The following is a 55,461-nucleotide window of genomic DNA, read 5'->3' as shown; positions in this document are numbered from 1 at the left end:
GCCACCCGTCCAGGGCGGCGAAGCGGTCCTGCGCCTCGCCGTAGGCGTCCAGGGCGGCGGTGTCCCCGCCGGCCAGCCGCCGTTCCAGGGCCCGCAGCCGCCGGTCGAGCCGGCCCAGTTCGCCGAGGCCGGCGGCGAGGAACTGCCCGACGGTGACCGTCGGGTCGGGCGGCTGCGGGGCGAAGTAGCCGATCCGGGTGCCGGGGGTGACGGCGACGTGCCCGGTCGACGGCGGCTCGGCCCCGGTGAGCACCCGCAGGAGGGTGGACTTGCCGACCCCGTTGGGGCCGACCAGGCCGACCCGGTCGCCGGCGTTGACGATGAGGTCGACGCCGGTGAACAGCGGCTCGGCGTCGTACTGCTTGCTGACGGATACGGCCTTCAACACGGTGATCCTCCGCGGGACGGCAGGCGGGCCGGCGCGCCCACGACGGGCGGCCGGTCGGTGCGCGTGGCGGCGGGGCTCCTCGGCCCGGCCGCGGCCTGCGGGATCACATGTGCTGGTCGGCTCCGGTGTCTCGGCTGCGCAGGACGCCGTCGAGTCTGGCACCCCCGGCCGCCGCCCGCGACCGGATTTGGCCGGTGCGTGGCGGCGGCGGTGCGGTCGGGGTGGGTCAGGCGTCGATCTGCCGGTGGCCGTTGCCGCTGGTGGCGATGGCCACCCGGCGGGGCTTGGCCCGCTCGGCCACGGGGATGCGCAGGGTCAGCACCCCGTTGTCGTAGCCCGCCTCGAGGCGGTCGGTGTCGAGGGTGTCGCTGAGGAACAGCTGCCGGCTGAACGTGCCCATGGGGCGCTCCGCGGCGACGAGTTCGACGTTGTCGCCGGTCGGGCGGCGGCGCTGCGCGCGGACGGTCAGCACGTTGCGCTCGACGGTGCAGTCGATGCTGTCCGGGTCCACCCCGGGCAGGTCGAACGCGGCGTAGAAGTAGTCGCCGTCGCGGTAGGCGTCCATGTGCATCACGGCGGGCCGGGAGTTGGTGCCCAGCAGCTGCTCGGCGAGCCGGTCGATCTCACGGAACGGGTCGGTGCGCATCAACATCGTGGTTCCTCCTCGGTTCTCCTGGCCGAAGGCATCGGGTTGAGTCTGGGTGACTCAAGTTCCTGGTTCTTTGATAGCGCGCCCTGCCGGCCGTGTCAACCCGACACCGCCTCACCCGGCCGGGAAGTCGGCCAGCTCCCGCACCGCCGTCTCCAGCGCGGCGTCGACGCCGTGGTCGACCATCGACCGGTACGCGGGGTCGCCCGCCGCCGCCGTGCGGCGGATGTCCTCGGCCGAGGCGGCCACCCGCTGGCGGACCACCTCGACGAACGGCCCCACCGGCCCGGGGTGGCCATAGGCGTCGAGGAACATCCGCAGCCGCCGGGGCCGGTCCGCGAACGCCGTGAACCCCTCGGCGGCCACCACGTGCCGGGCGTGCAGCGGCACCCAGGCGAACGCGGTGAACGCCAGGTCCCACTCGCGGGTGACCGGGGCGGCGAGGTCCCAGTCGAAGAACCCGACGAGTCGCCCGTCGGCCCACGCCGCGTTGTACGGGGCCGCGTCGTTGTGCCCGACGATCAGGCCCGGCCGCCAGACGCCGCCCTCGCGCCACCGCGCCCCGACGGGCGGCACGAAGCCCGCCACCGCGGCGTGCAGGTCCCGCAGCCACCGTGCGACCTGGCACAGCGCGTCGTCGCTGTGCGCCCAGGCCGGCCACGGCCGGGTGACGCCGACCGTCTCCCCGGGCAGGAACGACAGGACCTCCCGCCCGTGCTCGTCGAAGCCCCGCGCCCGGGGCGCCCCGTCGAAGCCGACCGTCTCCAGGTGCCGCAGCAGCGCGTGCACCGACGGCGTCCACGGCCCCGGCGTGCGCCGTACCGTGTCGCCGATGCGGACCGCTCCGCCGGTGTTGCCGCCGGCCAGTCGCTGTTCCTGATCCACGGTCCCATCCTCGTGCACGGGCAAGCGACACGGTCACCCCCGCCGCGCACGCGCACCGTCCGAAGAGGTGGGTCCGCTCAGTGTCGCGGCCCGTTGGTCGTCTCGACGCGGGCGATGAGCTGCTTGAGCCGCGCGATCTCGTCGGCGAGGGCGGTGGCTCCGGCGGTGGTGAGGGTGATCCAGGTGCGGCCGCGTCGTCCCTCGTAGCCCTTCTGGATCTCGATCAGGCCGGCCGTCTCCAGCACGCTGAGGTGCTTGGAGAGGTTGCCGGCGGTCAGCTCGAGGTGGGTGCGCAGGTAGCCGAACTCGACCCGCCGGGCCTCGTGCGCGATGGTCAGGATGCCCAGCCGTGCCCGCTGGTGCACCACCTCGTCCAGCCCGCTGGCCGGGTGCCCCGCGTCCGGGTCCGGAGTGCCGGTCGTCGCCGTCACCGCTGCCGCCTGCGGGCTGCCCGGAGGAACCCGGCCGCGCCGAGCAGCAGCAGCGCGCCGCTGACGACCTGCGGCACCGCGAACCGGGCCTGAAGCCCCCAGCCGGCCGGTCCCCAGCCCTCGTTCATCGGCAGCACCAGCAGGACCAGGGCCAGGTAGGCGAGGGTGAACAGCAGCAGCCCGATGTTGCGTTCGATCCGGGCCAGCACCACCAGCGCGATCCCGATCATGCCCCAGGGTGAGACCAGCCGGTCCAGGAGCAGCCACCAGTACGGCAGCGGCTGATCCGGCAGCGGATGATGCGGAAAGTACCGGGCTGCGGCCACCCAAGCGGCGGTGGACACGACGGTCGTCGCGGCGCCGGCGATCGCGTACGGCACCGCCCGGGCACCCAGGCCCCGTGACCGGGCGGCCCGCACGTAGCAGACGGCGATCCCGGTATAGGCCAGCAGGAGCGCCGGGGGCCAGTAGAACAGCACGCCCCGCCGAGCGAACTCGCAGCTGGTGTCGGGGTGGCAGTGCGCCTGCATGCCGAGCCAGTCGAACGGGATTCCGAGGAGCGTCACCACACCCAGCACCAGCAGGGCGGCCCAGGTCAGCCGTTGGTCGAGGCGCACCTGGTGCGCCAGGGAGCGGATGTCGGACAGCAGTCGGCGGGGGTCGCCACCGGCGGTGACCGGCTCAGTAGTCATGCCAATAGGTTTCCACAGCAAACCTATTGGCGCTAGTGCAGAACCGGGTCCAGCCGGCGACGCCTGCACCCGGCAGCCGGCCGACAACCGTGCCGCCCTCACGCGAACCGGCGCAGCACGCCGTGCGCGAAACCCGTTTGGGCGCTCCCCACGGCCGCTGATACCTTTCGGGAGGCCGTGCGAGAGACCGAGGAGGTGGTACCCGTGAACGTTTCGACATGGGTGCTCCCCTCCGGGGTCACGGTCGGGCGATAGGTCGTCCGGGAGCGCCGCTCACGAGCACTCCCGAAAGGCACGACCATGCGATTCACCACCGAACGGCACCTCGACGGCGGCGTCGTCGAACGCGAGTTCGCCCTCGGCGAGGTTCCCGGCCTCCTGTGGACGCCGGCCGCCGCGTCCGCGCCGGTCCCGCTGATCCTGCTCGGCCACCCCCCGCTCGGACTGCACAGGATGTACCCCCGCCTGGCGGCCCGGGCCCGACACGCCGTGGCGGACGGCTTCGCCGCGGCCGCCATCGAGCTCCCCGGCAGCGGCGACCGGCCCCGGTGGGCCACCGTCGAGCAGGCCCGCGCCGACCTGCGCCGGGCCATGGCGGCCGGCGGGCCGGTCAGCGACGAGATCATCGACGCCCTCGTCCTCCCGCTCGTCGACAGGGCGGTCCCGGAACTACGGTCCGCCCTGGACGCCCTCCTGGCGCTGCCCGAGATCGGCGGCCCGGTCGGATACTCGGGCGGGCTGATCTCCGTGGGCATCCGGCTCGCGGTGGTCGAGCCCCGCATCGTGGCCGCCGGCCTCTTCGCCGGGAGCCTCGTGCCCCGCGTCATGTTCGAGGAGGCCCGGCAGGTCACCATTCCGTTGCACGTCCTGCTCCAGTGGGACGACGAAGGAAACGACCGGCAGGCGGCCCTGGACCTGTTCGACGCCTTCGGCTCCCCGGAGAAGACGCTGCACGCCAACATGGGCGGACACACCGGTGTCCCGCAGTCCGCCGGGCAGGACGCGGCGGGTTTCTTCGCCCGGCACCTGCTGCCGTCGCCGGCGGTGCCCGGGTGAGCGCCGCCGCGCGGCACCGGAGGTGACCGCCTTCGCGTCGAGCACGCCGCCGAGCCGGACGATCAGCGGGAGCGCGACGTCGCGCTCCCGCGCCGACGGTCCGTCGCGTGCTACGACTGCCTGCGTCCCGAGGCCGCCAGCCGGTCGGCGAGCGCGACGACACGGTCGCGGAGCTCGTCCGGGCGTTCGACGACGAAGGGCAGGTCGAGCGCAGCGAGGACGGCGGGCAGCCAGTCGAGGCGCTCCGCCCGGATCTCCACGCGCTGCCAGCCCTCGTCCCCGTCCTCACGCACCTCGGCGACGCTGGCCGGGAGCCGGCTGCGGATCTGCTCGACTGTTCCGTGTATCCGCAGCGTCACGGCATGCCGGCGCGGCGCCTGTGCCATCGAGGCGAGCAGGCGACGTGCGGGATCGTCCCCGGCGGGCGGCGGCGCGAACGAGCCCGGCAGCGTTCGCGCGTCGGCGATGCGGTCGAGCCGGAAGGTCCGGTCCTCGCCCAGCTGTGGATCGGCTCCCGTGACGTACCACCGGCCGGAATGGTTGACCAGCCCGAACGGGTGCAGAACGCGGGTGCTGCGCCGGCCGTCGCCCGAGGTGTAGTGCAACGAGACCGGCCGCCGGTGGCGGACCGCGTCGGCGACGGTGAGCAGCACGCCCGTCTGTGGCGCAGGGAGCTCGTCGGGTGCGGCGGTGAAGGCGAGGGATTCGCGCACGGCGTCCAGCCGCTCGGCGGTCCGCGCCGGCAGGACGCGTCGGATCTTCGCGGCGGCCGTCTCGCCCGCCGTGCCCGTCGCCGTCGCCAACCCGGCGCGGCGGCCGGCGACCAGGCCGAGCAGGACGGCCAGGGCTTCGTCGTCGCTGAGCATCAGCGGCGGCAGCCGATACCCGGCGGCGAGCCGGTAGCCGCCGTAGCGGCCGCGCACCGATTCGACCGGCACCCCGAGGTCGACCAGGTGACCCACGTAGCGCCGCACCGTGCGCGGTTCGACGCCCAGGCGGTCGGCGAGCTCGGCCATCGTCCGGACGCCGCCGGACTGTAGGAGCTCCAGCAGCGTGAGCACCTGAGCCGTCGGTCGTGCCACGGCCTGACCCTAGCAGCGAATACTGGACCATATCTGTCCAGTATTCGCTCTAGCGTGGGGCTCGCTTCTGATCCGATCCGCACCGAGCAGGGAGAAGGCATGGACTTCGTCTCGATCCGCGTCATCACCGACGACATCGACCGACTCGTCGGCTTCTACGAGACCGTCACGGGCGTGCGGGCGGCCTGGGGCAACGAGGACTTCGCCGAGTTGCGCACCGCCCACGGCACGCTGGCCATCGGCAGCACCCGCACGGTCGCGCTGTTCGCGCCGGGCTCGGCCCGCCCGGCCGCCAACCGCACCGTGATCATCGAGTTTCTCGTGGACGACGTGGACGCGGCCTACGAAAAGCTGAAGGACACGGTGGCGGACGTCGTGACCGAACCCACGACGATGCCGTGGGGAAACCGCGCCCTGCTCTTCCGCGACCCCGACGGCAACATGGTCAACTTCTTCACCCCGGTGACCCCCGAGGCGATCGAGAGGTTCGGCCGGTGACCTGTCCGGGTCGCGCGGGGGGCGGCCCGCCCGGGCGGGCCGCCCCCCGCGCCCGCCCCGTCGCACCGGTGGCGGGCTGCTATCAGGCTTCGGGGATCTCGCCCTTGAACGTGTCCAGAGTGATCAGGGCGGGGTCGGGGCCGCCCCGGACGCCGGTGTCGAGAGCGTCGATCGCGTTCAGCTCGGCGGCCGTGAGGACGAAATCGAAGATGTCGAGGTTCTCCCGGATGCGCGCGGGATCGGCGGACTTGGGGATCGCCGAGCGGCCCTGCTGCAGGTGCCAGCGGAGCATCACCTGGGCCGGAGTGCGGTCGTGGGCCGCCGCGATCGCCCCGATCACCGGGTCGGCCAGCACGCTGCTGTGGTTGGTGCTGCCCGCCCATCCGGGATAGAACGTCACGCCGCCGATCGGCGACCACGCCTGGGTGACGATGCCACGTTCGGCGCCGGCTTTCTGGGTGTCCGGCTGCCGGAAGTACGGGTGAACCTCGATCTGGTTCACGGCGGGCACGACGGTGGCCGTGTCGAGCAGCGCGTCCAAGGTGTCCGGCGTGAAGTTGCTGACGCCGATCGCCCGGACCCGGCCTTCGGCCAGCAGCGTCTCCAGCGCGCGGTACGCCTCCCGCGTACGGTCGAATGCAGTCGGCAGCGGCTGATGGAGAAGGACCAGGTCGATGTGGTCGACGCCGAGCTTGCGGGCGCTCTTGTCGAACCCGTGCAGGGTCCGGTCGTAACCGTAGTCGCTGATCCAGAGGCTGGTCTGCAGGAACAGCTCGGCACGGGGCACCGCGGAGGCGGCGATCGCCGCACCGACCTGGGGTTCGCTGAAGTAGGCGGCGGCCGCGACGAGGTGCCGGTAACCGGCCGCCAGCGCGGTCTCGACCGCAGCCTGGGTCTCGGCCGGCGGGTTCTGGAAGACGCTGAAGCCGAGAGCCGGCATCGGGACGCCGTTGTTGAGGGTCAAAGTGTCCATGCCCATCAGGTTCGGCCCCCGCCGGGCGCCGAACCAGTGCCCTCCGCGACGGTAGGAACCGGATTACCAGGGTTCACGGCGTGACCGCGTGGACCGCGCCGACCCGCAGGAACTCCAGGCGCTCGGCGGCGGCGCTGCCGGCCGCCGCAGTGTAGACGGTGATCCGCAGGTCGGAGCCGGTGACGGTCAGCACGTCACAGTCCAGCACCAGATCACCGACCAGCCGGTGGTGCACCGTCTTGCGGGAGCTGAGATGCCGTCCCGCCGCGCCCGAGCGCCACAGGCTCCGGAAACGCGGGCTGGCCGCGGAAACCTCGGCGACGAGGGTACGCAGCTCCTCGTCCTCCGGATAGGTGGTGACGGCCTGACGCAGGTCGGCGACCAGCGCCCGTTCGATCTCCTCGTCCGGCCCGTGGGTGTTCGCCCAGCTCGGGGGCGCGCAGAAGGTCGCCCGGATCACGTTGCGGTCGGCGGCCGGACTGCCCGCCGGGTCACCGTAGAGAGCGCTCCACATGGTGTTCCAGGTGATCAGGCTCCAGTCCGCCGCGTAGACCGCCACCGGGTAGTCGGTCATCCGGGTGACCAGCCGCTGGACCCCGGGCGGAATGTGCACCGGCACCACCCGGCCGGCCGGCGCCGGCAGCCCGGCGGCCTGATGCAGAAGGGCGTTCTCTGCCTCGTCGAGTTGCAGCGCGCGGGCCAGCGCGGCCACGATCGGTTGACTGGGCCGCCGTGACCGGCCCTGCTCCAGGCGGACCAGATAGTCGACGCTCACCCCGGCCAGGCCGGCCAGCTCCTCACGGCGCAGCCCCTGCGCCCGGCGTCGCCCGTGCCCGGACAGGCCCACGTCGGCGGGGGAACACCGGTCCCGCCACGCCCGCAGGAGACTGCCGAGATCGTTCGTCATGTTCCCATGATGGCCGCGTTCCCGACGGGTTGCCTGGTAACGCCGTTCCTACCGTAGCGGCGGGCCCTGGCTACCCGGCCGGAACCGGACGACCCTCGACGTATGACACCATCTCTCGCCGGGCGCACCGTCGTGATCACCGGAGCCAACAGCGGCATCGGCCGCGCCACCGCCCGTACCCTGGCCGGCCGGGGCGCCCGCGTCGTCCTCGCGGTCCGCGACCCGGACCGGGGCCGCGCCGCCGCCGCCGACATGCCCGGCCGGACCGAGGTGCGCCACCTCGACCTGGCCGACCTGTCCTCGGTCCGCGCGTTCGCTGCGGCCTGGACCGAACCTGTCGACGTGCTGATCAACAACGCGGGGGTGATGATGCCACCGCCGGATCTGACGGTCGACGGCTTCGAACCGCACTTCGGCATCAACCACCTGGGCCACTTCGCCCTCACCAACCTCCTGCTCCCGCGGATCACCGGCCGGGTCGTCACCGTGTCCGCCGGCGGGCACCAGGCCGGCACCCTGGACCTGGACGATCCGCACTGGAGGAACCGCCCCTACCGGCCGTTCTCGGCGTACGCCCAGTCCAAGCTCGCCAACCTGCTCTTCACCGCCGAACTCCAGCGCCGCCTCACCGCGTCCGGCTCGGCCGTCCTCGCCACCGCCGCCAACCCCGGCCTGGCCGCCACCAACCTGCTCAGTCACGGCGGCAGCCGGGCGGCCCGCTGGACGAACGCCCTGCTGCGCCCGCTGTCCCAGTCCGACGTGGGCGGCGCCCGAACCACCGTGCACGCCGCCACCGCCGACCTGCCCGGCAACAGCTACGTCTCACCGAGCGGCGTGACCCAGTCCCGGGGCCGCCCCAAGGTCACCACCCCGTCGAAGGCAGCCCGCGACCCCGAACTTGCCCGCCGCCTCTGGACCCTCTCCGAGAGCATGACGGCCACCACGTTCCCCCTGCCCCTGCGGAGCAGGCCGTAGGTCCGGTCCCGATAAACCTGACAATGTGAGCCTCTGTTGAGCTGGGGTTTATCAGATGCGTCGGGTCGTCCATCTGGCATCGGGTCCGCCGTATCTGATAGGCGCTGACCGCCCGTAACTGATCGAAGTCCCGCGACCGCCGTGTCCTCCATCGGGCTGTCAGGGGTGCAGTGGCGTGCGGCGGGGGATCACCTTGCGATACGCGATACGCCAGCCAGCCGTTTCGCGGCGTACGACGTCCTCGTAGACGACGCTACCCACGCTGCCGGTGGCGGAGATCCCGATCCCTTTCGAGCGCACCCGCACCGTGCCGTCCGGATCCTCAGTCACGCAGATGTTCGTGACGTGATGGCCGACGGGGTTCGCGTCGCCTACCGCCAGGCTGGCTTCGCTGATCGCGTCGTACCCGTGCAGTTCCCCGAGCCCGAACGCGGAGACGTCGTAGACGACGTCGGCGCAGAACAGCTCGTCCATCCGGTCGAACTCGCCGCTGTCCATCAGATGGCCGTGCAACGAGACCAGCTCATGCACCGCAAGCCTGTCTTCGACTGAAAACGCCACCAGCGGCTCCCCTCAACCCGAAAGACGGACAACCTCGGGGGGCACGTCGCCAACCCACCGACGTCGATCTTTTTATCAGGTTGCCTGGGCCGCTTATCAGACATGTGGTCCGGCGTATCAGTTGCGCGGGAACGTGTCAGCTACAGCGGGACCGGACAGCCGTAGCTGACCGCCGGGGTCACGCCATAGTCGCCGCCGCGCACATAACTGTCATTATGGTGTGCTGATGATTTGCCCGTTTTGCCGCATCCAATTACCGCATTGCCATTACCGGTAATCCGATAATTATCCGGCTTGTCGGCCGGGCCGCCGGCTGGCACGGTCGGGGCATGACGGCCACGGACGGAGCGGGCGTACGCGCCGCCGTGGACGAGATGGGCCGCGTCCTGCGGCCGCACACCGAACGCGACTGGGCGGTGCCGGCCGGAACCCTGGAGTGGGACTGCTGGACCACGGCGGCGCACGTGGCGCACGACCTGCTCGCGTACGCCGGGCAGTTGGCCGGCCGGCCCGCCGACGGCTACCTGCCGTTCGACCTGCGGGTCTCCCCCACCGCGACGCCCGCCCGGGTGCTGGCCGTCGTCGCCGCCTGCGGCGGACTGCTCGCCACCGCCGTCGACGCGGCCGATCCGGACCTGCGGGCCTGGCACTTCGGCCCCTGCGACCCGGCCGGGTTCGCCGCCATGGGCATGGCCGAGACCCTCCTGCACACCCACGACATCACCCGGGGCCTCCGCGTCGACTGGCAGCCGCCCGCCGCGCCCGCCGCCGCCGTGCTGGCCCGCCTGTTCCCGGACGCCCCGCCCGGCCCGCCCGCCGAGGTGCTGTTGTGGATGACGGGACGGGCCGAGCTCGACGGACGGCCCCGCCGCGCCGCGTGGACGTGGCAGGCCGCCCTGCCCTGACCGGGCTTCAGCGCGGTTTGGCGGACATCCCCGTTCGGCTGGGGATCAGGTCGTCGTATGGCGGATGATCGAGCGGGCGATCCGCTCGGTCAGCCCCGGCGAGAAGAAGGGATGGTGGCCCATTCCAGGCACGATCTCCAGGTGGGCCGCCGGGATCTGCGCCGCGACGGCTTCGCCGTGGGCTTGAGGGAACAGCGGGTCGTCGCTGCCGTGCAGGACCAGGGTCGCAGCGGTGATGCGGGACAAGGAGGCCCGCCGGTCGTCGTCCCACCGCCGGCCGGCGAGATCGTGATTCGAGGCGGCAGCGACGTTGTCGGCCCGGGCGTAGCAGTGTTCGACGAACCGTCGCGCGGCGGCCTCGTCGAAGGGCAGGACGTCACCGTTGAGCACTCGCCAGGTCCGTATGTCGGCGTCCATGCGCTGCTGGGCCGTCGTGCGTGGCGCCTTCGCCGAGTCCAGCACGTGGTGGAGGAACCGCGCCGTCGGAGGCGGGAGCCCGTCGGCCGCAGCCGGTTGACCTGCCATCGCCCGCGCCCATGCCGGGCCGGGGTTGTTCCCCATGGGAGAGGAAGCCATGGCCGTCAGGGTGCGGACACGGGCCGCCTGATGCACGGCGAGCCACTGCCCGATCGCCGCGCCCAGCGACGTCCCGACGACGTGCGCGGCGGTGACTCCGTGACCGTCCAGAACGGCGGTGGCGTCGGCCGCCATGTCGGCGAGCGCGTACGGATGAGTCGTGAAATCGACGGAGTCGGAACGGCCGGTGTCACGGTGATCGAATCGGATCACCTGCCGGCCGCTGTCCAGGAGAGCTTCCACGAGCTGATCGGGCCAGCCGATGCCCTGCGTAGAGGTGCCCATGACCAACAAGACAGTGGGGTCGTCAGGGCGACCGAAACGCTCGGTCCACAACCGGACCCGCCCGGAACGGACGAACTTCTCCTCACCAGTAAGCATGCCGGGCACCGTAGCCGTCACCGGATGGCCCCGAAGCCGCTACCCCTTGTAGCCGAAAATGATGCTCATGAGATAATGAGGAGGTGGCCGAGAGCGCCGCACCGTGGCGGGTTGAACGGCTTCTGCCCAGCACAAGCCCCACAGCTTCTTCGGTTTCTGCCCACCTGTCTGGATGGAACGGGCGGCGGCGCTCAGACCGCGGCCTGCTGACTGCGGCGCATGGCTCGGCGAAGGGCTTCGCGCAGCGGTGGGGCGGGTAGCTCGCGGGCGTGTTCGGTGGTGAATGCCTGGAGCAGGTACTCGACGATGCGTTGCCAGGCGTCCGGGGCGGTGCCGACGGTGGCGGCGACGACTCCGGCGTTGGCCATGAGCAGCAGGATCATGTCGTCGGGGTGGAAGTCGGCGCGCAGCTGCCCGGAGGTCTTGGCGCGGTGCACGATGGTGACCCAGTCGCGGTAGGCGCCGGCTCGGCGGCCTTCGAGGTCCTCGATCGCGGGGTTGGTGGCGGCGAAGGTCAGGGTGAGCAGGTCGGCGAAGCCACGGTCGCCGGACTGCATCGCGCACACCCGGCGCACGTAGCCGCAGAACCCGGCCCACGGATCCGGGTCGGCGAGCGCCTGCGCCGCAGCGTTGGCGTAGTCGGTCATCTTGTCGGTGAACGCGGCGGCGATCAGGGACTCGCGGTCCGGGAAGCGGCGGTGCAGAGTCGCCTCCCCGACGCCGGCCCGCCGGGCGATCTCGTCGAGCGGCACCTGTAGCCCTTGTTCGGCGAACGCGTGCCGGGCGGCGGTGATGATCGCGTTGCGGTTGCGCGCAGCGTCGGCACGCAGGGGCTTCTCGGTGGGTGTCCGGCTCGTCACACTCTCACGATCGCACAAGTGGAGCCACGACGCCACTTGCCTGCTACGGTCAAGTGGAGGCAAGGCACCACTTATTCGTGACGTGATCAGGAGACAGCGATGACGGACACCGCAACGGTGACGAACGCCCCGCCCGCAACGGGTCAGCTGACGGTCGAGGTCTGGACCGACCTTGGCTGCCCCTGGTGCTACCTCGGTAGCCACCGGCTACGCCACGCCATGAACCGCGCCGGGGCCGCCGGCATCACGCTCATGCTGCGCTCGTTCGAGCTGGACCCGGACGCCTCGGCCGAACCGATGACGATCCCGGAGATCCTCACTCGCAAGCACGGCCTGCCGACCCAGGCCGCCATGCAGGCCGAAGCCGCCATGCAGGCCCAGGCCGCCGCCGAAGGGCTGCCCTTCAGCACCGACCGGGTGCACGCCAACTCCTTCGACGTGCACCGCGTGCTGCAGCTGGCGAACCGGCACGGTGCCGGCGCCGTGTTCTTCGAGACCGTGCAGAAGCGCTACTTCGCCGGCGAGACCAACCCGTACGACCACACGAGCCTGACCGAGGTCGCCGTGGAGGTGGGCCTGGACGGCGACGAGGTTCGCGCCGTGCTCGCCAGCGACTCCTACGCCCAGCAGGTCCGCCGCGACGAGCGGCGCGCCCGTGAGCTCGGCGTCACCGGAGTCCCGTTCGTCCTGCTCGGCCAGCGGTTCGCCGTCGCCGGAGCCCAGTCGATCGACGCCTACGCCCAGGCCATCAGCCGCGCCCGCGAGTCCCGCTCATGACCAGCGCCCCGACCGCGCCCGCCGACCAGGCCGATCCGGTCCCGCAAGCCGACCCGGCACCGCGCGCCGCAGACCCGAAGGGGCCCGGCGAGCAACCGCCCGAAAGCACCGTCATCCACCTCGTGTCAGGCGGCGACAGCTGCCGGCCGGGAGAGCTCTGCACCTGACAACCCACCGGCACACCCCGAAAGGAACCACCATGCCCACCATCGCCATCGTCGGCGCGGGCTCCGGCCTCGGCCAGTCCATCGCGAAGACCTTCGGCAGCAACGGCTTCTCCGTCGCCCTCGTGTCCCGTACCCAGAGCAAACTCGACGCCCTCGCCGCCGAACTCGGCCGGGCCGGCGTCGACGCCGCCGGTTTCGCCGCCGACGTCATGGACCGCTCCTCGCTGGTCGACGCCTTCGCCCGGATCAAGCAGCGCTTCGGCACCGTCGACGTCCTGGAATACTCGCCCGCCCCGCACACCCCGGTTCCCGGCATCACCATGGCGGGTCCCCTGGACGTCACCGTCGAGAACATCCAGCCCCAGCTCGACTACTACCTGTACGGCGGCATCACCGCCGCCCAGCAGGTCCTGCCCGACATGCTCGAACGCGGCAACGGCACCCTGCTGTTCACCACCGGCGGCGCTTCGGTCAACCCCACCCAGGCATCGCCGGAGTTCGCCAACATCGCCATCGCGGGCGCGGCCCTGCGCTCCTGGGTCCTCAAGCTGCACCAGGTCACCGAGGGCACCGGCGTCTACGCCGCCCACGTCCCCCTCTCGGTCTGGATCGGCGCCGGCGGCCCCGAGACCCAGCCCGACACGATCGCCCGGCACTACTGGGACCTCTACATCAAGCGGGAGGGCGCCGAGCACCACTACACCGCGCTCTGACAGCCCGCAACCCTTCTGGATCGGCCGAGTTGGGCACGCTCGGCGGCGGTCTCGCCGGGCGAGGGGTGATGCGTGTCGGGGTCCCTGTTCCATGACCAGGGTGCGGTCGAGCCGTGATCTCAGGCCACGGAGCTGCTGACGCTCTTCAGCGCTCAAGGCGAACGCGCCCACCTGTCGCCCTCCCCGACGTCGCCCACCTGAACGACCCGGCTCTGGAGCAGACACTTCACCCGAGCCGGGTCCCGGCGGCGTCGCCGGGTGCGAGCGAGGGCCAGCGGTACGCGGCCCACTCCGGCCAGCCCCGCCACCCCGACGGTGGGCCGGGGACGGGGCCGCCGTCGAGTTCGGCGGCGTCCGGCGCCTGGAACTGCCCGCGCCACATGTCGATGTCCGCATCGCTCATCGGGAACGTCGTGTGCGGCGCGGTCGCCCGGCGGTGGACGATCCGCGCGCGTTGGACGGTCCTGTCGACCGGCAGGTAGACGATGTGGGAAACCGCGCCGGCCGACGTCGCCAGCCAGCGCAGCGCCGACCGTTCGTCGCGGCTCCAGAGCCCGAAGTCGAGCACGACGTTCGTGCCCAGGCGCAACGCCTGCAGGGCCAACCCGATGAGCTGCCCTTCCAGCAGGTCGCGTTTGCCCTCGGGCTGCGCTCCGTCGAACAGGGGGATCATCCACTCGTCCGGGGTCAACCGCAACGCGCGGTGTGCCCCGGCGAGTTCCCTGGCCCGGGTGGTCTTCCCGGCGCCGGGAAGCCCGACCATCAGGAGCAGCCTGGCGGGTCCGGGCCGCGCCTGCTGGTCGGGCTTCGTGTCCGTGGCGGCCGCGGCCAGCTTGTCGCGGCCGGCGGGAGACGTCTCGGAACCGCGGTCCTGACGCCTGGGGCGGAACTGCTGCGGCATGGGTCTGCTCCCCGAATCACGCAGGGCGATCCGGCAGCACAGCGGGACGCGGGTGGCTGCCGGCGGGACCTGATCCGGCGGTACGCCTGGCGTCGCCCCCCGGCGGAGCCGGAGGTCAGGCTGCGGTCACGGGCGACCGCGATACCGCCCGGCGGCGGTGCGGATGTTCATGGCGGCGGAGCAACCCATGCCCCCGACCATAACCGACGGCGCGGGTGTCGCTCGACCGGTGCCCGCCGACGTCCCCCGCCGCGACCCGTCGTTGGAGGCTTTTCCCGAGGCTGAGCTGTCCCGATCGGGACAGGTTTACACCGTTCGTTCAACGATACCGTTGAGGGAATGACCATCCGGAACATGGCCCGCGAACTCGACGGGGCCGCCATCTCGGCCTTCCTGCGTTCCCTGCCCGCCCGTCCCCTGCTGCTCGGCCTCGGCGAGGCCCGGCACTTCGTGGGGGAGTTGGGCGAGCTGCGCAACGAGATCTTCCGGCACCTGGTCGAGCACGAGGGCTACCGGTCGTTCGCCATCGAGAGCGACTGCCTGAAGGGCCTCGTGGTCGACGACCACCTCGCGACCGGTGCCGGTGACCTCGACGACGTCATGGCGCGCGGCTTCAGCCACGGCTTCGGCGCGTCGCCGGCCAATCGTGAGCTCGTGCGTTGGATGCGCGCCCACAACGAGAAGCACGACGAGAAGCTGCGGTTCTTCGGGGTCGACGGCCCGCTGGAGTACTGGGCGGCAAGCCCCCGCGAGGCGCTCACCGCCCTGCACGGCCTCCTCGACGGCCCGCTGCCCTGCACCCGGGAAACCCTCGACGCGCTGCTCGGCCCGGACGAGCGGTGGTCGGACGAGGCCACGGTCATGGACCCGGCCCGGTCGATCGGCCGGTCCGCCGACGCCCAGCGGCTACGGGTGATCGCCGACGAGCTGGTGGCGCTGCTCGACACGCAGCTGCCGCAGCTGGGCGTGCGCGACCGGGAGCGGGCGCAGCTCTACGGACGTACCGCCGTCGGCCTGCTCCGCTACCATCACGCGATGGCCGACCCCGGCGCGGCCCGGATCTCCCGGTTGTCGGCGCTGCGGGACGCGATGATGGCCGCGAACCTGTGTGCCGTCGCCGCGCACGGCCCGGCGCTGGTCTTCGCCCACAACCTCCACCTGCAACGCCACCGCAGCCGCCTGTCGCTCGGCGACCAGCACGTGCAGATGTGGAGCGCGGGGGCGATCACCGCGGCCCGGCTGGGCGACCGGTACGCCTACCTCGCCTCGGCCTTCGGCGCCGTCGGTGGCGACACCCCGGCTGCGGACTGCGCCGAGGGCGTCCTGGCCACCCTGCCGTGGGACGCCGCCCTGGTCGGCGGCCGGCACCTGGCCCAGGTGGCCACCGGAGCCTCCCCCCGTGTCTCCCGGGACTTCGCCTACTTCCCGCTGGACCCGGCCCGGCTCGACGTGATCGACGGCGTCGTCTTCGTCCGGCAGGCCGTCGACCTGGGTGCGCCCGGCTAGTAGCGGGACGTCAGGGCCGCCGCCACGGCCACCGCCACCGGCGGCGGCGAGGGCCGGGGGCGCGCGGCGGCGCCGCTGCCGGCCGTGCCGCCGCCACCGCCTGCGCGTGGGCGCGTTCCCGGTCGGCGCGCCACCCGGCCACCACCTCGTCGGCGTTGGCGGGACGCACGACGACCTGCGGGCCGGTCGGGTTGCGCAGCCAGGCGACGACCTCCCGGTTGAGGTCGGCGACGTACGCCCGCACGGCCGCCTCGGTGGGCAGCCCCCGCACCTCGTCGGGCAGCCGTTCGATCCGGCGGCGCAGCAGCAGCGGCGTGGGCAGCAGCAGGTCGCTGGGCAGCTTCTCACGCTCCAGGAAGCTCTTGATCCACCACGACTCGTCGTAGGGCGTGCCCCGGCCCGGCAGCGGTTTGCCCGCGCCGGGCAGGTTGTCGAACTCGCCGCGTTCCTGGGCGGTGCGGATCTGCGCCTCGGCCGCGGCCTCCCACCTGTCGCTCACCCGGCACCTCCCCGGCCCCACGGTACCCGTCCGGCCGTGTCGGTGACCGGGGCGCGGTGAGGTCGCGTGGTTCCGGTGCCCTAGCCCGCCGGGTAGAAGAGGAACAGTCTGCAGCCGGTGACGGTCGCGGGCACGTGCCACGATCCGGCCGGGGCGTGCAGGAACGTGCCCGCCGGGTAGTCGCGCGCGCCGTCGTGGAACGTGCCGTCGAGTACGTACACCTCTTCGGGGCCGGGCGTGTGGACGTCGCGGCGCGGCCACGACGAGCCGGGGTCCATCTCGAGCACGGCGGCCTGCGCGCCGTGCGGTCCCCGCCACAGCGGACGCACCCGGACGCCGGGGAAGAGTTCGCGGACGGGGGCCGTCTCGACGCGTACGGCGGTGTAGCCCTCCTGGGCCAGGATCTCTGGATGCATGCCCTCCACGGTGCCGCCGGGGAGCCCCGCACGACAGCGGCGACGAGGACACCGTGGGGTACTTTCTCGCCATGCATCGCGTGGTCGCCCTGGTACGACCGGTGCAGTCGACGTTCGGGCTGGGCTGCGCCGCCGAGGTCTTCGGTACGGTGCCCCCTGGCACGCCCCGCCACTACGAGTTCGAGGTGTGCACGGAGCGGCCCGGGCAGGTGTCCACGTCAGCCGGGTACGCGCTGTCGGTGTCGCGGGATCTTTCGGCTCTCGATGCCGCGGACACCGTGGTGATCCCGGGCTGGGCGCCGGTGGAGGCGCCGCTGTCGGCGCGGGTGCGCCGTGCGCTGCTGCGGGCCCACGCCCGGGGGGCGCGGCTCGTCGCGATCTGCGGCGGCGTGTTCGCGCTGGCCCGCACCGGCCTGCTCGACGGCCGCTCGGCCACGACGCACCGGGCCCGCGCCGACCGGTTGCGGCAGGAGTTCCCCCGGGTGCGCGTGGACGCGGAGGTGCTCTACGTCGATCACGGGGACGTGGCCACGAGCGCCGGCGCAGGCGCCGGCATCGACCTGTGCCTGCACCTCGTCGGGAAGGATCACGGGGTCGGGCACGCGGCGCTTGTCGCGCGGTACATGGTGATGCCGCCGCACCGCGGCGGCGGCCAGACCCAGCCCGTGCTGACCGGGCCGGCCACGGACAGCCTGGACGGGCTCCTGGAGTGGGCCGAGGCGCGTCTGGGAACGGCGTTGTCGGTGAGTGACCTTGCGGCGTATCTGCACGTCTCGCCCCGGACGCTGGCCCGACGGTTCGCCGAGCAGCTCGGCACGAGCCCGGGCGGGTGGCTGCTGTCGCGCCGGGTGGCGCGGGCACGCACGCTGCTGGAGGAGACGGACCTGTCGGTGGAGGCCGTCGCGGTCCGGGTCGGCCTCGCCTCGGCGGCGAATCTGCGCCGTCGCTTCCGGGCTCGGGTGGGCGCGACCCCGGGCGCCTACCGGCGGGCGTTCCGGGGCTCCGCGACCTGATGCCGCGCGCTGCTGCTCACCCTCGGGGGGCGACGTGGCGGTCGCCACCGGGGCGGGGTTCGCGTACGGCGAAGGCGAACCGGCGGCCGGCTGCGGACCAGCCATCGGTGGGCGTCGCGGGCGTCGTTGACGTAGTGTCGCCCACCGCCGCGGCCGGCGTCGTCCCGTGGGCGGGCCGGGGTCAGGGCGTCCCGGGGTGGCGGTGGCGGCGCACGAGGCCGGCGGCCAGCGGCGCGGCGTCGAGGTCACCGGCGGCGATCCGGCGGGCGACGGTGCGCCGCACGAGGCGGTCGGCCAGGGCGGGGGCGTGGCGGGCGACGGCCAGTTCGAGGCGGCCCCGGGCGGTGGTGGCCACGTGGCGCGGGGCGCGGCGGGCGGCGGCGGCGCGCAGGATCGCCGCGACGACGCCCTCGACGGGTTCGGGCCGGGACACCCCGTCCAGGGACAGTCCGGCGCGGGCGGTGCTGTCGTGGATGGGTGAGGCGACCATGCTGGGGTAGACGACGGTGACGCCGACGTGGGTGCCGACCTCCAGGCGCAGCGCGTCGGCGTACGCGACGAGGGCGCGTTTGCTGACCCCGTACGCGGCGGCCAGGGGCAGCGGCAGCACCGCCATCCGGCTGGCCACGAAGATCACCCGGCCGCGGTCGGCGACGAGGGCGGGCAGGGCTGCGGCGGTGGTGCGCCAGGCGGCGAGGAGGTTCACCTCGAGCTGTTGGCGCACGGTGTCGTCGGGGGGCAGTTCGGCGGGGGCGGGGCCGCCGACGCCGGCGTTGTTGACCAGCAGGTCGAGGCCGCCGAGCCGGTCGACGGCGGCGGTCACGGCGGTGGCGGTGCCGGCCGGGTCGGTCAGGTCGACGCCGAGCACCGGGGTGTCGGGGTGGTCGTGGGCGTGCAGGTCGAGGCCGACGACGTGGGCGCCGGCGGCGTGCAGGGCCGCGCACAGGTGCCGGCCGAAGGTGCCGCGCGCGCCGGTGACGAGGGCGCGGCGGCCGGTCAGGGCGCTCACGTCGCGTCCCGGGCGGCGCGGCGGGCGCCGGCGGCCAGTTCGCGGCCGAGCTGCGCCAGGTAGGTGTCGAAGTCGACGCGCATCGCCGGGCGGCGGTGCCCCCACCGGGCGGTGGCGGCGCGCAGTTCGGCGCGGCAGGCGGCGCGTTGGGCCGCCGGGGCCGGTGGGGCGTACCGGCCGGCGAGGCGGGCGGCGACGAGGCGGGCCTGCGCCTCCAGCAGGGGGAACGCCGCCCCGGTGGACTGGGTCAGCCCGACGAAGGCCAGGCCGGGGGCGTCGAGGTGGAACACGTGCCGGTACAGCGGCAGGGTGTCGGGGCCGACGCCGAGCAGGGCGGGGTCGAGGAACGGCATCTCGATGCGGTAGCCGGTGCACCAGACGACCAGGTCGACGGCGTCGACGCGGCCGTCGGCGAACTCGACCTCGTCGCCGTGGAACGCGGCGATGCCGGGGCGGGCCTCGATCGCGCCGTGGGTGAGCCGCGACAGCAGCGCGTCGGAGAGGGTGGGATGGTCCTGGAGGAGGCCGTGGGTGGGGGCGGGCAGCCCGTAGCGGGTGGGCGGGCCGACGGCGGTGGTGAGCAGGGCCTGGCTGATCCGTTGGCGCAGCCGCCAGGGCAGCCGCCGCGCGAGCGCCCCGTTGAGGGTGTCCGACGGGCGGCCCAGCAGGTGCTTGGGCACCACCCACACGCCGCGGCGCAGCGACAGCAGCGTGCGTCGGGCGGTGTGGGAGGCGTCCACGGCGATGTCCATGGCGGAGTTGCCGCCGCCGACGACGAGGACCCGCCGGCCGGCGAGCTGGTCGGGGCCGCGGTAGGCGTGGCTGTGGAGCTGTTCGGCGGTGCTGTCGCCGGCGGGCGGGGGCTCGGGCGGGCGGGGGACCCGGTTGTGGCCGTTGGCGACGACGACGGCGGCGACGGTGACCTCGCTGACGCCGTCGCCGCCGGTGGCCCGCACGGTCCACCGGTCGTCGGGGCCACGGGTGACCCCGACGACGGTGTGCCGCAGCCGGACGGCGTCGAGGAGCCCGAAGCGCCGGGCGTAGTCGTGCAGGTAGCCGGCGACGCGGGTGTGGTGGGGGTAGTCGGGCCAGTGGGCGGGCATGGGGTGGTCGGCGAACTGGGTGCGGGTCCGGCTGGTGTTGAGGTGCAGGGTGCGGTAGGCGGGCGAGTCCGGCGCCCCGTACACCCACAGGCCGCCGACGGTGTCGGCCGTCTCGAAGGCCACGGCCGGCACGTCGGCGTCGGCGAGGGCCTTGAGGGTGGCCAGGCCGGCGGCGCCGGCGCCGATCACCGCGACCCGTGGGGGCTGCCCCATGTCGTCGTCCTCCCCCACATTAATCCAACACTCGATGGATAATGCGGGGGTCGATGGCCCGGCGTCAAGACGTCCGGCCCTCGCGGGCCGGTAATGCGGTCGACGCCGCCGCGCGCCGCGGTTACCTTACGGACCTCACGTCCCGTGGAGGTGTTCCGGATGCCCGTGTCGAGCGCGCCCGCCCAGCAGACCCCCGCCCTCGACGTGAGGAAACCGAGAAGTGGACCTGCCACGTAGCTTTGTCATCCGCGAACGCGACCACCGCATCCACAACCCCTTCACCGCCGAGAAGCTCGCCACCCTCGGGCGGGCGCTGCGCCTGCGGCCGGGCACGACCCTGCTCGACCTGGCCTGCGGCAGCGGCGAGATGCTCTGCCAGTGGAGCCGCGCCCACGGGGTGACCGGCACCGGGGTCGACATCAGCACCGCCTTCGTCGAGGCCGCCCGGGCCCGCGCCGCCGAGCTGGGCGTCGCCGGGCGGGTGACGTTCGTGCACGGCGACGCCGCCGCGTACACCGCCGGCACCGCGGTCGACGTCGCCGCCTGCGTCGGGGCGACCTGGATCGGCGGCGGCGTCGCGGGCACCATCGAGCTGCTCGAACGCGCCCTGCGCCCCGGCGGCCTACTACTGGTCGGCGAGCCGTTCTGGCGGGCCGACCCGCCCGACGAGGCGACGGTGGCGGCCTGCCACGCCACCGCCCGGGAGGACTTCCACGACCTGCCGGGCCTGGTCGCCCTCTACGGCCGGCTCGGCTTCGACCTGGTGGAGATGGTCCTCGCCGACGAGGACAGCTGGGACCGTTACGTCGCCGCGCAGTGGTTGTCGGTGCGCCGCTGGCTCGACGCCCATCCCGACGACGAGCTGGCCGGCGAGCTGCGCGCCGAGCTCGACGCCGCGCCGCAGCAGTACGTCCGCTACCAGCGCCCCCACCTCGGGTGGGGGGTGTTCGCGCTGATGCGGCGCTGACGATCCCGCCGGCGGCGCGCGGGCCGGTCCCGTGCGCCGCCGGCTATCGCGCGTCCGGTCGCCCGCCGGGCCAGTACAGGCCGTCGAGGAACCGGTGCACGAAGGCGCGGAACTCCCGGCGTTCCCGCTGCGCCGAGGCCGCGTCCGCGGCCAGCGCCACCACGTGCGCGTGCACGGCCCAGACCAGGCTGCGCACCGTGATGTGCGGGGTGGGCTCGACCAGCGCCCCGGCGTCCGCCGCGGCCCGCAGCAACTGCTCCACCAGCTCGTACAGCGGCGCGGAGTACCGCTCGTCGAGGTCGGCGTGCCGGTGCGGCTCCAGCCAGCGGCGCAGCCACAGGGCGGTGGTCTGCGGGTGCTCCTGGAGGAAGTCCACGAACACGTCGACCAGGTCGTGCAGCGCCCCCCGGGCGGCGGTGGGCCCGGTGTCGAGGGCGTCGTGGGCCGCGCGCGTCGCCGCCCGCAGGGCGTCGCGTTCGGCGACGAACACCCGGGCGAAGCAGGCGTCGTAGAGCTGGGCCTTCGTGCCGGTGTGGTGGGAGACCGTGGCGACGTCGACGCCGGCGGCGGCGGCGACCTGCCGCAGCCCGACGGCGTCGAAGCCCCGGGCGGCGAACAGCGCGGTGGCGGCGGTCAGCACCACCTCGCGGGTGTCCCGGCTCTCGGAACGTCGGGGTCGGCCGGGCCGCCGTCGGGGCATGGTCATGGGCGCCATTGTCCCCCTACAATCCAGCAACCGTTGGATTTGGCGGCGGCGTGCCGCCGAAAGGACCCCACCATGACCGACCCGGCCCCCACGCCACGGGCGGGCCTGCCGCGCGGCCCGCTGCTCGGCTTCGCCGCCGGCTCCCTCGGCATGGGCGTGTGGGTCACCGTACCCGGGCTGCTGCTGCTGTACTTCCTCACCGACGTGCTCGCGGTGACGCCGTGGCTGGCCGGCCTGGTCCTGCTGGCCCCGAAGGTCGTCGACGTGCTGGCCCACCCGTGGGTCGGCCACCTCAGCGACGCCGGGGCGGCCCGCCGCGGCGACCGGCGGCGGCTGCTGCTGGCCGGCTGCGCCCTGCCGGCGGCGTTCGCCGCGCTGTTCGCGGTGCCCGGCGGCCTCGCCGGCGCGGCCGCAGCCGGGTGGGTCGCGGCCTGGTTCGTCGCCGGGAACCTGCTGTTCGCCGCCTACCAGGTGCCCTACCTGGCCACCCCGGCCGACCTGCGGATCGGCTACCACGAGCGGACCCGGCTGATGGCGTTCCGGATGGTGGTGCTCACCGCCGGGATCCTGGTCTCCGGGCTGCTCGCGCCGCTGCTGGCCGGCGGGGACGCCGCGACCCGCGACGGCTACCAGCGGATGGGCCTGCTGCTGGGCGTCGCCGCCGGCGTCGCCATGCTGGCCGGGGTCGCCGGCATCGGCCGGCTGCGCCGGCGCGCCGGCGTCACCGCGCACCGCCACGCGCCGGGCGGCTGGCCGGCGCTGGCGGCGGCGCTGCGCGACGGGCAGTTCCGCTGGCTGGTCGCCGCCTACCTGGCGATGTCCACCACGACACACCTGGTGCTGGCCGGGGTGCCGTACTACGCCGAGTACGAGCTGGGCCGCCCGGCGCTGACCACGGTGCTGGTCGCCGCGTTCGTCGCCCCGGCGCTGCTGGTCACCCCGGTGTGGCTGGCTGCGGCCCGCCGCGCCGGCAAGCAGCGGGCCCTGCTGGTCGCACAGGGCGCGTTCGCGGCCGGATCGCTGGTCCTGGCCGCAGGTGCCCCCGCCGGCCTGCCCGTCCTGGTCGCGGCGGTGACGGTGCTCGGCATCGCGTTCGCCGGCATGCAGCTGCTGCCGTTCGCGATGATGCCCGACGTCATCCGCGCCGCCGGCGGCACCGGCGCGGGCACCTACGCCGGGGTGTGGACGGCCACCGAGGCCACCGGCGCGGCGCTGGGCCCCTACGCGTTCGCGCTGTGCCTGACCGCCGGCGGGTTCGTCGCCTCCACCGGCGGTCAGGTCGTCGACCAGCCGGACGCGGCCGGGGCCGCGATCCGCTACGGATTCGGGCTGCTGCCGGCCGCGCTGATGCTCGCCGCGGTGCTGCTGCAACGCCGCTACACCCTCGACGGCGCGGCCCGCGCCGCCGGCTGACGCGCAAGCAGGGGCCCCTTGTTGTCGCCTCCGGTAGAGCAGGGGCCCCTTGTTGACCACCTGCCGCCGCAGGCCCGGCCAGGCCGGGCGGCCGCCGCCGTTAGACTTCCGCCTCGATGGACGACCAGCCCTCCCCCGCCGCCGACATCCGCCCCTGCGCCCACTGCGGGCGCGACGTGCCGCAGCGGGCCGGCGCGGGCCGGCCGTTCCGCTACTGCCGCGACAACGACGGCGCCTGCCAGCGGGCCTCGCGCAACAGCCGGATGCGGCACCGCAACGCCCCCGGCCTGCCCGGTCAGGTGGCCCGCACCTGGGAGGCGGTGGACCGCCTCGACCAGATCGTGCAGACCCTCACCGAGGCGTTGCACGCCGAGCTGTCCCCGGCGGGGGTGCAGCGGCAGCTGGCCCAGCTGCGCGCGGAGACCGCCGCGGAACTCGCCCAGGCGCACACCGAACGCGACGAGGCCCGCCGCGACGCCCAGGACGCGGCGGCGGCCGCCGCCCGCGCCGGCCAGCAGGCCCGCACCGTCACCGCCGAACGCGACGCCGCCGTCGCCCGCGCCGACGCGGCGCTGGCCGACGCGGCCGCCGACCGGCAGCGGGCCGACGCCGCCGAGGCGGCCCGCGACGCCGCGCGCCGCGACGCGGACGCGGCGCAGGCGCTGCGGGTGCAGGCCGAACGGGACCGCGACGCGGCCCGCCACGAGCTGCGCACGGTGCGCGGCGAACGCGACGCGCAGCGGCAACGCGCCGCCGACCTGGGCGTCGAACGCGACGCCGCCCGGGAGGCCGCGCGCCGCGACGCCGAGGCCGCGGCGCAGGCCCGCGAGCGGGCCGAGCAGGCCGACGCGCAGGCCCGGCAGGCCCTCGCCGACGCGCGCAGCGCCGCGCTGGGCGCCGACGCCGCCCGCGCCGACGCACAGCGGGCCCGCGAGCAGGCCGACCGGCTGCGCGCCGACACCGCCGACGCGCGCCGCGACGCCGAGGCCGCCCGGGCGCAGGCGCAGGCCGCCCGACAGGACGCGGCGGCGCTGGCGGCGCGGCTGGCCGAGGCCACCGCCGCCCACGACGCGGCCACCGGCCAGGCGGCGGCCGCGCGGGAGGCCGCCGCCGCCGTCGAGGGCCGCCTCGGTGAGCTGGAGGTACGGCTACGCGCGGCCGAGGCCGAACGCGACGCCGCGCAGCGCCGTTCGGCGCAACTGGTCGACCAGGTCAGCGACCTCGCCACCGCGCTGGCCCGGTTGGGCGCCCCGCCCCGCTGACGGCACCGGTGGGCGCGGCGGCCGGCGCGTCACCGGGCGTCGCCGCCCACGCCCGCGCGGGAATGGGTAGCATCCCCGGTGAGCCGCCGGACACCTCCACCGATTCGCCCGGCCGGGACGACCCCGCCGGGCACCTGGCGTGGCCGGCTACCCTTGCAGGGGCGGCGGGGCTCGCCGCGTCCCGCCGGCCGGCGGGGTGCGGCCCGGCGGGGCGGGAATGACCCGGCCGACAGACACCGTTGGACCTGAAGGCCACCACCACGAACGAGGGGAAGTCGATCATGGGCGAGCGTATGCTGCGCGGAAGCCGTCTGGGCGCGGTCAGCTACGAATCCGACCGCAACACGGAGCTCGCGCCGCGTCAGACCCGCGAGTACCTCTGCGCCAAGGGCCACCAGTTCGAGGTGCCGTTCGCCGTCGACGCCGAGGTCCCCACGACCTGGGAGTGCAAGTTCGACGGCAGCGTCGCCCGCCTGGTCGACGGCACCGAGCCGGAGCAGAAGAAGGCCAAGCCGCCGCGCACCCACTGGGACATGCTGCTGGAGCGCCGTTCCATCGCCGAGCTGGAGGACATCCTCGCCGAACGGCTCCAGGAGGTCCGCACCCGCCGCGGCCGCGCCTGACCCGCCGCCGACGACGCCCCCGCAGGGATCATCCCCGCGGGGGCGTTTCGCGTCTGCGACCGGCTACCGGTCGACGATCTCACCCTCGATGGCCGCGCCGCTGTCGACCACCGTCGGCGCGGCCCGCCCCGGCTCCGTCGGCTCGGGCTGCCCGGCCGGTGGCGCGTCGCCGCGGCGCACCCGCACCCGCCGCGGCCCGAACAGGTCACCGGCCACCATCGACGACACCCGCCGCTCCGTGGCCCGGCGCACCCCCGCGCCCGCCAGCCGCCGCACCGGCGGCACCAGCAGCACCAACCCCACCACGCCGGAGACCAGGCCCGGCGCCGCCAGCAGCAGCGCCCCCAACAGGCCCACCAGCCCGTCGGTGACCTGCGGGCCCGGCGGCGCGCCCGCCTGCGCGGCAGCCCGGAACCCCCGCCACGCGCGCATGCCCTCCCGGCGCAGCAGCACCAACCCCAGCAGCGACGCCGCGAACACCAGCAGCACCGCCGAGCCGAACCCGACCGCCCGGCCGACACCCACGAACACCGCCAGCTCCACCAGCACGGCCGCCAACGCGGCCAACGGCACGAACCTCAGTCCTCGGCGCATCTCACCCCATCGCCCCGTCGCGTCCCACCACCCGGTCCCGCAAGCATGACACGCCGCCGCTCACGGCCACCGCACCTGACCGTCTCCGTGCAGGCCCCGCCGCCACGCCGCCCGCCGATCCTGCACCGCCCACACGCTGACCCGCCACAACGCCTCCGCCACGATCAACCCGCTCATCTTGCTCGCCCCCCGCTGACGCTCCGCGAACGTGATCGGCACCTCCACGATCCGCGCCCCCGCCCGATGCGCCAACCGCGACAACTCCACCTGGAACGAATACCCCTGCGAACACACCGACCCCAGGTCCACCGCGTCCAACACCGCCAACCGGTACACCCGGTACCCGCCCGTCGCGTCCGTCACCGGCATCCCCAACGCCACCCGCGTGTACAGGTTCCCGCACCGCGACAGCAGCAGCCGCCGCAGCGGCCACCCCACCACCCGCGCCCCCCGGCACCACCGCGACCCGATCACCACGTCCGCGTCGGCGGCCGCGGCCAACAACCTCGGCAGGTCCTCCGGCGCGTGGGAACCGTCGGCGTCCATCTCCACCACCGCGTCGTAGCCGCGTTCCCGCGCCCACGCGAACCCCGCCAGATACGCCGCGCCGAGCCCCTCCTTACCGGCCCGGTGCAGCACGTGCACCCGCCCGTCGCAGGCCGCCAGGGCGTCGGCGAGGACCCCCGTGCCGTCGGGGCTGGCGTCGTCGGCGACCAACACGTCCACCTCCGGGGCGGCGGCCCGCACCCGCGCCACGATCGACGTCACGTTGTCGGCCTCGTTGTAGGTGGGGATGACCACCAGCACCCGCCGCAGCGGCACCCGGCCCGCCCGTGCTCGCACGCCCACCGCTGCACCACCGTTCCCGCCGGCACCCCCGGCGCATCCGTCAGCCCACCGTCACCCGGGACCGTTCGGCGCCCGAGCGCCGCCGGCGCAGCACCGCCGCACCGGCCACCACGGCCACCGCCACCGCCACCAACGCCACCTCCGGCCACACCCCGACCCGGGTGGCCAGGGTGCGCCCGTCACCGAGGCGCAGCTGCCGCGACACCACGGCGCGGGTGTTGAACCCGGTGGCGTCGGATACCCGCCCGTCGGCGCCCACGAACCCGGACACCCCCACCGTCGACGCCATCAACGACGCACGGCCGTGCTCCACCGCCCGCACCCGCACCATCGCCAACTGCTGGCGGGCCTCCGCCACGTCGAACGTCGCGTTGTTCGTCTGCACCACCAGCAGCTGCGCGCCACCGGTGACCGTGTCCCGCACCAACCCGTCGTAGGCCACCTCGAAACAGATCACATCCCCCACGGTCACCGCACCCGCGTCGACGACCCCCGGCCGGTCACCGGCCACCATGTCGCTGCGGACCCGGTCGACCTCCTTGCTGACCATCCGCGCCACGTCCCGCAACGGCACGTACTCCGCGAACGGCACCGGATGCCGCTTCGTGTACATCTGCTCCAGGTCCGGCCCGGCCCCCGGCCGCCACAGGATCCCCGCGTTCTGGCTCTGCCCCGGCCCCGGCCCCACCAGCACCGCGCCCACCAGGATCGGCGCCCGCACCGCCGCCGCCGCCACACCGATGCGCTCACCGGCCGCCGCACTACGCAACGGGTCGATGTCGCTGGCGTTCTCCGGCCACACCACCAGGTCCGGCTGCGGGCGCTGCCCGGCCGCCACCTGCGCCGCCAGGTCCAACGTCGCCTGCACATGATTGTTCAGCACCGCCTGCCGCTGGGCGTTGAAGTCCAACCCCAACCGCGGCACGTTGCCCTGCACCACCGCCACCGTCACCGTCGCCCCACCACCGGCGACCCCCACCGGCACCAGCCACCCCACCGACAGCACCGCCACCGCCGCGACCGCCGGCCCCACCGCCGCCCACCGCGCCCGCGCCCCGGCCCGCCACGGCCGCCACAGCGCCGCCACCACCAGCCCACCCGCCACGGCCACCGCGAACGTCACCAGCGGCGCCCCACCCCACGCCGCCAACCGCAGCGTCGGCGCGTCGCCCTGGCTGAACGCCAACCGGCCCCACGGGAACCCCCCGAACGGGGCCCGCGACCGCAGCGCCTCCTGCGCCACCCACAACACCCCGGTCACCGCCGGCCACGCCCACCGCCACCGGTCCACCACCGGCGACACCCACGCCGAGGCGGCACCCAGCAACGCCACCACCGCCGCCTGCGACAGCGACAACAACACCCACGGCAGCATCCCCGTGTGCAGGTTCGTCCACTCCAGCAGCGGCGCGAACAACGCCAGCCCCGCCAGGAAACCCAACCCCGCGCCCGCACGCACCCGACGCCGGTGCACCGCCGCCGCCAGCAACGCCACCCCCACCGGGGCCGCCACCCACCAGTCGTACGGGGGGAACGCCACCAGCAGCACCAACCCGGCCGCCACCGCCGCCGGCACGGCCACCCGCAACGGCAACGGCCCTGCGGCCGCACGCGCCACCGGCGCAGACGACGGGTCCTGCGCGACAGCCGTCACCGGCATCTCACCTGCGATCACACCGCCGAAGGCTACCCGCACCACCGCGCCGACCCGGCGACAGACGCCACCTGCGAAACGGAAATCGGGGCACGGCCTACGCCGCACCCCGATGCTCCCAGGCCCTTCCCGGCCGGTGGGGCGAGGATCAGGCGCCACGACCTTCGGACCGACCCGACGGGAAACTGGCTGCCCCCGCCCGGCCGTTGTCTACTGGCCGCGCACCTCACCCTGCCCGTACACCGGTAACCGCGGCCGGTTCGCGCCGCCCCGCCGACCCCCGCCCGCTGGACCTGGCCGCCGCAACCATCGAAGGTCACTCGGCCAGCGGACGAAGGGACGAAGCGAACAACAGCCGCTTCCCGTAGTAGGACTCAAAGACGGTACGTGCTGCCCCCCAGCCCCTGTCAACCCGCCCCCGGCCAGTCGCCCCACCCGCCCCGGCGTGTCGCGTCGGCGAGTCTCAATCCACGGCCAGGCACCGCCGCACCAACGCCCCCGCCGCCCCCGGATGATCCGCCGCCAACAACCCCGCCGCCGCCAGCACGTACTCCACGTCCACCACCGCCCGCGCCGCCCGCGGCACCGCCCACCCGCCCGCATGATCCGCCAACACCGCCCCCAACACCCCCGCGCCCACCCCCGCCGGCACGTGACGCAACACACCCCCCGACCCGACCAGCAGCCGCACATCCCGCAGATCCCGCCCCCCACGCTCCCCCGTCGCCCCACCCCGCGCATGCCGACGCACCGCCACCGTCGCCGCCAACGCCGCGATCCGCGCGTCCACCACCCACCCCGCCTCATCCGCCGCCACGAACCCCGGATCAGCCGCCCGCGCCCGCGCCGCCACCGCCAACGCCTCCTCCTCCGCCGCGTCGACCAGCCGCTCCTGCGCCGCCGCCCGCACCACCCCCGGCGCGCTCCACCGCACCCCCAGATCCCCCTCCACCGTGCGGGCCCGCCACAACGACCCGGCGACCTCCCGCCCCGGCCCACCCGCCCGCTCGTCCGGCGTCAACACCGAATACACGTCCGTCGTCGCCCCACCCACGTCCACCACCAACAGGTCCCCACCGACGGCGTCGGCGAGGACCTCCACCCCCGTCAACACCGCGTCCGGCGTCGCCGCCCGCACCAGCCGCCCGAACCGGGGCCCCCGCGACAGGCGCTTCCCACCGATCACATGCCGCAGGAACACCTCCCGGATCGCCGCCCGCGCCGACCCCGGCTCCAACACCCCGATCCGCGGCAACACGTTGTCGGCCACCGACACCGGCACCCCCGACCCCGCCAACACCGCCCGCAACTCCTCGCGCACGTCGACGTTGCCCGCCAACACCACCGGCACCCGCCACCGCGCCCGCGCCAGGCGCGTCGCGTTGTGCGTCAACACCTCCGCGTCCCCACCATCGGTGCCACCCACCAGCAACACCACATCCGGACGCGCCGCCCGCAACGCCGCCACCTCCGCCGCGCCCAACCGGCCCGCGGCCACGTGCACCACGTCCGCCCCCGCCGACAGGCCCACCCGCCGACCCGCCTGCGCCGTCACCAACGCCTCGTAGCCCACCACCGCCAGGCGCAACCCACCACCGGCCGACGAACACACGTACCACGGCACGTCACCCACACCGGCCGCCGCCGTCGCCGCACCCACCGCCGCGTCCAACCCGCGCAGCACATCCGAACCCACCGTCGTCGGCGACGCCCCCGCACCCACCAGCCGGCCGCCGTCCAGATCGACCACCACCGCCTTCGTGTACGTCGAACCGACGTCGACGCAGACCGCCGTGCTCACGCCACCGGCGGCACGACCACCGTGCCGGTCGCCGTCACCGCCACGATCGGCTCGGCCAACACCTCCGCGGCCGACCCACCCCGGTCCGGACACCCCCGACACACCACCCGCGCCTCGAAGTCGATCGTGCGGCTGCGCGTGCCCACCCGCGTCACCGTCGCCGCCACCTCCACCACGTCACCCGCCCGCACCGGCGCCCGGAACTGCACCTGCGAATACGACGCGAACAACCCCTCGTCCCCGTCGGTCCGGATACACACCTCCGTCGCCACGTCCCCGAACAACCCCAACGCGTACGCCCCGTCCACCAGGTTCCCCGCATAGTGGGCATGCGCATACGGCACATACCGGCGGTGCACGACGGTCAGACCGACCCGGGGATCACTCATGCCACACCCGCCTTCCTCGACGTGATCAACGCATGGACGAGATAGCTGGCCACCTCGCCCGGAGTGGTGCCCCGACCGAAGATCCGATCCACGCCCAACTCGGCGGTCATCGTCTCGTCGAACCGCGGCCCACCCACGATCAACAACGGCCGCCGCCCCGCCGGCAACGCCTCCCGGAACGCCGCCGACATCTCCCGCGTGTTGTGCAGATGCGCATCCCGCTGCGTCACCACCTGCGACACCAGCACCGCGTCGGCGCGTTCCCGCCGCGCCGCCTCCACCAGCTCCGGCACACTCACCTGCGCACCCAGGTTCGTCACCTTCAACTCCCGGTAGTACTCCAGCCCCTTCTCCCCGGCGATGCCCTTCACGTTGAGGATCGCGTCGATCCCCACCGTGTGCGCATCCGTGCCGATGCACGCGCCCACCACCGACAGCTTCCGCCGCAGCCGCCGCTTCACCACCGCGTTGACCTCCTTCGCCGACAACAGCGGGAAGTCACGCTCCACCACCTGCACCGTCGACAGGTCCACCAGATGGTTCACCCGCCCATACACCACGAAGAACGTGAACCCGTCACCGATCGGCTTGGCGTGCACCAGCATCGCCGGATCCATGCCCATCCTGTTCGCCAGCTGCACCGCCGCGCCCTCGGCCCGCTTGTCGTGCGGCACCGGCAACGTGAACGACACCTGCACCATGCCGTCACCCGTCGTATCCCCGTACGGCCGCACGATGCTCTTCCCACCCGTGCCACGCCGGCCGGACTGGCCCTCGCTCATGCTGCGCTGGCCGGGCATGCCCTCGCGGCCCTCGCTCCGCTCGGTGCGCTCGCTCATGCCGGCAGCTCCAGAATCTCCGTCGCCGGGTTGTAGTAGTCCCCCTCATGCCGCGCCACCCCGGAAAGACCCTTCCCCCGGTCCGCCGGCCGCTTCATGATCCCGAACGTGCCCTCCGCGATCGCCGTCAACAACGACTGATCCCCGATCCGCTCCAACAGGTCCACCGCCTCACCCAGCACCCGCCTCGCCCGCTGCTGGATGAACCCACCCGACGCCGGCACGAAATCCTCGTGCAACCCACCCGCCGCACCCAACACGTACCGCACGTTCTGCAACGCGATGTCCCGGTCCGACAACCACGGCGTCACCACCGCCTCCGTCATCATCCCCACCAGCAGGATCCCCTGCCCCGTCATCGCACCCACCAGATTGAAGAACCCGTCCAACAGGTTCCCCCGGAACACGTCCCCCGTCATGTGCTTCGTCGGCGGCATCCACTTCAACGGCGCATCCGGAAACAACTCCCGCGCCAACAACGCATGCGCCAACTCCAGACGCAACGACTCCGGCACATCCGGATTGATCTCGAACGCGTGCCCCAACCCCAACTGCCAGTCCGCCAACCCCGCCTCATGCGCGAAGAACTCGTTCAACAACTGCGACACCGTCACCGTGTGCGCCTCGTCCACCGCGTCCGCAGTGGTCAGATAGTTGTCCTCACCCGTGTTGATGATGATCCCCGCCCGCGCGTGCACCTGCCGCGAAAACCGCTGGTCCACGAACGTCCGAATCGGATTGATGTCCCGGAACAGAATCCCGTACATCGAATCGTTGAGCATCATGTCCAGCCGCTCCAGGCCCGCCAACGTCGCCATCTCCGGCATACACAGACCCGACGCGTAGTTCGTCAACCGCACGTACCGACCCAACTCCCGCGACGACTCGTCCAACGCCGCCCGCATCAACCGGAAGTTCTCCTGCGTCGCATACGTCCCCGCGAACCCCTCCCGCGTCGCCCCCTCCGGCACATAGTCCAACAACGACTGCCCCGTCGACCGGATCACCGCGATCACGTCCGCACCCGCCCGCGCCGCCGCCTGCGCCTGCGGAATGTCCTCGTAGATGTCACCCGTCGCCACGATCAGATAGATCCACGGCCGCCGCGCCGGATCCCCGAACCGCCTCACCAGACGATCCCGCTCCGCCCGCCGCCGATCGATGCGCCGGATCCCCGCCGCCACCGCCCGCCGCGACCCCCGCCGCGCCGCCGACGCCGCCCGCCCCGACGGCACCCCGAACCGCACCGACCCGGCCGCCGCCTTCTGCGCCAACAACGTCACATCCGACACGCCCTCCCGCGCCAACGCGTCGAACACCGGCACCGCCACCCCGTGCCCCAACCCCACATCGGCGACCACCGCGTCCACCAGACGGTTCACCCACGGAATCCCGTCCGGATCAGCACCGGACACCCCCGCGAGCCGCAACACCGCCCGCTCCACCGACACCGTCGTGTGGCTACGCGCCAGATCCACCACCGGCTGCCCGGCCCGACGCGCCAACTCCCGCGCCCGCCCCACCAGCGCCGGATCCAACCCAAGCTTGCCCGTCACGACACGCCTTCCTCGTAGATCACGTCACCCCGCAACACCGTCGCCCGACACACCGGCAACGGCGTCGGATCATCCGCACCCCGCAACTCCGGATCCTCGGCCTGCAACACCGGCAACCCCCGATCCACCCCCGCCGGGGCGTCCCACACCGCGAACGTCGCCGGCGCCCCCAACGCCAACACACCCTCGTTGTCCAGGTGCACCGCCCGCCACCCACCCCGGGTGTGCGCCGCGAACGCCGCCCGCACACTCATCCGCTGCACCGGATTGTGATGCGCCGCCGCCGCCCGCACCGAACCCCACGGATCCAACGGCGTCACCGGCGAATCAGACCCGAAAGCCAACGCCACCCCCACCGAATGCATCGCACCCATCGGATTCGACTCCAACGACCGCGACAACCCCAACCGCGCCTCGTACATCCGACCCGCACCACCCCACAACCGGTCGAACGCCGGCTGCATCGACGCCACGATCCCGAACTCCACGAAACCCGCGATCGACCGCCGCCCCATCAACTCCGCGTGCTCCACCCGATGCCGCCCCGCCCGCAACCGCTCCACCCCCACCCGCTCCGCCGCCCCCGCGAACCCCGCCAACACCGTCCCGATCGCCGCATCACCGATCGCGTGGAACCCGCCCTGCACCCCGTGCGCCACACAATCCAACAAGTGGTCACGCACCTGCCCCGCCGTCACGTACCCGTGCCCGCACGCCCCCGGCTCCCCATCCAGGTACGCCGCCGACACGTGCGCCGTCCGCGACCCCAACGCCCCGTCCGCGAACAGATCCCCACCCGCACCCACCGCACCCAACTCCCGCGCCCGCGCCGCACCCAACAACTCACCCCAGTACCCGTACACCTCCGGCACACCCCGCCCGGACACCGCCAGCAACCCCGTGAAGTCCTCCTCGTCGGAGATCTCCGGACCGCCACACTCGTGCACCGCCGCGATCCCCAACGACGCCGCATGCGCCAGGGCCCGCCGCTGCGCCGCAACCCGCTGCGCCCGCGTCACCGACCCGAACGCCGCCGCCCGCACCACGTGATGCGCGTCCCGCCGCAACCACCCCGACGCGTCGAACCCGGCCGCCGCCACCACCTCCGGACACGCCGCCAGCAACGCCGCCGACACCAACGCCGAATGGATCGACGCCTGCGACAGGTACACCCGCCGCCCACCCGCCGCCCGACCCAACGCCACCGCATCCGGCAACCGCGGATCGTCCCAACCCGACTCGTCCCACCCGTGCCCCAACACCACCGCGTCACCCGGCAACCCCGCCGCGAACACCGCCACCGCGTCCAACAACTGCCCCGCCGACCCCACCCCCGACAGATCCAGCCCCGACAACGCCAACCCCGTGTCCGTCGCATGCACGTGCGCGTCCACGAACGCCGGCGTCACCAACGCCCCCGCCAGATCCACCACCCGGTCCGCCGCCGGCGCCTCCGCATCCACCCCCAACCAGGCGATCCGCCCGTCACGCACCAACAACGCCGTCGCACGCGGATCCGCCGGACAGTGCAGCACACCACCGCGGTACAAGATCGAGGGACTAGTCATGACGTCAGTCTGCCGCCAACCGGGCCTCGAACAGGCCGCGCACCCCAGGCTCCGACCGCAACAACCCCAACGCCAACTCCGCGTGCCCCGGCACGTACCCGTTGCCCACCAGCATCGTCACGTCCGCCGCCAACCCCTCCGCCCCCAACGCCGCCGCCGCGAAACTCGTCGCCATCGAGAAAAAGATCACCGTCCCGCCGTCCGCCGTCGCCAACACCGCCCCGTGCTCACAACCCGGCACGTCCACGCACACCACCGTCACGTCCGCCGGCGCCCCCAACGCCGACGTCACCGCCGTCGACAACCCCACCGGATCCCGCGCATCCGCCAACGCCACCACATCGGCCAGCCCGGCCGCCGCCAGCGCGTCCCGCTCCGCCACCACCGGCACCACCCCGACCGTACGAGCCGCACCCGCCCGCCGCGCCGCCGCCAACGACAACGACCCGCTCTTGCCCGCCCCACCGATCACCGCCACCGACACCGGACGCGGATCACCCGCCCGATCCCGCCCCGCCACCTGATCGGCCACCACCCGCGCCGTCAACGCCGGCGCCCCGCACACGTCCAACACGGCGAGGGACAACTCCGGGTGCAGATCCGCCGGCAACACCGCCGCGATCGACCGCGCGAACAGGATCGCCCACCCGTCACACGGCACCTGCTCGCTGCGCCCGTCCCAACGGGCCAACCCGTCGGTGATCGTCAACGGGGTCAACGTCAGCGACACCAACGTCGCCACCCGGTCACCCACCCGCAACCCCAGCGGCGACCGCCGGCCCGCCTCCTCCACGGTGCCGATCAGCATCCCGCCCGACCCCGTCACCGGGTTCTGCATCTTCCCCCGCGTCGCGACGATCTCCAGCACCTCGGCGCGGACCTTCCCCCCGTCCCCGCCGTGCTTCTGCCACAACTGCCGGAAACTCGCCGCGTCCAGGTTCAACCGCTCCACCCGGATCCGCACCTCGTTCGGCGCTATCGGCGCGCTGGCGTCCAACCGCCACGCCGCCTGCGGCAGCACCCCCGCCGGTTCGACAACACGGTGCAGACCCACCGGTGACGTCACGCCGACCTCCCCTGTCCAGCCGCCCGAAGCCCCGCGCAGGACTCGCATCGCGGGAAAACTTACGGCAGACTAATTTCTTCGCCGGATATTTTCCAGTAGCCTACGGGCCGCCGATCATCCGCACCACGCACCGAGGAGGGGCCGTGACCCAGACCCAACCGGCTGAGACCATCCCTGCGCCCCGTCACGCCCCGGTCGCCGCACCCACCGCCGGGCAGCCCTACGAATACCGCCGCCGCCCCCTGGTCGAACCCGACTGGACCCGCTTCCCCGGCTGGCGTCACGTCACCCGCGAACAGTGGGAAAGCGCCCAGTGGCAGCGCGTCAACTGCGTCAAGAACATCAAGCAGCTGCACGCGGTCCTCGGCGACACCGTCGACGAGTCCTTCTACGCCGACCTGGAAGCCGACCAGCAGGCCCTGGCCACCATGTCCATGCTCGTGCCACCCCAAATGATCAACACCATGGTGCCGCACGCGCCGCTCACCACCGCCGCGCTCCTCGCCGACCCCATCCGGCGTTACATGATCCCCGTCGCCTCCGACCGGCGCACCGACTGGCCCTCCCACCCCTACGCCAGCCGCGACTCCCTCCACGAGCACGACATGTGGGTCGCCGAGGGCCTCACCCACCGCTACCCGACCAAGGTCCTCGCCGAGCTGCTCTCCACCTGCCCCCAGTACTGCGGGCACTGCACCCGGATGGACCTCGTCGGCAACTCCACCCCCGCCGTCGACAAGCTCAAGCTCACCCTCAAGCCCGTCGACCGCTACGACGCCCACATCACCTACCTCAAGGCCCACCCCGGCGTACGCGACGTGGTCGTCTCCGGCGGCGACGTGGCCAACGTCCCGTGGCGCAACCTCGAGTCGTACCTGATGCGGCTGCTGGAGATCGAAACCATCCGCGACGTCCGCCTCGCCACCAAGGCCCTCATGGGCCTGCCCCAGCACTGGCTCCAGCCCGACGTCGTCGAGGGCCTGGAACGCGTCGCCCGCACCGCCGCCCGCCGCGGCGTCAACCTGGCCATCCACACCCACGTCAACCACGCCCAGTCGCTCACCCCGCTGGTCGCGAAGGCCGCCCAGACCGCCCTCGACGTCGGCGTACGCGACGTACGCAACCAGGGCGTGCTCATGCGCGGCGTCAACGCCACCGCCCCCGACCTGCTCGACCTCTGCTTCGCGCTCCAGGGCGAGGCGGGCATCCTGCCCTACTACTTCTACATGTGCGACATGATCCCCAACGCCGAGCACTGGCGGGTCCCGGTCTGGCACGCCCAGCAGCTCCAGCACGACATCATGGGCTACCTCCCCGGCTACGCCACCCCGCGGATCGTCTGCGACGTGCCGTTCGTCGGCAAGCGGTGGGTGCACATGCTCACCGACTACGACCGCGAGCGCGGCATCTCCTACTGGACGAAGAACTACCGCACCTCCATCGAGTCGGCCGACCTGGAGGCGCTCAACAAGCGCTACGCCTACTACGACCCGATCGACACCCTGCCCGCCGCCGGCCGGCAGTGGTGGCACGACCACCGCGACGACTGACCGGCACCCGCTCGACCGCATGGGCCCCGGCATGTGCCGGGGCCCATGCTTTTTGGTTTCGGCGTGGCGGGTCACGTCCCGTAAGGCGTCCTAGGACACTAGGGTCAGAGGCTCGGATCCTGCCCGACGCCTTCCGGCGAGCAACGGCGACGGCGCGCCGCGGCGGGCGGCACGCCAGGCCATCACCAGCAGGACCACCGCCCACAGCATGACCACGGTGGTGGAGACGGCGGCGACGGTTCCCGACGCGGCGGCCGACGCCGAGGACAGGTTGTAGGCCACATGCCAGCAGGCCGCGGCGGCGATGCCCCCGCCGGCGGCGTTGTAGACGAAGGCCAGGACCACCGCGCCGGCGACCATGCCGAGGAAGAAGCCGGGCAGCACGGCGGGACGGAAGCCACGGAAGGTGGCCAGGATGACGAACAACGGCGCGTGCCAGACCGCCCACCCGACGGCGGTGAGCAGCGCCGCCCGGACCGGCCCGTGGCGGGCCTGGAGCCGCTCCTGGGCGAAGCCGCGCCAACCGCCCTCCTCCCCCAGCCCGTTGAGCACCACCAGACCCAGGAGCATCGGCAGCGCCGCCGACGGCAACCCGCTGATCACGAACAGGTCCCGCCACGGCGGGACCGGCTGACCGGCCAGGGCGACGACGGCCAGCCCGACGGCCAGCATGGCCAACGGACTGACGGCCAGCAGCGCCGTGCGCCAGCCGCCGCGCCAGCGCCACAGCCGCCCGACGTACCCGGCCACCGCCGCCCGGCCACCGGTCACGGCGGTGACGGTCACCGCCGCCAGCAGCGGACCGAGCAGGCCGGGCATGTGGGTGGGCCACGGATCGCCGCCGCGCACCACACCCCCGGCGACCGCGATCGGCACCCACCAACTCCACGACAGCACGTACGCCAGGGCGAAGAACGACGCCACCGGCCACCGCCGCATCAACTCACGCAGCTTGACGACCATGCCCCGAGTACAGCAGCGGCCGGTCGCCCCCGGACAGGGCCGGAAGACCGCGACAGACCGGCCGACAGCCCGTGTCCAAAGCGGACCTGAGCACCTCCGAACGGGCCCGCGCTGCGGGAAACCTTCAACCCCAGCCGTTTGATCGAAGGGTATCGACATCGACAGGCGTAACCGGATAGCGTGCCGTCATCCCTGACCACCGACCGGGCGGACCACCGTCCGCCGCCGTGAGGAGTGCCGTGGCCACGTCACCCGTCGCCCGCCTGCGCCGCCGAGGGCTCCTCGGCTTCCCCGCCCTCGTCGCCGCCGCGCTCACCGTCGCCCTGCGCCCCGCGCCCGTCCGGGCCGAGGCCCGCGCCGAGTGCCTCGCCGACCTGATCGAGCAGTCCTGATGGCCATCGTCGGCTGGCTCGCCGACGTCCTGCGCGCCGCCGGCGTACAGGTCGTCGAGGAGGGTGACTGGCGCAACCGGATGCGCCCCGGCGACTTCGACCCCATCGGCGTGCTGTGGCACCACACCGCCTCCACCTCCAGCGCCACCAACCCCCACCCCGCCCTGGGCATCTGCATCAACGGCCGCTCCGACCTGCCCGGGCCCCTCTGCCAGGCCCTCGTCGACTACCACGGCGTGTTCCACCTCATCTCCGCCGGCCGCGCCAACCACGCCGGCGCCAGCGGCGGCAGCGGACCCATCCCCGCCGGCGACGGCAACACCCTCATGATCGGCTGGGAGATCGACTACAACGGCGTCAGCCAGGAGATGACCCCCGCCCAGTACGAGGCGTCACTGCGCGCCACCGCCGCCGTGCTCACCCGCCTCGGCCGCGACGCCAGCTATGCCCGCGGCCACCGCGAGACCAGCACCACCGGCAAGATCGACCCGTCCTTCATCGACCTGGACGTCATGCGCGCCGACGTCGCCGCCCGGATGAACGGCGGCACCGCCTGGAGCACGATCGTCGACAACGCCACCTCCGGCCGCTTCACCGCCAGCGCCAACTGGCGCGTCTCCACCTACTCAGGCCAGCGCTACGGCGCCGACTACCGCTACGCCGACCCCGTCGCCTCCAGCGACGTCGCCTGGTACCGGGTCAACGTCCCGGCCACCGGCACCTACCGCGTCGACGCCTGGTGGCCGGCCAACGCCGGATACAACAACGCCACCCCGTACCTCGTCGCCACCACCACCGGCAACAAGACGGTGTACGCCGACCAGCGTGCCACCGGCGGGCAGTGGCGCGCCCTCGGCACGTTCGCCCTCCCCGCCGGCGACGCCAACCGGGTCGGTGTGAGCCGGTGGACCACCGGGGCCGGCCTCGTCATCGCCGACGCGATCCGCGTCACCCGGGTCTCCTAGCCCGCCCCCTCCCCGGCCGGACACGGGGACGACACGACGGCGGCCCCGGAGGCAGTCTCCGGGGCCGCCGCGCGGTCGGGTCACTTGGTGAACGCGTCGCGCACGTCCCGGCCGGCGTCCTTGACGTGCTCGCCCGCCTGCCGGGCCCGCGCGTCGCTCTGCTCGGTGGCGCCCTCGGCCCGCAGGCGCTCGTTGTCGGTCATGTCGCCGACGCGCTCCTTGGCGGCGCCGGCCAGCTCCTGGGCCTTGTTCTTCGCCTTGTCGGTGAAGCTCATGTCGACTCCCTCTGCTCCGGCGTTCCGGGGCCTCACTGCCCCTGACCGTAGGCATGCCCGGGTGTGGGGCAGCGGAAACCTGGGATGCGGGCGGCGTCACACGCGGCAGGGCATCCTAGGAGGCTAGGTGTCGCGTGTGCGGCGGGGAACCTGGTTGACTGGGCCGATGGGAGAGATCGTCCTCGTCCGCCACGGCGAGACCGAGTGGAGCGCCAGCCGCCGGCACACCTCGTACACCGACCTGGAGCTCACCGCCGACGGCGAGCGGGAGGCCCGCGCGCTCGCCACCCCCCTCGCCGGCCGGCGGTTCGCCCTCGTGCTGGCCAGCCCGCGCCGCCGGGCGCTGCGCACCGCCGAACTGGCCGGGCTCGCCGTCACGGCGGCCGACGAGGACCTGGCCGAGTGGAACTACGGCCGGTACGAGGGCGTCACCACCGCCGACATCCACACCGGCCGCCCTGGGTGGAACATCTGGACCGACGGCTGCCCCGGCGGGGAGTCACCGGCCGAGGTGGGCGCGCGGCTCGACCGGGTGTTGGCCCGCGCCGCCGCCGCGCTCGCCGACGGCGACGTCGCCCTGGTCGGCCACGCGCACAGCCTGCGGGTGCTGGGCGCCCGGTGGATCGGCCTCCCGCCGTCGGGCGGCGGGCTGCTGCGGCTGGACACCGCCACGGTCAGCGTCCTCGGCCACGAGCACGGCCGGCGGGTCATCCTGCGGTGGAACCAGCCGCCTCCCCCGCCGTCCGGGACCGCGCCCGGGTCGACGGCTCCCCGCTGATCTTCGGCGGCCGGTTCTCGTACGGGGTGGACAGGACCACGGTGGTGCGGGTGGTGACGTTCGCGGCCGTGCGGATCTCCTGGAGCAGGCGCTCCAGGTCGGCCGGGGAGGCCACCCGCACCAGCAGCAGGTAGAAGTCCTCCCCCGCCACCGAGTAGCAGGAGTCGATCTCGGGCAGGTGGGCCAGCCGCTCCGGGGCGTCGTCGGGCTGCGACGGGTCGAACGGCCGGATCGCCACGAACGCGCTCAGCGGCAGGTCGACCGCCTCGAAGGAGACCCGGGCGGCGTAGCCCCGGATCACCCCGCGCTGCTCCAGCCGGCGGACCCGCTGGTGCACGGCGGACACCGACAGGCCCACCTTCTCCGCCAGGTCCGTGTACGACAGCCGCCCGTCGGCGGTCAGCGCCGCGACGATGGCCCGGTCGATCTCCTCCACGGCGTGCAACCTACCGGTAAAAGCGCTCCCCCGCGACGACGCCCCCGCCCCGCGTGACGCTCGGTCCGCCCCGGGTGACCTTCCGCGTCGGGCCTCAGTCCCACTGGTCCTGGTTGAGGAAGCGGGCGAAGCCACGCCAGGAGCCGTCGGACAGCAGGAACTGCGACAGGTGCAGGTACTGGCTGCGGTAGCCGTCGGAGTGGTGGATGGTCACCGTGTGCCCGCCCGTGCCGTTGTTCGGGATGTTCTGGATCGTCCCGGCACCGCAGGCCGGCAGGTTCGTGCCGACGCGCGCTCAGTCCCTGGCCAGGGCGCGGGAGATCACCAGGCGCTGGATCTGGTTGGTGCCCTCGACGATCTGGAGCACCTTCGCCTCCCGCAGGTAGCGCTCGACGGGATGGTCGGCGACGTAGCCGGCCCCGCCGAGCACCTGCACCGCGTCGATGGTCACCCGCATCGCCACGTCCGTGGCGAACAGCTTCGCCTTCGCCGCCTCGATCGAGTACGGCCGGCCGGCGTCGCGCAGCCGCGCGGCGGCCAGCGTCAGCGCGCGGGCGGCGGAGATCTGGGTGGCGTGGTCGGCCAGGGTGAACCCGAGGCCCTGGAAGTCGACGATCGCCCGCCCGAACTGCCGACGCTCACGGGCGTAGCCGACCGCGTGGTCGAGGGCGGCCTGGGCCAGGCCGACGGCGCAGGCGGCGATGCCGAGACGGCCGGAGTCCAGGGCGGACATGGCGATGGTGAAGCCGGCGCCCGCCCCGCCGATGAGGCGGTCGGCCGGCACCCGGGCGTCGTCGAAGGCGACCTGCGCCACCGGGGAGGCGTGCAGGCCCATGGTCCGCTCGGCGGCCTGCGGGACGATGCCGGGGGTGTCACGGTCGGCGAGCAGGCAGGAGATGCCCTTCGGGCCGGGCCCGCCGGTGCGGCAGAAGACGTTGTAGAAGTCGGCCACCTGCGCGTGGGTGATCCACGCCTTGGTGCCGGTGACCACGTACGCATCGCCGTCGCGCACGGCCCTCGTGGTCAGCGCCGCCGCGTCCGAGCCGCCCTGCGGCTCCGACAGGCAGTACGCGCCGAGCAGCTCGCCGCCGATCATGTCGGGCAGCAGCTTGCGCTGGGCGCCCGTGCCGAACTGGGCCAGGGGGTAGCAGGACAGTGTGTGCACGCTGACCGCCTCGGCGACGGCGAGCCAGCGGCTGGCAAGCACCTCCAGCACCTGCAGGTACACCTCGTACGGCTGGGCGGCCCCGCCGTGCTCCTCGGCGTAGGGCAGGCCGAGCAGGCCGGCGCGGCCGAGGGTGCGCAGCACCTCCCGGGGGAACTCGGCGCGGGACTCGAACGCGGCGGCGCGGGGGGCGAGCTCCCGGTCGGCGAGCTCGGTGGCGAGGTCGAGCAGGTCGTGGGCCTCGTCGGTGGGCAGGATCCGGTCGACGGTCATAGCGCGCTGAGCTCCGTGGGGTGGTGTTGAGCCGGGTCACGCCGCCCGTCGTGCGGACGGCGTCGGGTTCCGGTGGCCGGTTCTACCGTCGGTTCCCGCCCTGTGAGCTTAACGGTCGTTTGGCCACCTGCGGGAGGCGGCGGTGTCGCGTCGAACCCGCCCGAGGCGGGCGGCGACGTCGATAGCCTGGACCCACGCCGGCACCGGTCCGCCGGCCGACGGGACGGAGAAGGCGGCGCGATGGGCGGCGGGCGGGAGCGCGGGGCGCGGCGGCGGCGCGGGCTGTTGTGGGCCGGCATCCTCGCCGTCGCCGGGCTGGTGCTGCTGGCGGTCGGCCTCACCGTCGCCAACGGGGCCCTCGCGTGGCTGGAGGCGGCCGTCGCCCTCGTCCTGCTGGTGGCGAGCTACGCCGTGCAGCGCCTCGCCCGCCGGGAGGCGCTCTACCGGCACGACGGGCCGCGCTGACCGCCGCGCCGCGCCCGGATCGTCGGACGGCTGTGCCACGCTGTCCGGCGTGGCACACCGATCCCCGATCCTGCTGATCGACGCTCCCAGTCTCTACTTCCGGGCCTACTTCGGCGTCCCCGAGTCCGCCGCGCGGGCCGCCGACGGCAGCCCCGTCAACGCGGTGCGCGGATTCCTCGACATGCTCGCCACGCTGGTGCGCACCCGCCGCCCCGACCGGCTGGTCTGCGCCCTGGACCACGACTGGCGTCCCGACTGGCGGGTGGCGCTCCTGCCGTCGTACAAGGCGCACCGGGTGGCCCCGGAGGGGGGCGAGGAGGTGCCCGACACCCTCGGCCCGCAGGTGCCGGTGATCCTGGACGTGCTGGCCGCGATCGGCATCACGGCGGTCGGGGCCGCCGGCTACGAGGCCGACGACGTGCTGGGCACGCTGTCGGTGACCCAGCCCGCACCGGCGGAGGTGGTCTCCGGGGACCGGGACCTGTTCCAACTCGTCGACGACGCGCGCGGGGTGCGGCTGCTCTACGTCGGGCGTGGCGTGGCGAAGCTGGAGGACTGCGACGACGCGGCGGTGCGCGCCCGCTACGGGGTGCCCGCCGACCGGTACGCCGACTTCGCGGCCCTGCGCGGCGACCCCAGCGACGGGCTGCCCGGCGTGCCGGGCGTCGGCGAGAAGACCGCGGCCCGGCTGGTCGACCGCTACGGCGGCGTCGCCGGCATCCTCGCCGCGCTCGACGACCCCGACGCCGGGTTCGCCCCCGGCCTGCGGGCCCGGCTGGACGCCGCCCGCGGTTACCTGGCCGTCGCGCCGACGGTGGTGCGGGTGGCGCTGGACGTGCCGCTGCCGGAGCTGCCCACGGCGCTGCCGCAGGCCCCGGCCGACCCGGACCGGCTGCTGGCGCTGGCCGAGCGCTGGAACCTGGCCGGCTCCTGCCGCCGCCTCGTCGACGCCCTCGCCATCCGCGACTGACCGCGGGCCCACCCCCGGCCGGCCAGGGGCGGACCAGCGGGTCAGCGGGTCAGCGGGGCGGGTCGACGCGGCGGGTGGGGAACGTGCTGCCGGGGCGGGCCAGGGTGCCGCGGGCGCGCAGCCCGACCGGGTCCGGGGCCGGCTGCGGATCCGCCGCCGCCGACCCGGCCGGGTCCGCCCGGCGCGCGTCGAGGTAGGCCGCGCCGGCCCGGTCCTCCTCGGTGGGCGCGGCGAGCAGGGCGTAGACCAGCCCGACCACCACGAGGATCACCGCGAGGACGATGGGCACCAGCAGCGTGCTGAACCCCGCACCGGTGACGTCGTCGTGCTGCTCGTGCAGGCGCACCGACAGGGCGCTCATGCCGGTGAAGTGCATGCCGTTGACGGCGACGCCCATCACCAGCGCGGAGACGACGACGGCCAGGACCCGGCGCACGGTGACGGCCAGCCACAGCGCCACGGTCGCCGCGACCACGGCGATCGCCACCGACAGGGCGACCCGCACGCCGTCGTAGCCGAGGGAGCCGCCGAGCCGCATCGCCGCCATCCCGGTGTAGTGCATGGCGACGACCCCGGCCCCGGTCAGCCCGCCCCCGATGCCGATGCGCAGCGCGGAGACCCGGCCGGTGCCGACGATGGCCAGGCCGATGCCGACCGCGACCACGGCGATGAGGGCGCTCGCCACGGTGATCGGCACGTCGTAGCGGATCCGGGTGCCCTCGACGGCGAAGCCGAGCATCGCCATGAAGTGCATGCTCCAGATCGCGGTGCCGCCGATCGCCCAGGCGGCGAGGGTGCCCCACCACACGCGTTGGCCGGTGGTGGCGGCGGCCCGGATGCGGCCCGCGCAGACCAGACCGAGGAACGAGCCCAGCACCGACAACGCGTAGCTGAGCGCCGGCGTGATCCAGCCGTACTCAAAGTGATTGATCTCCGCCACGGCGGTTGTCCCCCCACCCGGTCACCGGCGCGTCGACGACGCGCCGCAGACATGATCGGGGACGCGTTGAGCTGCCGCAACAGCGCCCCCCGACCACTTCGGGGGGTGCTGTCACGGTGACAGTCCGATGCATGGGACCGGCGTCGAAACGACGCAGGGTGACCGTCAGGCGGTGGCGTGGTAGGCGAGGACGCCCCGGTTGACGGCGGCGATGGCCTGCCGGGCCGTGGCGCGCAGCTCGGTGGAGGCGCCGCCGGAGTCGGCGACCTGACCGAGCAGGTCGACGACCTGGCGGGCCCACCGGACGAAGTCGCCGGCCGGCATCTCGCCGTCGAGCTGGTGCCCGCTGGCGAGCACCTTGGCCAGGGCCTCGCCACGGGCCCAGCGGTAGATCGGCCAGGCGAAGCCGAGGTCGGGCTCGCGGGTCACCGCGAGGCCACGGGCGGCCTCGTCGGCCTCGATGCCGCTCCACAGGTGCAGCGTCTCGTCCACCGCGTCCGCGACGGGGCCGCGCGGCAGCGACGCCCGCTCGTCGGCGTCCCGGCGGGCCTCGAACACCACCACCGACACGGCGGCGGCCAGCTCCGCCGGCGAGAGCCCGTCCCAGACGCCCCGGCGCAGGCACTCGGCGACCAGCAGGTCGGCCTCGGTCCAGATCCGGCCGAGCATCCGCCCGGCGTCGGTGACGGCCCCATCGGCCGACAGGTAGCCGCGCGCGGTGAGCAGCGCGACGATCCGGTCGAACGTGCGGGCAAGGGAGCCGGTGCGGCCGGCGACCCGCTGGCGCAGCTCCTCGGTGTCGCGTTCGAGGCGGCGGCGCCGCTCGGCCCAGCGGGCGTGCTCCTCCCGGTCGGGGCAGGCGTGGCAGGGGTGCCGGCGCAGCTCGGTGCGGAGCTGGCTGAGCGCGTGGTCCTCGCCCGCGCCCTGCCGGGACCGGCCGCCCCGGCGGCCGCCGTGCCGGTCCAGGCCGGTGCCGCTGACCTCGGCGGCGAGGTCGCGGCGGGCCGCCGGGGAACGGTGGTTGAAGTGCTTGGGCACCCGGATGCGGGCGAGCACCTCGGCGGGGGTGGTGAAGTCGCCGGGGCTGACCCGCCCGGCCCACCGGTCCTGGGTCAGCACGAGCGGGCGGGGCTCGCCGAACCCGCCGGTGGCCGGGTCGAGCACCACCGCGAGGCCGGCACGCCGGCCGGACGGCACCCGGATCACGTCGCCGACGCGCAGCCGCTCCAGCGACGCCACGGCGGCGGCCTTGCGCTGGTGCTGGCCCTGCCGCGCGATGGCGCGCTCCCGGTCGGCGATGGCCACCCGCAGGGCGAAGTACTCGTCGAAGTCGCCGTGGTGGCAGGCGGCCTCCGCGCCGTACGCGTCGATGGTCTCGGTGTTGCGCTGCACCTGCCGGGCCAGGCCGACCACCGACCGGTCGGCCTGGAACTGGGCGAACGAGCTCTCCAGCAGCGCGCGGGCCGGCTCCGCGCCGACCGTGCCGACCAGGTTGACGGCCATGTTGTAGGACGGGCGGAAGCTGGACCGCAGCGGGTAGGTGCGGGTGGAGGCCAGGCCCGCCACGTGCCGGGGGTCGGTCTCGGGCGACCAGACCACGACGGCATGCCCCTCGACGTCGATGCCCCGGCGGCCGGCGCGCCCGGTGAGCTGGGTGTATTCGCCCGGGGTGAGGTCGACGTGGGCCTCGCCGTTGAACTTCACGAGGCGTTCGAGGACGACGCAGCGGGCCGGCATGTTGATGCCCAGCGCCAGGGTCTCGGTGGCGAAGACCGCCTTGACCAGGCCCCGGACGAACAGCTCCTCGACGACCTCCTTGAACACCGGCAGCATGCCGGCGTGGTGGGCGGCCAGGCCGCGCTCCAGGCCGTCGAGCCACTCCCAGTAGCCGAGCACCGTCAGGTCCTCGCCGGGGATGGCGGTGACCCGCGACTCGACGACCCGGCGGATCTCGGCGCGCTCCTCCGGGTTGGTGAGCCGCAGGCCGGCGGCGAGGCACTGCTGCACGGCGGCGGCGCAGCCGGCGCGGCTGAAGATGAACAGGATCGCCGGCAGCAGCCCCTCCCGGTCGAGCCGGTCCACGATGTCCGGGCGCAGCGGGCCCCGCCAGCGCGGCCCGCGCCGGCCGCCGCCCGGCCCGGCGCTGCGCCCCTCCCCCAGCTCCAGGCGGCGCACCGTCTCGCGGGTGTAGCGCAGCAGCTCCGGGTGCACGTCGTGCTTGCGGGCGGCGTCGGCGTCGTGGAAGAGGTCGAACATCCGCTTGCCGACGAGCATGTGCTGCCACAGCGGCACCGGGCGGTGCTCGCTGACCACCACGGCGGTCTCGCCGCGCACGGTGACCAGCCAGTCGGCGAACTCCTCGGCGTTGGAGACGGTCGCCGACAGCGAGACCAGGGTCACCGAGGCGGGCAGGTGGATGATCACCTCTTCCCAGACCCCGCCGCGGAACCGGTCGGCGAGGTAGTGCACCTCGTCCATGACCACGTAGGCCAGGCCCTCGAGGGTGGCCGAGCCGGCGTAGAGCATGTTGCGCAGCACCTCGGTGGTCATCACGACCACCGGGGCGTCGCCGTTGATCGCGTTGTCGCCGGTGAGCAGGCCGACGTGCTCGACGCCGTAGCGGTCGACCAGGTCGTGGTACTTCTGGTTGGACAGCGCCTTGATCGGCGTGGTGTAGAAGCACTTGCGCCGGGCGGGCGGCGGACCCTCGCCGTCGGCCGCCGCCGGCCGCGCGGGCGTGCCGCGCAGGGCCAGGTGTACGGCGAACTCGCCGACCACGGTCTTGCCGGCGCCGGTGGGGGCGCAGACCAGCACGCCGCTGCCCCGTTCCAGGGCCTGGCACGCCTCCCGCTGGAAGTCGTCGAGATCGAACCCCAGGTCAAGGGCGAACTCGTCCAGCGCCGGGAACTGTGAGGCCTGCGCGGCCCGGCGGCGCGCCGCGGCGTACCGCTCGGCGGGGCTCGACATGCCACCAAGATTAGTGCGTGCCTCCGACGACCACCGCCGCAAGGCCGTCCGACAGGGGGGTCGGGGGCGGTCGGTAGGGTGCACGGCGTGCCGGATCATGCCGAACCGACCCAGTCGACCCCACCGAGCGCAGACTCCGCCGCGGGCGTCGGGGCGTCCCGTCGGCCCGTCGAGGCGGTCCTGTTCGACTTCCACGGCACCCTCGCGCAGGTGGAGGAGCCCCACGACTGGGTGCTCGCCGCCGCGCGGGCGTGCGGGGTGGCCCTGGAGCGGGTGCGGGCCACCGCGCTGGCCGACCGGCTGCTCACCGCCGGCCGGGCCGGCGGGCCGCTGCCGGCGCGGGTGCCGCCGGCGCTGGCCGAGCTGTGGGCCGAGCGGGACCTCTACCCGCACGCGCACCGGGGCGCGTACACGGGGTTGGCGGCCACCGTGGACGCCGGGATCGACGGCCTCGCCGACGCGCTCTACGAGCGGGTGCTGCGGCCGGACGGGTGGGTGCCGTACCCGGACACCGCGCCGACCCTCGCGGCGCTGCGGTCGGCGGGGGTGAAGGTGGCGGTGGTGAGCAACATCGGCTTCGACATCCGGCCGTTCTTCGCCGCGTGGGGCCTCGACGCCCTGGTGGACGCGTTCGTCCTGTCCTACGAGGTGGGGCGCTGCAAGCCGGACCCGGCGATCTTCTGGCGGGCCTGCGGGATGCTCGGGGTGGACGCGGAGCGGGCGCTGATGGTGGGCGACACGGCGGCGGACGCCGGTGCGGTGCGGGCCGGCTGCGCCGTGCTGGTGCTGCCCGAGGCCGAGCCGGGCCGGCCCAACGGGCTGGGCTCCGTGCTCGACCTGGCCCTGCGCGGCTGATCCGTTCCCCGGCCCGGCGCGCCCCTATTCGACAGCGCGCCGGGCGGTCTCCTTTCCGTCGAATGAAACGGTCGAGAAGGCTCGAATTACCCCTGCCGTCCTACGGACGGGATCCCCGGGCGTGACATATTGCTCGACGTCGTTGGATAATGTCCGCCGCGATGAGCCGTCGCGGGTCGCGTTCAGGTGCCCCGACGCTTAGCCGAAGGGGACAATTCCGTGAAGCGGGACCACTCACCCGTGCTGCCGGGCGACGGCGACACCGACTATGCGCGTTACATGCGCGTCGACGAGCTGCTCGACCTGCAGCGCACCCCGGAGCAGGTGATCTGTCGCGACGAGCTGCTCTTCCAGGTGGTCCACCAGTCGGCGGAGCTGTGGCTCAAGCTCGCCGCGTCCGAGCTGCGCGAGGCCGCCGCGCGACTCGACGCCGGCGAGCCGGGCGCGGCGGAGCTGCTGCTGACCCGGGCGGCGCTCGGCGTGCGGCTGGTCACCGACCAGCTGGAGATGTTCCGCCACCTGTCCCCGGCCGACTTCCAGGCCATGCAGCCGGCGCTCGGCAACGGCTCCGGCGCCGAATCGCCTGGTTGGCGGCAGGTGCAGGCCGCCAGCCGGCGGCTCGGCCGGGCCTTCGCCGACCACCTCGCCGCCGTCGGCGTCGACGTCTCCGCGCTGCCGGGCACCGACCCCGCCGATCCGCTGCACCGGCTGGCCGAGGCCATGGTGGAGTGGGACGAACGGGTCGCGTCCTGGCGGGTACGGCACTACCAGGTGGCCCTGCGCATCGGCGGGCACGGCCCGGCCGGCACGCCGGGCAGCCCGGCGACGATGCTCGCCCGGCTGATCGACCACCGGTTCTTCCCCGAGCTGTGGCATCTGCGGGTGGGCGTCGCCGGCCCCGCGCCGGCCACCCCACGGGCCTGACCGGCCGCCGCCGGAATCGTCGGTTCCTCACCGTCCGTATTTAACACGACCGTAATGTTGAGGTGCCGTTCGTGCGTGAGCTGACGACTTGGCGATCCGGCCTATCCGATCCCGACGACTTTCCCTACTCTGCGGTGCTCGACGCGTTCCAGCGCGCCGGTAAACACTTTGTCGAAAAAGAACTGCTCGCACTTCTCGACGAGATACGGACGCACGTCGTCGCGGCGGGGCGCGCCGCCGCCGGGCCCACGGAGCCGCACCGGTTCCTGCGCGAGTTCCTCGACGTCGCGCTCGACAAGTGGGACGGCCGGTACGACTACCGCAGCTACCTCGCGCTGCCCCTGCTGCGGCTGCCCTGCACGGCGGACGACCCCGGGACCGACGCGGGGCCCGACCCGGCGGACGCCCGCCGCGCCTCCGACCGGCTCCTGGTGCGGCTGGTCGCCGACGCCCTCGCCTTCGAACTCGCCGCCACGGCCGGAGCCACCACCCTGCTCCCCGAGCAGCGCCCCGGCCCAGCGACGGTCGCGAAGCGCCTGCGGCTCGGCGTCCGGGCCGTGTTGCCCGCGATGGCCCGGCTGGACCCGGCGTGGACGGTCGACGACCGGAGTCCGGCCACCGCCGCGGCGGCCCTGCACGCGTTCGCCGTCGCCGACGACACCGGCGACGAGGAGCGCCGGCTGCGGCTGAGCATGCTGCCGGTGTACCGGTCGCACGACGAGTACCTGTTCGTCCGGGTGCTCCAGGCGTACGAGTGCGTCTTCGCCGGGCTCGCCGACGAACTGCGCGGCACGGTCGCCGCCCTGCGCACCGGGCAGCCGGGCACGGCGGCCGGCCGGCTGGCGTCCGCCCGCGACCGGCTCGCCGCCGCCGCGCCGCTGTTCTCGCTGCTGGCCACCATGCAGCCGGAGTCCTTCCGGACCTTCCGGGAGTACACCGAGGGGGCCAGCGCCATCCAGTCCCGCTCCTACAAGCTGGTGGAGTCGCTGTGCCGTACCCCCGACGGGTCGCGGCTGGACTCGGCGGCCTACCGCTCGGTGCCGGAGGTGCGCGAGTGGGTGCTCGCCGGGCACCCGTCGGTCGACGCCGCCTACCGGGCGGCGGCCCGCGCCGGCCGGCTCACCGGGGCCGACCGCGACCGGGTGGAGCGGGAGATGCGCGCCTTCGCCGAGGCGGTGCTCGGGTGGCGGCGCACCCACCACCGGCTGGCGGTCCGGATGCTCGGCACGCGCCCCGGCACCGGATACACGGAGGGCACCCCCTACCTGGCCGCCGTCCGCTCCACCCCCGTCTTCACCGCCGTCGGCCCCGACCCGGGCGCGGCGGCCCCGCCGACGAACACCGGAGGCTGTCCCGCGTGAGCACCCCCGACCCGGCCCCGGCCGCCGACGAGGCGCGCTGCCTCGACGCGGACGCGCTCGCCGCCCTGCGCGCCGAGTTCCCGCTGCTGCGCACCTGCGTCTACCTGAACAACAACTCCACCGGCGCGGTCCCGCAGGGCGCGCAGCGGGTGCTGGCCGACTACTGGGAGACCCTGCGCGGCTGGCGTGACGACGTGTGGCAGGGCTGGCACGTCGGCCTCGACCGGTACGCCGACTCGGTGGCCGCGCTCATCGGCGCGCCCGCGGGCAGCGTCGTCACCGACGCGAACCTGAGCACCCTGCTGGCCCGGATCGCCTCCTGCTTCGACTACCGCCCGCCCCGCGACCGGGTCGTCACCACCGACCTGGAGTTCCCGACCGTGCCGTTCGTCTGGAACGCGTTCGGCCGCTACGGGGCGCAGGCCGACGTCGTCGCCACCGGCGGCGTCCGGTTCGACCAGGACGCCCTCGAAGCGCGCATCGACGAGCGGACGCTGCTGGTGTGCGTGCCGCACGCCAGCTTCGCCTCCGGCGACACCATCGACCTGCCCCGGCTCGTCGCCCACGCCCACGACGCCGGCGCCCTGGTGATCGTCGACGCCTTCCAGACGGTCGGGGTGGTGCCGCTGGACGTGACCGCGCTGGGCGTGGACGTCGTCCTCGGCGGCGCGCACAAGTGGCTGTGCGGCGTCGGCACCGCCTTCTGCTACGTCCGGCCGGACCTGACGCCCCGGCTGGAGCCGGCGGCGACCGGCTGGCAGGCCGGGGACGTCGCGCTGACGTTCCGGCCGTCGACCGGCTGGGCGGCCGGCGCGCAACGGTTCGCCGGCGGCACGCCGTTCCCGCTCACCTCGCTGGTCTCCCAGGTGGGCCTGGACCTGCTGGCCGGCGTCGGGGCGCCCGCGATCCGGCGGCACTCCCTGGCCTGCACCGGGCGGATCGTCGAGCGGGCCGCCGCCGCCGGGATCACGGTGGTCAGCCCGACCGAGCCGCACCGCCGCGGCGGCGTCGTCTGCCTCGACGTGCCCGACGGGGAGGCGGTCAAGCGGCGGCTCGCCGCGCGGAACGTGATCTGTAGCTGGCGCGGCTGGCTGCGGGTCGGCCCGCACGTCTACAACACCCTGGAGGAGATCGACGTGTTCATGGACGCCCTGGAAGCGGAGGTCCGCCGGTGAACGTCACCCTGTCGCCGCGGGCGCTGATGAGCCTGCTCGCCAACGGCCCGAAGGCGATGGACGTGCTGGAGACGGCCCTCACCCTGGGCCTGCTCGACGCGCTGGAGCCGGGCCCCGCCCGCCTGGGCGACCTCGCCGCGCGGTTCGGGTTCCGGCCGCTGCGGCTCTACAAGTTCCTGGACTGCCTGGAGAGCCTCGGCGTCGTCACCCGCGAGGAACCCGACGACGACATCGCCGCCGCCCGCTACCGGGCCGAGCCGGGGCTGCGCGACGCCGTGGCGGCGGTCGTCGGGCCGGGCGCCGTCGAGCGGGACCGGGACCGCTACCCGTGGCGCGTGCTGCACGGCCGGCTGGCCGAGAGCCTGCGCGGCGAGGTCAGCATGACCGACGAGGACTTCGCGTGGCCGCCGCGCACCGACGAGCAGACCGCCGCGTTCGAGCGCAGCATGGCCGTCGGGCTCGGGCCGGTGCTGGAGACCCTGCACCGGCACGCCGACCGGCTCTGGGCGGACCGCCGCCGGCTGCTCGACGTCGGCGGCGGCGACGGCACGCTCGCCGCCCGGGTGCTCGACGACGCCCCGCACCTGCGGGCCGATGTGTTCAACCTGCCGGCGGTGGCGCCCCTGGTGGCCGAGACCCGGCAGCGCCGCGGCCATGCCGAGCGGCTGGGCTTCGTCGGCGGGGACTTCTTCGCCGAGGCGCTGCCGACCGGCTACGACGCGCTGGCGTTCGTCCGGGTGCTGCACGACTGGCCCAACGACGTCGCCCGCCGGCTGGTCGAGGCGGCGTACCGGGCCCTCGAACCGGGCGGGCTGCTGCTCATCGGCGAGGAGTTCCGCACCCCGGACCGGCTGGCGATGCAGTTCTTCTGGAGCTACTTCCTGATCGGCGTCGACAGCTGCGTGAGCCGGCTGCGGGAGGTCGAGTTCTACACGGGGCTACTCAAGGAGGTCGGCTTCGAGCGGGTCGCGGTGCTGCCCGGCGGCTGGGAGCTGGTCACCGCGTACAAGCCGGCGGCCTGACCGGGGCGGGCGGGCCGTGGCCCGCCCGCCCCGGTCGGCGCGTCAGGCCCGGCGGCCCACCACGGCGCCGTTGGCGCCCGGCGCGTCGAACGTCAGCCGCTCGACGTCGACGAAGCCGGCGTCGGCGAGCCACGCCGCGTACTCGGCGCCGGAGTAGTTCTTGCCGCCCTCGGTCTCGACGAGCATGTTCATGCCCATCAGGGCCGCCTCCGGGGGGCCGGCGCGGTCGTCGTCGAGCAGCAGCTCGCAGATGACGACCGCGCCGCCGGGCGGCAGCGCGGCGTGGCACTTGGCCAGCAGCGCCCGGTTGGTCGGTTCGTCCCAGTCGTGCAGGATCATGCTGAGCAGGACGACGTCGTGGCCATCCGGCAGCGCCGGGTCGGCGAGGAAGTCGCCGGCGACCGTGCCGATCCGGTCGGTCAGGCCCTCGGCCGCGATCCGCTCCTGTGCCTTCGCGCACACGTGGGGCAGGTCGAAGATCGTCGCCCGCAGCTGCGGCAGCCGGCGGCAGAACTCGATCGGGAACGCCCCGGCCCCGCCGCCGACGTCCAGCAGCCGGGTGTGCGCCCCGAAGTCGTACGCGTCGGCCAGCGCGCGGGCGGTGAAGCTGGAGGTGGAGAACATGGCGTCCCAGAACTGCGCCAGCATCTCCGGGTCGACGGTGTCGAACAGCGACTCCTGCACCTGCGGGTCCCAGGTCAGCGGCCGGTTGGTGCGCAGCGCGTCGGCGATGCGGTGCCACGGCAGATAGGTGCGCAGGTCGGAGTAGCGCACCTGGGCGCCGAAGTAGTAGGGCCGCCCCTCCACCAGGAACTGCTCGGCCAGCTCGGTGTTGCGGTAGCCGTCGCCGGCCCGCTCCAGCAGGCCGAGGGACGCGCTCGCGGCCAGCAGGAGGTCGGCGGGGCGCTCGTCGAGCCCGAACTCGGCGGCGGCCTCGGCGAGGGTGATCGTCCGGCCGCCCGCGAGGCGGGTGAACAGCCCGAACTCGACGCCGACGGCGAGGGTCTTGAATCCCCACACGCCGGCCACCAGGCGCATGAGAGGAGAGGGATTGATCATGAAAGCATGAGATCACAGCCCTCGTCGGATCCACAGTAGACACTCCGGGGCGGGTCGCCCGGCCGTCGGCCGGGCCCGCCGCCGCCCCGACGCCCCGCCGGATCGCGCGGGAACCACGCCGCGCCGCCGAGCGACTATCCGTACATGCGGTGCGAGCGGTGGCGGGAGATGCTGTCGGCCCAGTTGGACGGGGAGGAGACCCCGGCCGAGCGGGTCGCGGCCGAGGGGCATTTGATCACGTGCGGTGACTGCCGGGCGTGGTTCGAGACGGCGGCGGCGGTGACCCGCCGGGCGCGTACCCGGGTGGTGACGGCGACGCCCGACCTGGCCGACGCGGTGCTCGCCGCCGTAGCCGGCGGGCCGCCGCGGCGGCCACGGAGGTGGGCGCAACGGTGGTCGGCGCAACGGTGGCGGGAGCGGCTGGTCGCCGGGCTGCGGGCCACGCTGGGGCTGGTGGGGGCGGTGCAGGTGGTGCTGGGCCTGGTGCAGGTCGGCCGGGGCACCAGCGTCGCCCACGCGCACGCCACCGGGCAGCACCTGTGGCACGAGTCGGCGGCGTGGAACGTCGCCGTGGGCGCCGGATTCCTGTTCGTGGCGGTACGCCGGTTTCCGCCGGCCGGAGTGCTGCCGATGCTCAGCGCCTTCGTCGCGACCCTGGTGCTGCTGTCGGTCAACGACCTGGTGACCGGCCAGGTCGCCGTGTCGCGGCTGGTCAGCCACGCGATCCTGGTGTTCGGCTGGGTGCTCACCGCGCTGCTGTCGCGCCCCGGTCTGCGGCCGGGTGGGCCCGCGCCCCGGCAGGGCCGGTCGCCGGGATCCCGCTGGCGGGTCGAGCTGGACGCGCCCGAGCCGTCGACGCCGACGCTGCGGCTGCTGCCCCCGCACCCGTACTCGGCGCAGGCCCTCGCCCGCCGCGGCGCGGCCGGCGGGGGGCGGGACGACCGGCGGGCCGCCTGACCGGGCTGCGGGGGTCGGCTTCAGCCGGCCCGCGTCGACCGGGTGTCGGCGTGCCAGGCGGCGACGAGGTCCTCCCGCGCCCGCGCGACCCGGGAGCGGATCGTCCCGACGGGGCAGCCGCAGACCTGCGCCGCCTCCGCGTACGACAGGCCGGCGACCTGGGTGGCCACGAACGCCTCCCGGCGCTCCGGGGCCAGGCCCGCGATGAGCTGGCGCAGGACGACCCCGTCGTCGGCCCCCGGCCCGGTCGCGGTCGCGTCCTCCGCCGCCGCCTGCCAGTCCGGCAGCGCCGCCGTGCGCGGGCGGGTCATCGCCGTGCGGACGTGGTCGACGGCGACCCGGCGGGCGATGCTGAACACCCAGGTGCGGGCCGAGGAGCGGCCGGCGAAGCCGGGCAGGCTGCGCAGGGCGCGCAGAAACGTCTCCTGGGTCAGGTCGTCGGCCTCCCCCGGCCCGGCGAGGTGGGCCAGGAACCGCCACACCGGGCCCTGGAGCGCCCGGACGAAGGCGGCGGCCGCCGGCTGGTCGCCCGCGCCGGCCAGCCGC

At 74.1% G+C, this 55,461-nt stretch carries 58 protein-coding genes and 1 pseudogene (2 of these 59 only partly in view); 24 read left to right on the top strand and 35 right to left on the bottom strand.

All coding sequences use genetic code 11. The features are described 5' to 3' along the window. From O7633_RS02755 to O7633_RS02735, 5 genes are all read right to left on the bottom strand, one after another. On the bottom strand, positions 1-388 hold the 5' end (the start) of the coding sequence (locus O7633_RS02755; RefSeq protein WP_282325816.1) for an ABC-F family ATP-binding cassette domain-containing protein. The gene continues 1,304 nt to the left of window position 1, outside the view; 388 of the gene's 1,692 nt are visible here — the first part of the coding sequence; it begins with the start codon at positions 386-388; its stop codon lies beyond the left edge, outside the window. A 226-nt stretch (positions 389-614) separates the two neighbouring features. Further along, entirely contained in the window at positions 615-1,040 is a 426-nt protein-coding gene (locus O7633_RS02750; protein ID WP_278135219.1) for an Hsp20/alpha crystallin family protein, read from the bottom strand. Between the two features lie 111 nt (positions 1,041-1,151). Then, the gene (locus O7633_RS02745) at positions 1,152-1,922 is read right to left on the bottom strand and encodes an aminoglycoside phosphotransferase family protein (protein ID WP_282325812.1); all 771 of its coding nucleotides are present in this window, start codon (positions 1,920-1,922) and stop codon (positions 1,152-1,154) included. A 77-nt stretch (positions 1,923-1,999) separates the two neighbouring features. Further along, on the bottom strand, positions 2,000-2,353 hold the full coding sequence (locus O7633_RS02740) for a transcriptional regulator (RefSeq protein ID WP_282325811.1): 354 nt from the start codon (positions 2,351-2,353) through the stop codon (positions 2,000-2,002). Next, on the bottom strand, positions 2,350-3,045 hold the full coding sequence (locus O7633_RS02735; RefSeq protein ID WP_282325809.1) for a hypothetical protein: 696 nt from the start codon (positions 3,043-3,045) through the stop codon (positions 2,350-2,352). Before O7633_RS02735 ends, O7633_RS02740 begins: the two co-directional genes overlap by 4 nt. Before the next feature lie 300 nt (positions 3,046-3,345). Between O7633_RS02735 and O7633_RS02730 the strand changes: the two genes are divergently transcribed. Beyond that, the gene (locus O7633_RS02730) at positions 3,346-4,101 is read left to right on the top strand and encodes an alpha/beta hydrolase (protein ID WP_282325808.1); all 756 of its coding nucleotides are present in this window, start codon (positions 3,346-3,348) and stop codon (positions 4,099-4,101) included. 110 nt (positions 4,102-4,211) lie between these two features. On the opposite strand, the gene O7633_RS02725 is transcribed toward O7633_RS02730, so the two are convergent. Then, positions 4,212-5,183 carry a YafY family protein gene (locus O7633_RS02725; RefSeq protein ID WP_282325807.1) on the bottom strand — a complete coding sequence of 324 codons (972 nt, stop codon included), beginning with the start codon at positions 5,181-5,183 and terminating at the stop codon, positions 4,212-4,214. 99 nt (positions 5,184-5,282) lie between these two features. On the opposite strand from O7633_RS02725, the gene O7633_RS02720 reads away from it, so the two are divergent. Then, complete coding sequence (locus O7633_RS02720; protein ID WP_282325806.1) at positions 5,283-5,681, top strand: VOC family protein; 399 nt, start codon at positions 5,283-5,285, stop codon at positions 5,679-5,681. A gap of 82 nt (positions 5,682-5,763) precedes the next feature. On the opposite strand, the gene O7633_RS02715 is transcribed toward O7633_RS02720, so the two are convergent. Next, complete coding sequence (locus tag O7633_RS02715; protein WP_282325805.1) at positions 5,764-6,654, bottom strand: aldo/keto reductase; 891 nt, start codon at positions 6,652-6,654, stop codon at positions 5,764-5,766. 73 nt (positions 6,655-6,727) lie between these two features. Continuing rightward, complete coding sequence (locus tag O7633_RS02710) at positions 6,728-7,561, bottom strand: helix-turn-helix domain-containing protein (protein WP_282325804.1); 834 nt, start codon at positions 7,559-7,561, stop codon at positions 6,728-6,730. A 102-nt stretch (positions 7,562-7,663) separates the two neighbouring features. Between O7633_RS02710 and O7633_RS02705 the strand changes: the two genes are divergently transcribed. Next, a complete protein-coding gene (locus O7633_RS02705) occupies positions 7,664-8,536 on the top strand; it encodes an oxidoreductase (protein ID WP_282325803.1) in 873 nt (290 codons plus the stop codon). Between the two features lie 159 nt (positions 8,537-8,695). Here the strand turns inward: O7633_RS02705 and O7633_RS02700 are convergent, their stop codons facing one another. Further along, positions 8,696-9,097 (bottom strand): nuclear transport factor 2 family protein, encoded by a 402-nt coding sequence (locus tag O7633_RS02700; protein WP_282325802.1) that lies wholly within the window; start codon positions 9,095-9,097, stop codon positions 8,696-8,698. A 329-nt stretch (positions 9,098-9,426) separates the two neighbouring features. Between O7633_RS02700 and O7633_RS02695 the strand changes: the two genes are divergently transcribed. Continuing rightward, complete coding sequence (locus O7633_RS02695) at positions 9,427-10,002, top strand: maleylpyruvate isomerase N-terminal domain-containing protein (protein ID WP_282325801.1); 576 nt, start codon at positions 9,427-9,429, stop codon at positions 10,000-10,002. A gap of 45 nt (positions 10,003-10,047) precedes the next feature. Here the strand turns inward: O7633_RS02695 and O7633_RS02690 are convergent, their stop codons facing one another. Together O7633_RS02690 and O7633_RS02685 are read right to left on the bottom strand one after the other, a co-directional pair. Then, positions 10,048-10,959, bottom strand: coding sequence for an alpha/beta hydrolase (locus tag O7633_RS02690; RefSeq protein WP_282325800.1), 912 nt, complete (start codon positions 10,957-10,959; stop codon positions 10,048-10,050). Between the two features lie 191 nt (positions 10,960-11,150). Continuing rightward, positions 11,151-11,819 (bottom strand): TetR/AcrR family transcriptional regulator, encoded by a 669-nt coding sequence (locus O7633_RS02685; RefSeq protein ID WP_282325798.1) that lies wholly within the window; start codon positions 11,817-11,819, stop codon positions 11,151-11,153. A 99-nt stretch (positions 11,820-11,918) separates the two neighbouring features. Here O7633_RS02685 and O7633_RS02680 point away from each other — a divergent pair, with 99 nt between their 5' ends. Together O7633_RS02680 and O7633_RS02675 are read left to right on the top strand one after the other, a co-directional pair. After that, positions 11,919-12,596, top strand: coding sequence for a DsbA family oxidoreductase (locus O7633_RS02680; protein ID WP_282325797.1), 678 nt, complete (start codon positions 11,919-11,921; stop codon positions 12,594-12,596). Positions 12,597-12,795: 199 nt separating this feature from the next. Next, a complete protein-coding gene (locus O7633_RS02675) occupies positions 12,796-13,476 on the top strand; it encodes an SDR family NAD(P)-dependent oxidoreductase (protein WP_282325795.1) in 681 nt (226 codons plus the stop codon). Between the two features lie 226 nt (positions 13,477-13,702). Here the strand turns inward: O7633_RS02675 and O7633_RS02670 are convergent, their stop codons facing one another. Further along, positions 13,703-14,377: an ATP-binding protein gene (locus tag O7633_RS02670; protein ID WP_282325793.1), complete on the bottom strand. Its 675-nt coding sequence runs from the start codon at positions 14,375-14,377 to the stop codon at positions 13,703-13,705. Between the two features lie 339 nt (positions 14,378-14,716). On the opposite strand from O7633_RS02670, the gene O7633_RS02665 reads away from it, so the two are divergent. Next, positions 14,717-15,883, top strand: coding sequence for an erythromycin esterase family protein (locus O7633_RS02665; protein WP_282325791.1), 1,167 nt, complete (start codon positions 14,717-14,719; stop codon positions 15,881-15,883). A gap of 10 nt (positions 15,884-15,893) precedes the next feature. Here the strand turns inward: O7633_RS02665 and O7633_RS02660 are convergent, their stop codons facing one another. Then, positions 15,894-16,382 (bottom strand): DUF1992 domain-containing protein, encoded by a 489-nt coding sequence (locus O7633_RS02660; RefSeq protein WP_282325789.1) that lies wholly within the window; start codon positions 16,380-16,382, stop codon positions 15,894-15,896. Between the two features lie 80 nt (positions 16,383-16,462). Beyond that, the gene (locus O7633_RS02655; protein WP_282325788.1) at positions 16,463-16,798 is read right to left on the bottom strand and encodes a cupin domain-containing protein; all 336 of its coding nucleotides are present in this window, start codon (positions 16,796-16,798) and stop codon (positions 16,463-16,465) included. 71 nt (positions 16,799-16,869) lie between these two features. Here O7633_RS02655 and O7633_RS02650 point away from each other — a divergent pair, with 71 nt between their 5' ends. Then, positions 16,870-17,811 (top strand): helix-turn-helix domain-containing protein, encoded by a 942-nt coding sequence (locus O7633_RS02650; protein WP_282325786.1) that lies wholly within the window; start codon positions 16,870-16,872, stop codon positions 17,809-17,811. Positions 17,812-17,992: 181 nt separating this feature from the next. Here O7633_RS02650 and O7633_RS02645 read toward each other — a convergent pair whose 3' ends face one another. Further along, positions 17,993-18,820, bottom strand: a complete 828-nt coding sequence (locus O7633_RS02645) for an SDR family NAD(P)-dependent oxidoreductase (RefSeq protein WP_282325784.1) — start codon at positions 18,818-18,820, stop codon at positions 17,993-17,995. Next, positions 18,817-20,136 carry an NAD(P)-binding domain-containing protein gene (locus O7633_RS02640; protein ID WP_282325782.1) on the bottom strand — a complete coding sequence of 440 codons (1,320 nt, stop codon included), beginning with the start codon at positions 20,134-20,136 and terminating at the stop codon, positions 18,817-18,819. Before O7633_RS02640 ends, O7633_RS02645 begins: the two co-directional genes overlap by 4 nt. A gap of 220 nt (positions 20,137-20,356) precedes the next feature. Here O7633_RS02640 and O7633_RS02635 point away from each other — a divergent pair, with 220 nt between their 5' ends. Continuing rightward, positions 20,357-21,103: a methyltransferase domain-containing protein gene (locus O7633_RS02635; protein WP_278135175.1), complete on the top strand. Its 747-nt coding sequence runs from the start codon at positions 20,357-20,359 to the stop codon at positions 21,101-21,103. 43 nt (positions 21,104-21,146) lie between these two features. On the opposite strand, the gene O7633_RS02630 is transcribed toward O7633_RS02635, so the two are convergent. Next, positions 21,147-21,803 (bottom strand): TetR family transcriptional regulator, encoded by a 657-nt coding sequence (locus O7633_RS02630; RefSeq protein WP_278136429.1) that lies wholly within the window; start codon positions 21,801-21,803, stop codon positions 21,147-21,149. 78 nt (positions 21,804-21,881) lie between these two features. Here O7633_RS02630 and O7633_RS02625 point away from each other — a divergent pair, with 78 nt between their 5' ends. From O7633_RS02625 to O7633_RS02615, 3 genes are all read left to right on the top strand, one after another. Beyond that, the gene (locus O7633_RS02625; protein WP_282325779.1) at positions 21,882-23,222 is read left to right on the top strand and encodes an MFS transporter; all 1,341 of its coding nucleotides are present in this window, start codon (positions 21,882-21,884) and stop codon (positions 23,220-23,222) included. 116 nt (positions 23,223-23,338) lie between these two features. Continuing rightward, positions 23,339-24,484, top strand: a complete 1,146-nt coding sequence (locus tag O7633_RS02620; RefSeq protein ID WP_282325778.1) for a hypothetical protein — start codon at positions 23,339-23,341, stop codon at positions 24,482-24,484. Positions 24,485-24,765: 281 nt separating this feature from the next. After that, positions 24,766-25,107: an RNA polymerase-binding protein RbpA gene (locus O7633_RS02615; RefSeq protein WP_007070998.1), complete on the top strand. Its 342-nt coding sequence runs from the start codon at positions 24,766-24,768 to the stop codon at positions 25,105-25,107. A gap of 63 nt (positions 25,108-25,170) precedes the next feature. Here O7633_RS02615 and O7633_RS02610 read toward each other — a convergent pair whose 3' ends face one another. The 9 genes from O7633_RS02610 to O7633_RS02570 form a co-directional block, all read right to left on the bottom strand. Beyond that, the gene (locus O7633_RS02610; protein ID WP_074476444.1) at positions 25,171-25,701 is read right to left on the bottom strand and encodes an FxsA family protein; all 531 of its coding nucleotides are present in this window, start codon (positions 25,699-25,701) and stop codon (positions 25,171-25,173) included. 60 nt (positions 25,702-25,761) lie between these two features. Continuing rightward, positions 25,762-26,544, bottom strand: a complete 783-nt coding sequence (locus O7633_RS02605) for a polyprenol monophosphomannose synthase (RefSeq protein WP_282328452.1) — start codon at positions 26,542-26,544, stop codon at positions 25,762-25,764. Between the two features lie 46 nt (positions 26,545-26,590). Then, positions 26,591-28,210, bottom strand: coding sequence for an apolipoprotein N-acyltransferase (lnt, locus tag O7633_RS02600; RefSeq protein ID WP_282328451.1), 1,620 nt, complete (start codon positions 28,208-28,210; stop codon positions 26,591-26,593). Positions 28,211-28,667: 457 nt separating this feature from the next. Then, complete coding sequence (locus tag O7633_RS02595; RefSeq protein WP_282325776.1) at positions 28,668-30,005, bottom strand: glutamate mutase L; 1,338 nt, start codon at positions 30,003-30,005, stop codon at positions 28,668-28,670. Continuing rightward, entirely contained in the window at positions 30,002-30,394 is a 393-nt protein-coding gene (locus O7633_RS02590; protein WP_282325774.1) for a hotdog domain-containing protein, read from the bottom strand. The genes O7633_RS02595 and O7633_RS02590 overlap by 4 nt, the downstream gene beginning before the upstream one ends. After that, a complete protein-coding gene (locus tag O7633_RS02585) occupies positions 30,391-31,176 on the bottom strand; it encodes an OAM dimerization domain-containing protein (RefSeq protein WP_282328450.1) in 786 nt (261 codons plus the stop codon). Before O7633_RS02585 ends, O7633_RS02590 begins: the two co-directional genes overlap by 4 nt. A 53-nt stretch (positions 31,177-31,229) precedes the next feature. Next, the gene (locus O7633_RS02580) at positions 31,230-32,789 is read right to left on the bottom strand and encodes a lysine 5,6-aminomutase subunit alpha (protein ID WP_282325773.1); all 1,560 of its coding nucleotides are present in this window, start codon (positions 32,787-32,789) and stop codon (positions 31,230-31,232) included. Then, positions 32,786-34,357 carry an amidohydrolase family protein gene (locus tag O7633_RS02575; RefSeq protein ID WP_282325772.1) on the bottom strand — a complete coding sequence of 524 codons (1,572 nt, stop codon included), beginning with the start codon at positions 34,355-34,357 and terminating at the stop codon, positions 32,786-32,788. The genes O7633_RS02580 and O7633_RS02575 overlap by 4 nt, the downstream gene beginning before the upstream one ends. A gap of 4 nt (positions 34,358-34,361) precedes the next feature. After that, positions 34,362-35,471 (bottom strand): zinc-binding alcohol dehydrogenase, encoded by a 1,110-nt coding sequence (locus tag O7633_RS02570; protein ID WP_282325771.1) that lies wholly within the window; start codon positions 35,469-35,471, stop codon positions 34,362-34,364. A 95-nt stretch (positions 35,472-35,566) separates the two neighbouring features. Here O7633_RS02570 and O7633_RS02565 point away from each other — a divergent pair, with 95 nt between their 5' ends. Continuing rightward, the gene (locus O7633_RS02565) at positions 35,567-36,973 is read left to right on the top strand and encodes a lysine 2,3-aminomutase (protein WP_282325770.1); all 1,407 of its coding nucleotides are present in this window, start codon (positions 35,567-35,569) and stop codon (positions 36,971-36,973) included. A 90-nt stretch (positions 36,974-37,063) separates the two neighbouring features. Here the strand turns inward: O7633_RS02565 and O7633_RS02560 are convergent, their stop codons facing one another. Beyond that, positions 37,064-37,936, bottom strand: a complete 873-nt coding sequence (locus O7633_RS02560; protein ID WP_282325768.1) for a CPBP family intramembrane glutamic endopeptidase — start codon at positions 37,934-37,936, stop codon at positions 37,064-37,066. A 239-nt stretch (positions 37,937-38,175) separates the two neighbouring features. On the opposite strand from O7633_RS02560, the gene O7633_RS02555 reads away from it, so the two are divergent. Together O7633_RS02555 and O7633_RS02550 are read left to right on the top strand one after the other, a co-directional pair. Continuing rightward, positions 38,176-38,328 (top strand): hypothetical protein, encoded by a 153-nt coding sequence (locus O7633_RS02555; RefSeq protein WP_282325765.1) that lies wholly within the window; start codon positions 38,176-38,178, stop codon positions 38,326-38,328. After that, complete coding sequence (locus O7633_RS02550) at positions 38,328-39,293, top strand: N-acetylmuramoyl-L-alanine amidase (protein WP_282325763.1); 966 nt, start codon at positions 38,328-38,330, stop codon at positions 39,291-39,293. Before O7633_RS02555 ends, O7633_RS02550 begins: the two co-directional genes overlap by 1 nt. Positions 39,294-39,373: 80 nt before the next feature. Here the strand turns inward: O7633_RS02550 and O7633_RS02545 are convergent, their stop codons facing one another. Beyond that, positions 39,374-39,568: a CsbD family protein gene (locus O7633_RS02545; protein ID WP_043969178.1), complete on the bottom strand. Its 195-nt coding sequence runs from the start codon at positions 39,566-39,568 to the stop codon at positions 39,374-39,376. 166 nt (positions 39,569-39,734) lie between these two features. Between O7633_RS02545 and O7633_RS02540 the strand changes: the two genes are divergently transcribed. Continuing rightward, complete coding sequence (locus O7633_RS02540; protein WP_282325758.1) at positions 39,735-40,346, top strand: histidine phosphatase family protein; 612 nt, start codon at positions 39,735-39,737, stop codon at positions 40,344-40,346. On the opposite strand, the gene O7633_RS02535 is transcribed toward O7633_RS02540, so the two are convergent. The 3 genes and pseudogenes from O7633_RS02535 to O7633_RS02530 all read right to left on the bottom strand — a co-directional run bounded on the left by O7633_RS02535 (position 40,276) and on the right by O7633_RS02530 (position 42,220). Further along, positions 40,276-40,782 (bottom strand): Lrp/AsnC family transcriptional regulator, encoded by a 507-nt coding sequence (locus O7633_RS02535; protein ID WP_282325757.1) that lies wholly within the window; start codon positions 40,780-40,782, stop codon positions 40,276-40,278. The two genes, O7633_RS02540 and O7633_RS02535, sit on opposite strands and share 71 nt — an antisense overlap. A 94-nt stretch (positions 40,783-40,876) precedes the next feature. Continuing rightward, positions 40,877-41,062 (bottom strand): annotated as a pseudogene (locus O7633_RS33115) (M23 family metallopeptidase); the annotation flags it as partial. 15 nt (positions 41,063-41,077) lie between these two features. Next, entirely contained in the window at positions 41,078-42,220 is a 1,143-nt protein-coding gene (locus O7633_RS02530; RefSeq protein WP_282325756.1) for an acyl-CoA dehydrogenase family protein, read from the bottom strand. 240 nt (positions 42,221-42,460) lie between these two features. Between O7633_RS02530 and O7633_RS02525 the strand changes: the two genes are divergently transcribed. Continuing rightward, positions 42,461-42,685, top strand: a complete 225-nt coding sequence (locus tag O7633_RS02525; RefSeq protein ID WP_278135148.1) for a hypothetical protein — start codon at positions 42,461-42,463, stop codon at positions 42,683-42,685. Between the two features lie 49 nt (positions 42,686-42,734). Then, positions 42,735-43,655: a 5'-3' exonuclease gene (locus O7633_RS02520; protein WP_278135146.1), complete on the top strand. Its 921-nt coding sequence runs from the start codon at positions 42,735-42,737 to the stop codon at positions 43,653-43,655. Between the two features lie 49 nt (positions 43,656-43,704). Here the strand turns inward: O7633_RS02520 and O7633_RS02515 are convergent, their stop codons facing one another. Further along, on the bottom strand, positions 43,705-44,595 hold the full coding sequence (locus tag O7633_RS02515) for an MHYT domain-containing protein (RefSeq protein ID WP_282325755.1): 891 nt from the start codon (positions 44,593-44,595) through the stop codon (positions 43,705-43,707). Between the two features lie 165 nt (positions 44,596-44,760). Then, on the bottom strand, positions 44,761-47,562 hold the full coding sequence (locus tag O7633_RS02510; RefSeq protein WP_282325754.1) for a DEAD/DEAH box helicase: 2,802 nt from the start codon (positions 47,560-47,562) through the stop codon (positions 44,761-44,763). A 78-nt stretch (positions 47,563-47,640) separates the two neighbouring features. Here O7633_RS02510 and O7633_RS02505 point away from each other — a divergent pair, with 78 nt between their 5' ends. From O7633_RS02505 to O7633_RS02485, 5 genes are all read left to right on the top strand, one after another. Next, complete coding sequence (locus O7633_RS02505) at positions 47,641-48,417, top strand: HAD family hydrolase (RefSeq protein WP_278135139.1); 777 nt, start codon at positions 47,641-47,643, stop codon at positions 48,415-48,417. A 219-nt stretch (positions 48,418-48,636) separates the two neighbouring features. Continuing rightward, complete coding sequence (locus O7633_RS02500) at positions 48,637-49,341, top strand: tryptophan 2,3-dioxygenase family protein (RefSeq protein WP_278135137.1); 705 nt, start codon at positions 48,637-48,639, stop codon at positions 49,339-49,341. A gap of 62 nt (positions 49,342-49,403) precedes the next feature. After that, positions 49,404-50,702 carry a hypothetical protein gene (locus tag O7633_RS02495; protein WP_347405222.1) on the top strand — a complete coding sequence of 433 codons (1,299 nt, stop codon included), beginning with the start codon at positions 49,404-49,406 and terminating at the stop codon, positions 50,700-50,702. Next, positions 50,699-51,877 carry an aminotransferase class V-fold PLP-dependent enzyme gene (locus tag O7633_RS02490; RefSeq protein WP_278135133.1) on the top strand — a complete coding sequence of 393 codons (1,179 nt, stop codon included), beginning with the start codon at positions 50,699-50,701 and terminating at the stop codon, positions 51,875-51,877. The genes O7633_RS02495 and O7633_RS02490 overlap by 4 nt, the downstream gene beginning before the upstream one ends. After that, entirely contained in the window at positions 51,874-52,899 is a 1,026-nt protein-coding gene (locus tag O7633_RS02485; RefSeq protein ID WP_083302830.1) for a methyltransferase, read from the top strand. The genes O7633_RS02490 and O7633_RS02485 overlap by 4 nt, the downstream gene beginning before the upstream one ends. Before the next feature lie 42 nt (positions 52,900-52,941). On the opposite strand, the gene O7633_RS02480 is transcribed toward O7633_RS02485, so the two are convergent. Further along, positions 52,942-53,958 carry a methyltransferase gene (locus O7633_RS02480; RefSeq protein ID WP_282325750.1) on the bottom strand — a complete coding sequence of 339 codons (1,017 nt, stop codon included), beginning with the start codon at positions 53,956-53,958 and terminating at the stop codon, positions 52,942-52,944. A 144-nt stretch (positions 53,959-54,102) separates the two neighbouring features. On the opposite strand from O7633_RS02480, the gene O7633_RS02475 reads away from it, so the two are divergent. Then, positions 54,103-54,915: a zf-HC2 domain-containing protein gene (locus O7633_RS02475; RefSeq protein WP_282325748.1), complete on the top strand. Its 813-nt coding sequence runs from the start codon at positions 54,103-54,105 to the stop codon at positions 54,913-54,915. A gap of 20 nt (positions 54,916-54,935) precedes the next feature. Here O7633_RS02475 and O7633_RS02470 read toward each other — a convergent pair whose 3' ends face one another. After that, positions 54,936-55,461, bottom strand: the 3' portion of a protein-coding gene (locus O7633_RS02470) for a sigma-70 family RNA polymerase sigma factor (RefSeq protein ID WP_282325746.1). The gene runs 62 nt beyond the window's last position; 526 of the gene's 588 nt are visible here — the last part of the coding sequence; its start codon lies off the right edge, out of view; its stop codon occupies positions 54,936-54,938.

Source organism: Micromonospora sp. WMMD712, from assembly GCF_029581295.1.
GTDB classification, from domain to species: Bacteria; Actinomycetota; Actinomycetes; order Mycobacteriales; family Micromonosporaceae; genus Micromonospora; species Micromonospora carbonacea.
Note: the sequence above shows the minus strand (reverse complement) of the source record. Positions and strands in the feature narration are given on the sequence as shown.

Bases quoted from the DNA above. Each gene is read 5' to 3' on its own strand.
- O7633_RS02750 (WP_278135219.1), bottom strand. From the start codon at position 1,040: ATGTTGATGCGCACCGACCCGTTCCGTGAGATCGACCGGCTCGCCGAG.
- O7633_RS02735 (WP_282325809.1), bottom strand. From the start codon at position 3,045: ATGACTACTGAGCCGGTCACCGCCGGTGGCGACCCCCGCCGACTGCTG.
- O7633_RS02730 (WP_282325808.1), top strand. From the start codon at position 3,346: ATGCGATTCACCACCGAACGGCACCTCGACGGCGGCGTCGTCGAACGC.
- O7633_RS02720 (WP_282325806.1), top strand. From the start codon at position 5,283: ATGGACTTCGTCTCGATCCGCGTCATCACCGACGACATCGACCGACTC.
- O7633_RS02715 (WP_282325805.1), bottom strand. From the start codon at position 6,654: ATGGACACTTTGACCCTCAACAACGGCGTCCCGATGCCGGCTCTCGGC.
- O7633_RS02710 (WP_282325804.1), bottom strand. From the start codon at position 7,561: ATGACGAACGATCTCGGCAGTCTCCTGCGGGCGTGGCGGGACCGGTGT.
- O7633_RS02705 (WP_282325803.1), top strand. From the start codon at position 7,664: ATGACACCATCTCTCGCCGGGCGCACCGTCGTGATCACCGGAGCCAAC.
- O7633_RS02695 (WP_282325801.1), top strand. From the start codon at position 9,427: ATGACGGCCACGGACGGAGCGGGCGTACGCGCCGCCGTGGACGAGATG.
- O7633_RS02690 (WP_282325800.1), bottom strand. From the start codon at position 10,959: ATGCTTACTGGTGAGGAGAAGTTCGTCCGTTCCGGGCGGGTCCGGTTG.
- O7633_RS02680 (WP_282325797.1), top strand. From the start codon at position 11,919: ATGACGGACACCGCAACGGTGACGAACGCCCCGCCCGCAACGGGTCAG.
- O7633_RS02675 (WP_282325795.1), top strand. From the start codon at position 12,796: ATGCCCACCATCGCCATCGTCGGCGCGGGCTCCGGCCTCGGCCAGTCC.
- O7633_RS02670 (WP_282325793.1), bottom strand. From the start codon at position 14,377: ATGCCGCAGCAGTTCCGCCCCAGGCGTCAGGACCGCGGTTCCGAGACG.
- O7633_RS02665 (WP_282325791.1), top strand. From the start codon at position 14,717: ATGACCATCCGGAACATGGCCCGCGAACTCGACGGGGCCGCCATCTCG.
- O7633_RS02655 (WP_282325788.1), bottom strand. From the start codon at position 16,798: ATGCATCCAGAGATCCTGGCCCAGGAGGGCTACACCGCCGTACGCGTC.
- O7633_RS02650 (WP_282325786.1), top strand. From the start codon at position 16,870: ATGCATCGCGTGGTCGCCCTGGTACGACCGGTGCAGTCGACGTTCGGG.
- O7633_RS02640 (WP_282325782.1), bottom strand. From the start codon at position 20,136: ATGGGGCAGCCCCCACGGGTCGCGGTGATCGGCGCCGGCGCCGCCGGC.
- O7633_RS02630 (WP_278136429.1), bottom strand. From the start codon at position 21,803: ATGCCCCGACGGCGGCCCGGCCGACCCCGACGTTCCGAGAGCCGGGAC.
- O7633_RS02625 (WP_282325779.1), top strand. From the start codon at position 21,882: ATGACCGACCCGGCCCCCACGCCACGGGCGGGCCTGCCGCGCGGCCCG.
- O7633_RS02620 (WP_282325778.1), top strand. From the start codon at position 23,339: ATGGACGACCAGCCCTCCCCCGCCGCCGACATCCGCCCCTGCGCCCAC.
- O7633_RS02615 (WP_007070998.1), top strand. From the start codon at position 24,766: ATGGGCGAGCGTATGCTGCGCGGAAGCCGTCTGGGCGCGGTCAGCTAC.
- O7633_RS02610 (WP_074476444.1), bottom strand. From the start codon at position 25,701: ATGCGCCGAGGACTGAGGTTCGTGCCGTTGGCCGCGTTGGCGGCCGTG.
- lnt (WP_282328451.1), bottom strand. From the start codon at position 28,210: ATGCCGGTGACGGCTGTCGCGCAGGACCCGTCGTCTGCGCCGGTGGCG.
- O7633_RS02590 (WP_282325774.1), bottom strand. From the start codon at position 30,394: ATGAGTGATCCCCGGGTCGGTCTGACCGTCGTGCACCGCCGGTATGTG.
- O7633_RS02585 (WP_282328450.1), bottom strand. From the start codon at position 31,176: ATGAGCGAGGGCCAGTCCGGCCGGCGTGGCACGGGTGGGAAGAGCATC.
- O7633_RS02575 (WP_282325772.1), bottom strand. From the start codon at position 34,357: ATGACTAGTCCCTCGATCTTGTACCGCGGTGGTGTGCTGCACTGTCCG.
- O7633_RS02570 (WP_282325771.1), bottom strand. From the start codon at position 35,471: ATGCGAGTCCTGCGCGGGGCTTCGGGCGGCTGGACAGGGGAGGTCGGC.
- O7633_RS02560 (WP_282325768.1), bottom strand. From the start codon at position 37,936: ATGGTCGTCAAGCTGCGTGAGTTGATGCGGCGGTGGCCGGTGGCGTCG.
- O7633_RS02550 (WP_282325763.1), top strand. From the start codon at position 38,328: ATGGCCATCGTCGGCTGGCTCGCCGACGTCCTGCGCGCCGCCGGCGTA.
- O7633_RS02545 (WP_043969178.1), bottom strand. From the start codon at position 39,568: ATGAGCTTCACCGACAAGGCGAAGAACAAGGCCCAGGAGCTGGCCGGC.
- O7633_RS02540 (WP_282325758.1), top strand. From the start codon at position 39,735: ATGGGAGAGATCGTCCTCGTCCGCCACGGCGAGACCGAGTGGAGCGCC.
- O7633_RS02530 (WP_282325756.1), bottom strand. From the start codon at position 42,220: ATGACCGTCGACCGGATCCTGCCCACCGACGAGGCCCACGACCTGCTC.
- O7633_RS02525 (WP_278135148.1), top strand. From the start codon at position 42,461: ATGGGCGGCGGGCGGGAGCGCGGGGCGCGGCGGCGGCGCGGGCTGTTG.
- O7633_RS02510 (WP_282325754.1), bottom strand. From the start codon at position 47,562: ATGTCGAGCCCCGCCGAGCGGTACGCCGCGGCGCGCCGCCGGGCCGCG.
- O7633_RS02480 (WP_282325750.1), bottom strand. From the start codon at position 53,958: ATGATCAATCCCTCTCCTCTCATGCGCCTGGTGGCCGGCGTGTGGGGA.
- O7633_RS02475 (WP_282325748.1), top strand. From the start codon at position 54,103: ATGCGGTGCGAGCGGTGGCGGGAGATGCTGTCGGCCCAGTTGGACGGG.